The organism is Thermocaproicibacter melissae, assembly GCF_024498295.1.
In the GTDB taxonomy this organism is placed as follows: Bacteria; Bacillota; Clostridia; order Oscillospirales; family Acutalibacteraceae; genus Thermocaproicibacter; species Thermocaproicibacter melissae.
This window is the reverse complement of the sequence record NZ_CP101827.1, coordinates 1,419,464-1,477,134: the sequence shown is the minus strand read 5'-3', so window position 1 is coordinate 1,477,134 and position 57,671 is coordinate 1,419,464. Positions and strand designations below refer to the sequence as shown.

General features: G+C 51.0%; 47 protein-coding genes (2 of these 47 running past the window's edge). 21 read left to right on the top strand and 26 right to left on the bottom strand.

All coding sequences use genetic code 11. The annotated features are described in order from the left end of the window. The 4 genes in view from aroA to aroF are tightly spaced (at most 50 nt apart) and all read right to left on the bottom strand, a layout consistent with a single transcriptional unit that may run on beyond the window. On the bottom strand, positions 1–1,206 hold the 5' portion of the coding sequence (gene aroA / locus NOG13_RS07250) for a 3-phosphoshikimate 1-carboxyvinyltransferase (RefSeq protein WP_283109904.1). Its footprint begins 54 nt before the window's first position; 1,206 of the gene's 1,260 nt are visible here — the first part of the coding sequence; the start codon lies at positions 1,204–1,206; its stop codon lies beyond the left edge, outside the window. Then, entirely contained in the window at positions 1,203–2,258 is a 1,056-nt protein-coding gene (gene aroB, locus NOG13_RS07245) for a 3-dehydroquinate synthase (protein WP_283109903.1), read from the bottom strand. Before aroB ends, aroA begins: the two co-directional genes overlap by 4 nt. After that, on the bottom strand, positions 2,258–3,094 hold the full coding sequence (locus tag NOG13_RS07240; RefSeq protein WP_283109902.1) for a prephenate dehydrogenase: 837 nt from the start codon (positions 3,092–3,094) through the stop codon (positions 2,258–2,260). The genes aroB and NOG13_RS07240 overlap by 1 nt, the downstream gene beginning before the upstream one ends. Before the next feature lie 50 nt (positions 3,095–3,144). Then, positions 3,145–4,170 carry a 3-deoxy-7-phosphoheptulonate synthase gene (aroF, locus tag NOG13_RS07235; protein WP_283109901.1) on the bottom strand — a complete coding sequence of 342 codons (1,026 nt, stop codon included), beginning with the start codon at positions 4,168–4,170 and terminating at the stop codon, positions 3,145–3,147. 524 nt (positions 4,171–4,694) lie between these two features. Between aroF and NOG13_RS07230 the strand changes: the two genes are divergently transcribed. Next, positions 4,695–6,413: a GGDEF domain-containing protein gene (locus NOG13_RS07230; RefSeq protein WP_283109900.1), complete on the top strand. Its 1,719-nt coding sequence runs from the start codon at positions 4,695–4,697 to the stop codon at positions 6,411–6,413. On the opposite strand, the gene aroE is transcribed toward NOG13_RS07230, so the two are convergent. Then, positions 6,388–7,731, bottom strand: a complete 1,344-nt coding sequence (gene aroE / locus NOG13_RS07225; protein WP_283109899.1) for a shikimate dehydrogenase — start codon at positions 7,729–7,731, stop codon at positions 6,388–6,390. The two genes, NOG13_RS07230 and aroE, sit on opposite strands and share 26 nt — an antisense overlap. Before the next feature lie 203 nt (positions 7,732–7,934). On the opposite strand from aroE, the gene acpP reads away from it, so the two are divergent. The 4 genes from acpP to proS all read left to right on the top strand — a co-directional run bounded on the left by acpP (position 7,935) and on the right by proS (position 11,134). Then, positions 7,935–8,162 carry an acyl carrier protein gene (gene acpP, locus NOG13_RS07220; protein WP_283109898.1) on the top strand — a complete coding sequence of 76 codons (228 nt, stop codon included), beginning with the start codon at positions 7,935–7,937 and terminating at the stop codon, positions 8,160–8,162. 226 nt (positions 8,163–8,388) lie between these two features. After that, positions 8,389–9,468, top strand: a complete 1,080-nt coding sequence (locus NOG13_RS07215; RefSeq protein WP_283111173.1) for a sodium ion-translocating decarboxylase subunit beta — start codon at positions 8,389–8,391, stop codon at positions 9,466–9,468. 15 nt (positions 9,469–9,483) lie between these two features. After that, a complete protein-coding gene (locus tag NOG13_RS07210; protein WP_283109897.1) occupies positions 9,484–9,696 on the top strand; it encodes a hypothetical protein in 213 nt (70 codons plus the stop codon). A gap of 1 nt (position 9,697) precedes the next feature. Continuing rightward, entirely contained in the window at positions 9,698–11,134 is a 1,437-nt protein-coding gene (gene proS / locus NOG13_RS07205; RefSeq protein WP_283109896.1) for a proline--tRNA ligase, read from the top strand. Between the two features lie 129 nt (positions 11,135–11,263). On the opposite strand, the gene NOG13_RS07200 is transcribed toward proS, so the two are convergent. Next, entirely contained in the window at positions 11,264–12,019 is a 756-nt protein-coding gene (locus tag NOG13_RS07200; protein ID WP_283109895.1) for an MBL fold metallo-hydrolase, read from the bottom strand. 124 nt (positions 12,020–12,143) lie between these two features. Continuing rightward, positions 12,144–13,178, bottom strand: a complete 1,035-nt coding sequence (gene pta / locus NOG13_RS07195; RefSeq protein WP_283111172.1) for a phosphate acetyltransferase — start codon at positions 13,176–13,178, stop codon at positions 12,144–12,146. 621 nt (positions 13,179–13,799) lie between these two features. On the opposite strand from pta, the gene NOG13_RS07190 reads away from it, so the two are divergent. The 4 genes from NOG13_RS07190 to NOG13_RS07175 all read left to right on the top strand — a co-directional run bounded on the left by NOG13_RS07190 (position 13,800) and on the right by NOG13_RS07175 (position 18,978). Beyond that, positions 13,800–14,492, top strand: coding sequence for an iron-sulfur cluster assembly scaffold protein (locus tag NOG13_RS07190; protein ID WP_283109894.1), 693 nt, complete (start codon positions 13,800–13,802; stop codon positions 14,490–14,492). A 24-nt stretch (positions 14,493–14,516) separates the two neighbouring features. Next, positions 14,517–15,521 (top strand): GGGtGRT protein, encoded by a 1,005-nt coding sequence (locus NOG13_RS07185; RefSeq protein WP_283109893.1) that lies wholly within the window; start codon positions 14,517–14,519, stop codon positions 15,519–15,521. A gap of 252 nt (positions 15,522–15,773) precedes the next feature. Then, positions 15,774–17,654, top strand: a complete 1,881-nt coding sequence (locus NOG13_RS07180) for a beta-L-arabinofuranosidase domain-containing protein (protein WP_283109892.1) — start codon at positions 15,774–15,776, stop codon at positions 17,652–17,654. Position 17,655: 1 nt separating this feature from the next. Next, positions 17,656–18,978, top strand: coding sequence for a glycoside hydrolase family 27 protein (locus tag NOG13_RS07175; protein WP_283109891.1), 1,323 nt, complete (start codon positions 17,656–17,658; stop codon positions 18,976–18,978). 175 nt (positions 18,979–19,153) lie between these two features. Here NOG13_RS07175 and NOG13_RS07170 read toward each other — a convergent pair whose 3' ends face one another. Together NOG13_RS07170 and rlmB are read right to left on the bottom strand one after the other, a co-directional pair. Further along, on the bottom strand, positions 19,154–22,567 hold the full coding sequence (locus NOG13_RS07170; protein ID WP_283109890.1) for a hypothetical protein: 3,414 nt from the start codon (positions 22,565–22,567) through the stop codon (positions 19,154–19,156). 18 nt (positions 22,568–22,585) lie between these two features. Continuing rightward, positions 22,586–23,353 (bottom strand): 23S rRNA (guanosine(2251)-2'-O)-methyltransferase RlmB, encoded by a 768-nt coding sequence (rlmB, locus tag NOG13_RS07165; RefSeq protein WP_283109889.1) that lies wholly within the window; start codon positions 23,351–23,353, stop codon positions 22,586–22,588. 291 nt (positions 23,354–23,644) lie between these two features. On the opposite strand from rlmB, the gene NOG13_RS07160 reads away from it, so the two are divergent. The 4 genes from NOG13_RS07160 (at position 23,645) to NOG13_RS07145 (ending at position 28,691) form a co-directional block, all read left to right on the top strand. Next, entirely contained in the window at positions 23,645–24,589 is a 945-nt protein-coding gene (locus NOG13_RS07160; protein WP_283109888.1) for a DNA-3-methyladenine glycosylase family protein, read from the top strand. 104 nt (positions 24,590–24,693) lie between these two features. After that, complete coding sequence (gene fba / locus NOG13_RS07155) at positions 24,694–25,632, top strand: class II fructose-1,6-bisphosphate aldolase (protein WP_283109887.1); 939 nt, start codon at positions 24,694–24,696, stop codon at positions 25,630–25,632. A 276-nt stretch (positions 25,633–25,908) separates the two neighbouring features. Next, positions 25,909–27,984, top strand: coding sequence for an elongation factor G (locus tag NOG13_RS07150; protein WP_283109886.1), 2,076 nt, complete (start codon positions 25,909–25,911; stop codon positions 27,982–27,984). Positions 27,985–28,058: 74 nt separating this feature from the next. Then, positions 28,059–28,691: a DUF4830 domain-containing protein gene (locus NOG13_RS07145; protein WP_283109885.1), complete on the top strand. Its 633-nt coding sequence runs from the start codon at positions 28,059–28,061 to the stop codon at positions 28,689–28,691. A gap of 169 nt (positions 28,692–28,860) precedes the next feature. Here the strand turns inward: NOG13_RS07145 and NOG13_RS07140 are convergent, their stop codons facing one another. Next, positions 28,861–29,703: an aldo/keto reductase gene (locus NOG13_RS07140; protein WP_283109884.1), complete on the bottom strand. Its 843-nt coding sequence runs from the start codon at positions 29,701–29,703 to the stop codon at positions 28,861–28,863. A 267-nt stretch (positions 29,704–29,970) separates the two neighbouring features. Between NOG13_RS07140 and NOG13_RS07135 the strand changes: the two genes are divergently transcribed. From NOG13_RS07135 to malQ, 4 genes are all read left to right on the top strand, one after another. After that, a complete protein-coding gene (locus NOG13_RS07135; RefSeq protein ID WP_283109883.1) occupies positions 29,971–30,468 on the top strand; it encodes a hypothetical protein in 498 nt (165 codons plus the stop codon). A 217-nt stretch (positions 30,469–30,685) separates the two neighbouring features. After that, a complete protein-coding gene (locus NOG13_RS07130; RefSeq protein ID WP_283109882.1) occupies positions 30,686–31,705 on the top strand; it encodes a LacI family DNA-binding transcriptional regulator in 1,020 nt (339 codons plus the stop codon). Positions 31,706–31,896: 191 nt separating this feature from the next. Then, positions 31,897–34,320: a glycogen/starch/alpha-glucan phosphorylase gene (locus NOG13_RS07125; RefSeq protein WP_283109881.1), complete on the top strand. Its 2,424-nt coding sequence runs from the start codon at positions 31,897–31,899 to the stop codon at positions 34,318–34,320. Positions 34,321–34,355: 35 nt separating this feature from the next. Further along, positions 34,356–35,867 (top strand): 4-alpha-glucanotransferase, encoded by a 1,512-nt coding sequence (gene malQ / locus NOG13_RS07120; protein WP_283109880.1) that lies wholly within the window; start codon positions 34,356–34,358, stop codon positions 35,865–35,867. Between the two features lie 453 nt (positions 35,868–36,320). Here malQ and NOG13_RS07115 read toward each other — a convergent pair whose 3' ends face one another. The 6 genes from NOG13_RS07115 to NOG13_RS07090 all read right to left on the bottom strand — a co-directional run bounded on the left by NOG13_RS07115 (position 36,321) and on the right by NOG13_RS07090 (position 46,190). Continuing rightward, the gene (locus tag NOG13_RS07115) at positions 36,321–37,742 is read right to left on the bottom strand and encodes an IS1182 family transposase (protein ID WP_283109454.1); all 1,422 of its coding nucleotides are present in this window, start codon (positions 37,740–37,742) and stop codon (positions 36,321–36,323) included. A 166-nt stretch (positions 37,743–37,908) separates the two neighbouring features. Further along, positions 37,909–38,763 (bottom strand): sugar ABC transporter permease, encoded by an 855-nt coding sequence (locus tag NOG13_RS07110; RefSeq protein WP_283109879.1) that lies wholly within the window; start codon positions 38,761–38,763, stop codon positions 37,909–37,911. Next, complete coding sequence (locus tag NOG13_RS07105; RefSeq protein ID WP_283109878.1) at positions 38,760–40,106, bottom strand: carbohydrate ABC transporter permease; 1,347 nt, start codon at positions 40,104–40,106, stop codon at positions 38,760–38,762. Before NOG13_RS07105 ends, NOG13_RS07110 begins: the two co-directional genes overlap by 4 nt. A gap of 133 nt (positions 40,107–40,239) precedes the next feature. Then, on the bottom strand, positions 40,240–41,535 hold the full coding sequence (locus tag NOG13_RS07100; protein ID WP_283109877.1) for an extracellular solute-binding protein: 1,296 nt from the start codon (positions 41,533–41,535) through the stop codon (positions 40,240–40,242). A 237-nt stretch (positions 41,536–41,772) separates the two neighbouring features. Further along, on the bottom strand, positions 41,773–43,749 hold the full coding sequence (pulA, locus tag NOG13_RS07095; protein WP_283109876.1) for a type I pullulanase: 1,977 nt from the start codon (positions 43,747–43,749) through the stop codon (positions 41,773–41,775). A 353-nt stretch (positions 43,750–44,102) separates the two neighbouring features. Next, a complete protein-coding gene (locus NOG13_RS07090) occupies positions 44,103–46,190 on the bottom strand; it encodes a glutamine synthetase III family protein (RefSeq protein WP_283109875.1) in 2,088 nt (695 codons plus the stop codon). A gap of 576 nt (positions 46,191–46,766) precedes the next feature. Between NOG13_RS07090 and NOG13_RS07085 the strand changes: the two genes are divergently transcribed. After that, the gene (locus tag NOG13_RS07085; RefSeq protein ID WP_283109874.1) at positions 46,767–47,288 is read left to right on the top strand and encodes a glycosyl-4,4'-diaponeurosporenoate acyltransferase CrtO family protein; all 522 of its coding nucleotides are present in this window, start codon (positions 46,767–46,769) and stop codon (positions 47,286–47,288) included. A gap of 62 nt (positions 47,289–47,350) precedes the next feature. Further along, positions 47,351–48,493, top strand: coding sequence for a cohesin domain-containing protein (locus NOG13_RS07080; protein WP_283109873.1), 1,143 nt, complete (start codon positions 47,351–47,353; stop codon positions 48,491–48,493). 1 nt (position 48,494) lies between these two features. On the opposite strand, the gene NOG13_RS07075 is transcribed toward NOG13_RS07080, so the two are convergent. From NOG13_RS07075 to potA, 7 genes are all read right to left on the bottom strand, one after another. Next, complete coding sequence (locus NOG13_RS07075; RefSeq protein ID WP_283109872.1) at positions 48,495–48,941, bottom strand: hypothetical protein; 447 nt, start codon at positions 48,939–48,941, stop codon at positions 48,495–48,497. A gap of 48 nt (positions 48,942–48,989) precedes the next feature. Then, positions 48,990–49,628 (bottom strand): HAD family hydrolase, encoded by a 639-nt coding sequence (locus tag NOG13_RS07070; protein ID WP_283109871.1) that lies wholly within the window; start codon positions 49,626–49,628, stop codon positions 48,990–48,992. A gap of 14 nt (positions 49,629–49,642) precedes the next feature. Continuing rightward, on the bottom strand, positions 49,643–50,425 hold the full coding sequence (locus tag NOG13_RS07065; protein WP_283109870.1) for a L,D-transpeptidase: 783 nt from the start codon (positions 50,423–50,425) through the stop codon (positions 49,643–49,645). 175 nt (positions 50,426–50,600) lie between these two features. Next, positions 50,601–51,791 carry an ABC transporter substrate-binding protein gene (locus tag NOG13_RS07060; protein ID WP_283109869.1) on the bottom strand — a complete coding sequence of 397 codons (1,191 nt, stop codon included), beginning with the start codon at positions 51,789–51,791 and terminating at the stop codon, positions 50,601–50,603. Positions 51,792–51,797: 6 nt separating this feature from the next. Next, positions 51,798–52,610: an ABC transporter permease gene (locus NOG13_RS07055; protein ID WP_283109868.1), complete on the bottom strand. Its 813-nt coding sequence runs from the start codon at positions 52,608–52,610 to the stop codon at positions 51,798–51,800. Beyond that, on the bottom strand, positions 52,607–53,461 hold the full coding sequence (locus NOG13_RS07050) for an ABC transporter permease (protein ID WP_416201146.1): 855 nt from the start codon (positions 53,459–53,461) through the stop codon (positions 52,607–52,609). Before NOG13_RS07050 ends, NOG13_RS07055 begins: the two co-directional genes overlap by 4 nt. After that, positions 53,430–54,560, bottom strand: coding sequence for a spermidine/putrescine ABC transporter ATP-binding protein (gene potA, locus NOG13_RS07045; RefSeq protein ID WP_283109866.1), 1,131 nt, complete (start codon positions 54,558–54,560; stop codon positions 53,430–53,432). The genes NOG13_RS07050 and potA overlap by 32 nt, the downstream gene beginning before the upstream one ends. A gap of 427 nt (positions 54,561–54,987) precedes the next feature. Between potA and NOG13_RS07040 the strand changes: the two genes are divergently transcribed. Continuing rightward, positions 54,988–55,158, top strand: coding sequence for a hypothetical protein (locus NOG13_RS07040; protein WP_283109865.1), 171 nt, complete (start codon positions 54,988–54,990; stop codon positions 55,156–55,158). A 65-nt stretch (positions 55,159–55,223) separates the two neighbouring features. Here NOG13_RS07040 and NOG13_RS07035 read toward each other — a convergent pair whose 3' ends face one another. From NOG13_RS07035 to NOG13_RS07025, 3 genes are all read right to left on the bottom strand, one after another. Further along, positions 55,224–55,403, bottom strand: a complete 180-nt coding sequence (locus NOG13_RS07035) for a hypothetical protein (protein ID WP_283109864.1) — start codon at positions 55,401–55,403, stop codon at positions 55,224–55,226. Positions 55,404–55,532: 129 nt separating this feature from the next. After that, on the bottom strand, positions 55,533–56,189 hold the full coding sequence (locus tag NOG13_RS07030; RefSeq protein WP_283109863.1) for a glycerol-3-phosphate acyltransferase: 657 nt from the start codon (positions 56,187–56,189) through the stop codon (positions 55,533–55,535). Between the two features lie 15 nt (positions 56,190–56,204). Continuing rightward, positions 56,205–57,323, bottom strand: a complete 1,119-nt coding sequence (locus NOG13_RS07025; protein WP_283109862.1) for an MGDG synthase family glycosyltransferase — start codon at positions 57,321–57,323, stop codon at positions 56,205–56,207. Between the two features lie 302 nt (positions 57,324–57,625). On the opposite strand from NOG13_RS07025, the gene NOG13_RS07020 reads away from it, so the two are divergent. After that, on the top strand, positions 57,626–57,671 hold the start of the coding sequence (locus tag NOG13_RS07020; protein WP_283109861.1) for an amino acid ABC transporter substrate-binding protein. Its footprint extends 809 nt past the window's final position; the window shows 46 of its 855 coding nt (coding positions 1–46); it begins with the start codon at positions 57,626–57,628; the stop codon falls past the right edge of the window.

Genomic DNA, 57,671 nt, shown 5'->3' with positions numbered 1-57,671 from the left:
CAACCGGTTGTAATCCCGGAAGAAATCCGGGTAGCTTTTCCGAACACTTTGAGCGTCCGTCAGAATCACTTCGCCCTCGGAACGGAGCGCCGCGACAGCCAGTGCCATCACAATGCGGTGGTCTCCGTAGCCTTCCGCGGTTCCTCCGCGCAGGCGCGTAACGCCGGTGATTTCAAGGCCGTCCGGCAGCTCACGCACTTGCCCGCCGAGGCGGTTCAGGCCTTCCGCCATTGCCGCGAGGCGGTCGCTTTCTTTCAGCCGCAGCCGCCCGGCGTTGGAAATGCGGGTTACCCGCCCGGGCAGAAGCGCGGCGGCTGCGGCAAGGGCAGGCACCAAATCCGGAATCTGCGATGCGTCAATTTCGGGAATCGCGTCGGGCAGGATTCCGGAGCGCACGGTGAGTACACCGTCCTTCCAAGATATCTGTGCGCCGAAGTTCCGAAACAATGCTTCTGCGGCGCGGTCACCTTGGCAAGAATCCGCCAGCAGGCCGTGAAGTTCGATCGGCCCGCCGAGGATTCCGGCTTCGAGAAAGAAGGCGGCCTGCGACCAGTCGCGCTCCACCGTGTACTCCGGGTTTGGGCGGTAGCACTGGTTTCCCGGAATATGAAAGCCTGTTTGTGTCGGAACAGCCGTAACGCCGAACGCCTGCATTGCCTTTAGTGTCATGTCCACATAGGCGGCGGATTCGAGCGGCGTGGTGAGAACGATGTCGCTGTCTCCATTTAAAAGCGGAAGGGCGAGAAGAAGCCCTGTTACGAATTGCGAGCTGATATTCCCCGGCAGGCGGAATTCGCCGGGAGTAAGCTGTCCCGAAACGGTCAGCGGAAGTCCGCCTGCGGTTTCACAGTGGATACCGTGCGGAGGCAGACAGTCGAGATACACCCCGATGGGCCGCTCCGGCAGGCGGCCATGGCCGATGAAGGTAGTTTTCCTGCCGAGTGCCGCAGCGAGCGGAATCAGAAAGCGGAGCGTTGAGCCGGATTCTCGGCAGTCGAGCACAGCGGGGGAGTTGTCTCCATCTAGAAGAAGCGCGGCACATTCGCGGGTCGCGGCAATGTCATCGCTTACCGCTTCGTTCTCCGGCAGCAGAAGATTCTGCCCCGCGAGCGCAGCGCAGAGAACAGCTCGGTGCGCGGCGCTCTTGGAAACCGGCACGGTAAGCGCTCCGTGAAGAACGGAGGGGAGAATCCGTACCCGACTCATCGCAGCGCCTCCGTCAGTTCCAGAAGGCGTTTTTTGTCCACGGGGTAGAGAAAGCTCTCGCCGATTTTCTTCAGCATCACAAGGTTGATGACGCCGCCGCGGGCCTTTTTATCCAGCAGCGCGGTTTCGACGATTTTGTCGATGCTTTCATCGCTTTCCACAGGCAGACCGTATTTTTTCAGCACAGACGCAATTTCTTCTGCGGTGCCCGGCTCGGTCAGGCCTGCCCTTTCGCCGCATTTTGCCATCATTACCATCCCGATGGCGATGGCGTGCCCGTGAGAAAGGCCTTGGTAGCCGTTCAGCTTTTCGAGTGCGTGGCCGAAGGTGTGGCCGAAGTTCAGCAGCATACGCTCGCCGTTGTCGAATTCATCCTGCTCGACAGCGGCGCGCTTGATTTTGAGGTTTTCCGCAATCACATATTCCATGTGGCAGCGGATGTCCGTGTCGCGGATAAAATTGAAAAGCGCGCGGTTTTTAATGCACCCATGCTTAATGGCTTCGCTCATCCCGTCTGCGAAGAATTCAGGGGGCAGGGTGTCAAGCGTATTCGGGTCAATCAGCACAAACGAAGGCTGATGGAATGCCCCCACGAGATTTTTGCCCTGCGGAATGTCAACCGCCGTTTTGCCCCCGATGGAAGAATCAATCTGCGCGAGGAGCGTGGTGGGAATCTGCACAAAGGGAATCCCGCGCAGCCAAGTCGCAGCGGCAAAGCCGGCCGCATCCCCCGTAACGCCGCCACCCAGCGCGACGACGAAATCGCTGCGGGTAAGGTGCGCGTCCGCAAAGGCGCGGTACATAGCTTCCACAGTGGAAAGGCACTTGCTCGTTTCGCCTGCCGGGAAAACAAAGACTTCGGCGGTAAATCCGGCCCCGCGGAGCGACTGAATAACGGTATCGGAATACAGCGGAGCGACATTGGAGTCGGTAACGACAACGGTGCGCGCGCCGGACGGGAACACGTTGGCAATCAACTCTCCCGCGCGGGAAAGGCAGCCTTTCTCAATCCAAATCTTGTACGGCGATGAGGTATGTACGGTAAGCTCCATTATTCTCCCAATCCTTCCTTTACAAGCCGTCCGCGGCGGAGAAGAGCGCGAAGCTGCTCCGCGTCGTTTGCGGCGATGGCATCGCGGATTTCGGTAATATGCAGAGTGAGCGTGTCCAATTCTTCAACGAGCGCGTCACGGTTTTCGAGGAACAGTTCCGTCCACATGACTTCGTTGATGTTGGCTACGCGGGAAACGTCGCGGTAGCTTCCGGCGGAAAATCCCTTGTGTTTCGGGCATTGGGGGCTCATGACATACGAACAGGCAAGCACATGGGGAACCTGACTGGTGAACGCAATGATATGGTCGTGTTCCTCCGGAGTCGTTTCCGTGATGCCGGAAAAGCCGAGGGGCAGAACAAGCTCCGTCAGTGCCTCCACCGCGGCGCGAGGCGCGCCGCAGGGCACGAGAATGTAGCTTGCCCCGAGAAACAGATCGGCGTCGCTCTGGCCAAAGCCGCTTTTTTCTCTGCCTGCCATTGGGTGCGAACCGATAAAAGTGAAGCCGCCTTCCTCCGAAAGCTTTTTCATGCGCGGGCAAAGCCAAGATTTAATGCCGCAGGTATCCGTTACGATGCAGTTGCGGTTTAAATATTTGAGGTGCTCCCGCAGCCATTGTTCGCAGATTTTGGGGTAGAGGCAAAGAAAAACAAAGTCCGCGTTCGGCAGGTCATCCGGCGTTCCAATCTTTTCGATGGCGCCGGCTGCAAGAGCGGCTTCTGCTGTCTCCCTGCAGCAATCCATGCCGATGACGGTGCAATCGGTATATTTGCGAAAGGCTTTGGCAAACGAACCGCCAATCAGCCCAAGCCCCACAATGACGACATTTTGTTTCATAACGCTCCTCCGCTTTTTCTATTTGCATCATTATAGCACGAAAGCGGGATTTATTCTACGGCCCGGCCCAAAGCCTTGGCAGCCGCTTTCACGCGGGCGGCCGTGTGGTCGAACTGGTCCGGCGTGAGAGACTGCGCGCCGTCGGAGAGTGCGTGCTTCGGGTCGTTGTGAACCTCAATGATAAGGCCGTCAGCTCCGGCCGCAACAGCGGCAAGCGCAAGCGGCTCCACAAGCCAAGAGATGCCGGAGGCATGACTCGGGTCCACGATGACAGGAAGATGCGAAAGGCGCTTCAGCACCGGGACAGCGGAAATGTCGAGCGTATTGCGCGTGTAAGTCTCAAACGTGCGGATGCCGCGTTCACACAAAATGACCTGTTCGTTGCCGCCCGACATAATGTACTCGGCGCTCATCAGAAGCTCTTCAATGGTGTTTGAAAGGCCGCGCTTGAGCAGAATCGGCTTGTTGATGCGGCCGAGTTGCTTGAGCAGCTCAAAGTTTTGCATGTTTCTCGCTCCAACCTGAATTACATCGACGCCCTTTTCGAGGAAGAGGTCGATGTATTTTTCACTCATGATTTCCGTGACAATGGGCAGGCCGGTTTTCTTTTTTGCTTCCGCAAGCAGGTCCAGCCCTTCGGCCCTCAGGCCTTGGAACGAGTAGGGCGAAGTGCGCGGTTTGAAGGCGCCGCCGCGGAGGAACTGCGCGCCTGCCTTTTTTACACGCTCCGCTACCTCGCAGATTTGCTCAGAGGATTCCACCGAGCAAGGCCCGGCAATCAGCGCGATGCTGCCGTCGCCGATTTTTTGCCCGCTCGGCAGCGTGATGACGGTGTCGTCCGGATGAAACTTCCGGTTTGCTTTTTTGTAGGGTTCTTGTACGCGCTTGACGCTTTCCACGCAGTCCTGCGCGGCAATGGAATCAATATCAATGCTCGAGGTGTCCCCGATGAGGCCGAGAACGGTGCTCTGTGTGCCGAACCAGATATTCACCTGCACACCGTATTTCTTTTGCAGAGATGCAGCGAATTCTTTTGCCTGTTCCGCGGAACAGCCGGATTTTAGAATGATAATCATGTTATTTTCCTCCGTTTCAGCCTTTTGAGAATGGCGTTAATAGTATTTGCATCGATTAATTGCAAAGCAAAAAAGGCGGAGCCGCTTCCGGCTCCGCCTTTTATTTTGCCAAAAATTTACGGCAAGGGTGCAAACATGCCCCTTCCTGCGGAAATCGGTATGACGGCTGTTTTTCTGCATGCAAAAGCGTCCCACGCCATATACGAATAGCGGGGATAGGAATAAGCCATAAATCGATTGCCGCAGAACATTGCTGCCATGCCGAGTTTCACACCCTTCTGACTGTTTGGAATTTATCTTAGTACAAAGATAACGTGCTGTCAAGAAATTTCGACAGTTATTTCCTTTTTAAAATATGTAAAATAAAAGTAATTTGTGAAAATAATTCTAAAAAGTAATCAAAGGAATAATTGTAAAAAATATAATTAATTTACATATTCAAACAAATTTACATGTTGTTATAAACATTTGTGGAAACATCATATAGCAGGGATGCCGGTTAAGAATTGAGGCGGAAATTCGCAATGAGCGAAGTCGGTTTGAATATTTCGCTGCTGGATCAGCTTGGGCTGGGTGTTCTGAAAATCAGAGACGACCCGGAACTCACGATTTTGTCTGCCAGCGCCGGGTTTTACGATATGCTGGGTTACTGCGAAGGAGAAATCCGCAGGCTTCGCGAACCGGGTGAAAAGCCTGTTCTTCGGGAGGCGAACCCGGAAGACTGGGAAGCACTCTTGCGGCGTGCCGGTGACCAGGGGCATGTTGTTGTGCAGCTGAAGCTGATTCGCAAAGACGGCCACCACATCTGGGTCTCATTTCGTGCAACACGCTGTTCGGAGGGCGGAGAGAGATTCTTCTTGGGGATTGTCGACAATATCACACTGGCGCGCAGGTTTCAGCGAATTCAGCGGGAACAGAAGGAAGAACTCGAAGCGCTCACAGCGAACATTCCGGGCGGCGTACTTCGGTTCCGCGCAGACGAAAATTTAACGCTGAATTTCGTCAGCGACGGATTCTGCCGAATTTCCGGCTATACGCAGCAGGAGATTGTGCAGGTATTTCAGAGCCGGTTTTTGGAGATGGTCTTCCCGGCTGATCGCCCCGGTCTTCTGGAACAGATTCGCAATGCCAAAACGTGGGACGACCGTGTGGTTGCTTTTATGTTCCGCGTGGTGTGCAAAGACGGCAGCGTGTTGTGGATGCTGAACAAGGCGCGCTGTATGGTGGATGAAAACGGAACGGTGTGGATTTACAGCGTGCTCATTGACGTAACCTCCATCAAAGAAGCGCAGGATGAGCTGAAGGCCAGCGAAGAGCGGTTTCGCCTGATTTTGGAGAATGCTACATATCCGGTGGTGGACTGCAATTTCAGCACAGGGGAGTTTTACTTTTCCGGTCCGTTCCGGAAGAAATTCCGCGATACGAATTTGCACCTGAAAGCGAACGAACTCCTTCCGTTCCTGAAAAAAACGGATTTTGTCTTTGAAGAAGACCGCCCCGCCTTGCTGGATTACTGTAAGCGGGTTATGAGCGGGCAGAAACCAGACGACGAAGATTTCCGCTTCCGCTCCAGTGACGGAACCTACATCTGGTGTACCCTGAAGTGTACATTGTTCTGCGACAGCGCCGGTCAGCCTGCAAGGCTTATTGTGATGTTTACGGATATCGACCACAAGAAAAAAGAGGCCCTAGACCTGCGCCGAAAGGCGGAGCATGATCTTCTTACGGGCCTTTATAACCGCTTTTCAGCTATCGCAATGGTTAATGCAGCCATTGCGCACAGCACGGAAAACGAGCGGCATGCACTTTTCGTCGTGGACATTGACAACTTTAAAAAAATTAACGACAGCTTGGGCCATCTTTCGGGTGACAAGGTAATTGCCGAACTCGCGAGAAGAATCCGCGCATTGTTCCGAGAGAGCGACATCGTCGGCCGCGTCGGCGGCGACGAATTCATCATCTTCATGGAACACACGGACCCGGCTGCGGCCGTTAAAAAAGCACAGGCGCTGAACGAAACCATCGCCTCCGTTCAAAGCGCAACGTCACATATTTCCGGAAGTGTGGGGATTGCTTTCTTCCCGGCTGACGGAAAAAGCTACGACGAGCTGTTCCGTAAAGCAGACACGGCGATGTATTGCGCTAAGAGAAAAGGCAAAAATTCTTTTTGCATCTATTGCAAGGGAATGAAAATTTCGGACATTTCCTACAATTCCCTTAAGCAAGAGAGAGAAGCCGAATAACGGATTCTACGGTTTCTTCCGGCGTGCCGTCGGCGGGTACGGTGAAATCGGCTGCAGCGCGGTAACCTGCAAGCCGCTCCCGGTAAAGAAAATCAATTGCATCCGCGCTGTTTGGCTGGTGCAGGAGCGGACGAGCGGTGTCATCTTTCAGCCGTTCCCGTACCGCTTCCAGAGAAGCGTCCAGCAGAACAACAATGCCGTTTGCCCGCAGGGCAGCGGCATTTTCCGGCTTCAACAGGGTTCCTCCGCCGGCAGCAATCACAAGCCCGCCGGAGTGCGAAAGTTCCTTCACGGCATCCGTTTCCATCTGCCGGAACGCCGGTTCCCCTTTTTTGGCAAAGATTTCGGAAACGGACATTCCCTGCTTCTGCTCAATGTACTCGTCCAGGTCCACAAAGCGGCGATTCAGTCGTTTGGCTAGAATCCGGCCGCAGGTCGTTTTTCCGCACCCCATGAATCCGCAGAGCGTGAGATTGCCGAACCGCGCCCTCACCTGAAGGGAGGTTTCCGCAAACAGCGCCTGCAGGTCTTTAGCGGAAAAATGTGTACCGAGCCAGATTTCCTCGGCGGCCGCGGCTTGGCAGACGAGCATGCCGACGCCGCCCACCGCCTTTTTTCCGAGGCGTTTTGCGATGGAGAGGAGCTTTGTTTCATCAGGATTGTAAACAGCGTCAAACACGCAAGCGGAATTTGCCACAAGCTCCTCCGAAGCGGCGCAGGTTTCCGGATGCGGAATCATGCCGGCTGGCGTTGCGTTGACGAGAAGGTCCCATGTTCCGCTCAAATTTGAGATTAAGCAGCTTTCCGCGGTTGTGCCCGGAATTTTTGCACGAAGCTCGGCGCATAGACGCTGCGCCGAGGGGAGGCTGTGTTCCCGCGCGGCAACGGTGATACGGGCACCCGCGTGAGCCGCTTCAAAGGCGATGGCGCGCGCGGCGCCTCCGGCACCGAGAATTGCGACCCTTCCGCCAAGCGGAACGCCGGCAAATTCCAGTGCACGGCGGAAGCCTTCGCCGTCCGTCGTGTAGCCAATCAGACGCCCATCCACATTTTTTACGGTGTTGACGGAGCCAGCTTCCTCGGCGCGCGGGTCCAGCGAATCGAGAAAACGAATAATTGTTTCTTTATGGGGAATCGTGATGTTGAACCCGTCAAGCGTCCGCAGAAACGGGACGGATGAGGCGAGATTCTCCGGAGAAATATCGTGCAGGGTATAGGAGGCATTGACTCCGGAGAGGGCGAAAAGCTTTGAGTGAAGGAACGGTGACATGCTGTGGCCTATCGGATGGCCAATCAGGGCAAAACTGCAGGTGTTCACACAAATCTCCCCTAAAAAAGAATGAAAAAGGATATTGACAAAGAATCACTTTGCTAATAATATGTGGATAGTGTTTCGGTTCCCCGGAAAAACCGCGGGGAATTTCGCTTTTGTGGCAATTGTAGCACGCCATTGTCCCCGTTGTCCACAAAAGGCTGTATTTTAGGATGAGCGGGGCATCCCATTTCTTAAGGAGGATAAGCATGGTTTTAGAGAAAGTAAAGGCGATTCTGAGCGAGCAGTTTGATGTTGAGGAGGATTCGATTACCCCGGACACCAACATCGCTGACGACCTCGGCGCAGATTCTCTGGATGTTGTCGATCTGCTGATGTCAATTGAGGACGAATTCGAGATCGAGATTCCGGATGAGGAAGTGGAGAACCTCAAGACGGTTGGGGAATTGGTCAAATATATCGAAGACCACCAGTAATCTGGGCAGAACTCTGCTCATTTATTATCCGCCATGCAGCGCATGGCGGATTTTTTGCATCGCCGTGCAAAACTTCATGGAAAAGTCGGTAGTGCTTGAAAAACGCACTGTCGGTCTTTATAATAAGAGAGTATGACGTAAAATACGATAATAGTGCGAAAGGACGTTTCCCCGTTTGGAACAGTTTACTTTTCTCATCCAAGGATTTCAGGGAATCACCTGGAAGATGCTGGTGATGTGGGTCGTCGGCGGCCTTCTGATCTGGCTTGCGATCAAAAAGGACTTTGAACCATCGCTGCTCATTCCGATGGGTTTCGGCGCAATTCTCGTCAACCTGCCGTACACCGGCGTTCTGGGCGACAACGGCATTGTGCAGTGGCTTTACCACGCGGGCATCAGCGCTTCGGAAGCCATGCCGCTGCTTCTGTTTGTCGGCATCGGTGCCATGATTGACTTCGGGCCGCTGCTTTCCAACCCGCGCATGTTCCTGTTCGGTGGCGCGGCGCAGTTCGGCATTTTCTTCACGGTGTTTATGGCGGTGCTGCTCGGCTTCCCGCTCAAGGACGCAATATCGGCCGGTGTCATCGGTGCAGCCGACGGGCCGACCTCCATCCTTGTTGCGCAGACGCTGAAAAGCAATTATGTCGGCGCAATCACGGTTGCGGCTTATTCGTACATGGCATTGGTTCCGGTCATTCAGCCGTTTGCCATTCGCCTTGTTACGACGAAGAAAGAGCGCAAAATCCGCATGCCGTACCGCCCCGAGTCGGTGTCTAAGACAACAAAGATTCTGTTCCCGATTGTCGTAACCTTGATTGCCGGCCTGATTGCTCCGGATTCCGTTGCACTGGTAGGCTTTTTGATGTTCGGCAACCTGATTCGCGAATGCGGTAAGCTCGAAAGTCTCTGCAAAACGGCAGAAGGGCCGCTTTCCAATTTGATTACCATTTTCCTTGGCATTACGGTTTCGTTCCAGATGCAGGCGGAAAAATTCGTTCGCTGGGACACGCTGCTTATCATGGCGCTGGGCCTTTTTGCCTTCGTTTTCGACAGCATCGGCGGCGTACTCTTTGCAAAACTGATGAACCTGTTTCTGCCGGAGGGGAAGAAGTTCAACCCGATGGTCGGAGCGGCCGGAATTTCAGCATTCCCGATGTCTGCGCGTGTGATTCAGAAAATGGGTCTGGAAGAAGACAACCAGAACCACCTGCTGATGCACGCGGTCGGCGCAAACGTAGCAGGCCAGATCGGCTCGGTTGTAGCCGGCGGTATCCTGCTGAAGCTCGCGGAAACGCTGATTCACTGAGGAGGCTGAGAAGAAATGCGCTTTCTTGATTATCAAGGCCCGATGGGTCAGGTAACCGGCGATTCCATCAATGCGGCGCTGCAGGCAATGGGTTTCGGCATGCTCGGAATTTTCCTCGTCATGCTGCTCATCTGCGCCGTAGTAGTAGTTCTGAATCGTGTGACGGAAAAGAAGAAAACCGGTGCGAAGCAGACAGAAGACGCCGGTTCTAAGGATAAGGGGAATTAAAATGGCTGAACAAAAAAAGATGGTAGAAGCAATCACTCCCATGGAGGAAGATTTCGCCCAGTGGTACACTGACATTGTAAAAAAAGCGGAACTCATGGATTACTCCAGCGTGCGCGGCTGCATGGTCATTGAACCGTACGGCTGGGCCATCTGGGAGAATATTCAGCATTACCTCGACACGCGTTTCAAGGAACTCGGCCACGTGAATGTCTCCATGCCGATCTTTATTCCCGAAAGCCTTCTCAACAAAGAGAAAGAGCATGTGGAAGGATTTGCTCCCGAGGTAGCATGGGTGACAATGGGCGGCGAGGAGAAGCTGCCGGAGCGTATTTGTGTGCGCCCGACCTCCGAAACTTTATTCTGCGACCATTACGCCCGCGTGATTCACTCTTGGCGCGACCTGCCGAAGCTCTACAACCAGTGGTGCTCCGTTGTCCGCTGGGAAAAGACAACGCGTCCGTTCCTGCGCTCGGTAGAGTTCCATTGGCAGGAAGGCCACACCATGCACGAAACGGCGGAGGAAGCAATCGCCGAAACCAAGCAGATGCTGAATGTTTACGCCGATTTCTGTGAACAACAGCTCGCCATTCCAGTCATCAAGGGACAGAAGACCGAAAGCGAGAAATTCGCCGGCGCGGAAGCAACGTATACCATCGAGGCTATGATGCACGACGGAAAAGCGTTGCAGTCCGGCACGAGCCATTACTTCGGCGACGGCTTTGCCAAAGCCTTCAATGTTACCTTCCAGGGCCGCGACAATTCGCTGTGCCATCCGTTCCAGACTTCTTGGGGCATGAGCACGCGCATCATCGGCGGCATCATCATGACGCACGGCGACAACGACGGCCTTGTCCTGCCGCCTGCCGTTGCGCCGATTCAGGTCATCATTGTTCCGGTCGCACAGCACAAGCCGGGTGTTCTCGACAAGGCTCGTGAGCTGGAGGCTCGCCTGAAAGGCCGCTTCCGTGTGAAGGTTGACGACTCCGACCAGTCACCGGGCTGGAAATTTGCCCAGTATGAGATGAAGGGCGTTCCGCTCCGTCTGGAAATCGGGCCGAAGGATATTGCAAACGACCAGTGCGTACTGGTTCGCCGCACGGACCGCGAGAAAATCTTCACGCCGCTTGCCGGACTGGAAGACGCCGTTGCGGAGCAGCTCGAAAATGTGCGCAAGCAGATGTATGACCGCGCACTGGAGCGCCGTGAGAGAATGACATACGTTGCGAAGAATCTCGACGAAATGAAAGAGATTGCAGACACGAAACCGGGCCTTGTGAAAGCTATGTGGTGCGGTGACGCCGCCTGCGAAGCGAAGATCAAGGAAGTTGCGGGCCTTACTTCCCGCTGCATCCCGTTTGAGCAGGAGCATCTTTCCGACGTCTGCGTTTGCTGCGGTAAACCGGCAGACAAAATGGTTTACTGGGGCAAAGCATATTAATAAACAGAAAGAAATCGGCGAATCGAGTGTATCGGTTCGCCGATTTTTTCCATAGGTTGTCGGGCAATCCATAGCAGAAGGAGGGCGCGGAATTTTCCGCGGCCCTCTCTTTTTCTTATGTAGATTGTTTCAGCCGTTGTAAACGACTTTCCATTGTTTCTTGTCGCCGTAGGGATGTGCTTTGCTGACTTGGCCGAACCACTCATAGGGCTCGTCGTTTTGAGTTTTGCCTTCGATAACTTCCTGAACGGCGTCGCGTTCTTCCTTGCAGTGCGAAGCAGGCAGAGGTTCATTGGTGGAATGCCCGGTAAAGATTTTGTCAAACGCTCCGCCAAGTGCCAGCAGATTGTCCAGCGAATGCACAAGCGTCGTCAGCGGAAGCGATTTTGGAAGCTGCATCCAGACATGCGGGACAATCGTGTCGCCGGAAAAAAGGATGCGGTCTTTGCGGTCGAGCAGGCAGATGCTGCCCGGCGTGTGTCCCGGAGTTTCAATAACCTCAAGCTGAACTCCGCCGAGGTCGAAGACATCACCGCCGTGAATCGGAACCATCTCGGCCGGCTTCAGACCATATTTCTGCGCTGCTTCCTGAAATTCGGGACTGTGAAAACACTCCTCCGCGAGCGTTACGTCCGCCGGATGAAGAAAAGCGCGGTCAAAATAGACGTTGCCGATAATATGGTCCGCATGTCCATGCGTGTTTACGACGGTCAGCGGGAGATCGGTCAGCGTTTGTGCAATGGCACGCACATCTTCATAACCGTTCATCGTGTCGATGATGAGTGCTTTTTCTTTGCCGGCTACCACGTAGCCGGTGCCTTCGTTGTTGTCGTCCAGCAGCCAGATGTGGTCATTAATCGGAACAACCTTAACACGCTCAAACATAGAATTTCCTCGCTTTCTTCTAAGTATAAAATTTTATATAAAAAACCCGGCAACAGCAGAAGATCGTGAGATGAGTTCACTGAGGCCGGGTTTTCACTTTATTTCAGAGAGATAAATCCGCTAATTAGTTGTTCTGGGCCTGTACGGCGGTGATGGCAATGACGCCGACAATGTCCTCAGCCTTGCAGCCGCGGGAGAGGTCATTGACCGGTTTTGCGATGCCCTGGAGGATTGGGCCGTAGGCGTTTGCTTTTGCAAGACGTTCCACGAGCTTGTAGCAGATGTTGCCGACATTCAGGTCAGGGAATACCAGCACGTTTGCGTGGCCGGCAACCTTGCTGCCCGGAGCCTTGGAAGCGCCGACCGACGGAACAAGCGCCGCGTCTGCCTGCAGCTCGCCGTCGAGCAGGAGGTCAGGAGCTTTTTCTTTTGCGAGCTTCGTTGCTTCCACAACTTTGTCAACAAGCGCATCCTTGCCGCTGCCGTAGCTGGAGAACGAAAGCATGGCAACCTTCGGCTCTGCGCCGACGAGGGCTTTGAAAGATTTTGCCGAAGCAATGGCGATTTCGGAAAGCTCGTCCGCGTTCGGGTTGATGTTGAGGCCGCAGTCTGCAAACACAAAGGTGCCGTTTTCGCCGTATTCGCAGTTCGGAACGGAGATGAGGAAGAAGCCGGAAACGAGCTTGGAATCCGGAGCGGTGCGGACAATCTGCAGCGCCGGACGGAGTGTGTCTGCCGTGGAGTGGCAAGCGCCGGAGACCATGCCGTCTGCCGCGCCCTTTTTCACCATCATGACGCCAAAATAAGTGGCATCACGCATCATTTCGTCAGCTTTTTCCGGGGTCATGCCCTTTGCTTTGCGCATTTCATAAAAAGTCTTTGCATAGTCGTCATGGAGCGGAGTGTTCGCCGGATCAATAATCTTTGCGCCGGTGAGGTCCAGTCCCTCGGCGACAGCCTTGATTTCCTTTTTGTTGCCAAGCAGAATCACATTGGCAATACCCTGTTTCAGCACTTCGGCTGCAGCGGTTACAACGCGCTTGTCGGTGCCTTCTGGCAGGACAATGGTTTTCTTGTCCGCTTTTGCGCGCTCAATGATTTTTTCCATAAAGTCCATGGGAAAACATCCTTCCTTGTAGAAAAGTTGTGACGGTTCCAGTCCATTGGCAATCCGATTGTTTTGGGCCGGCAGTAAGATAATCTGCGGGGCTCGAATAGTCACATTTATTATTATACATCTCTGTTGCTTAGAAAAAAAGTCGGCCTGCACAAATTAAAAAAAGTTGTCTAATAAAAATGACCGCGTTTTTTCAGGCGGCCGAAAAGTTAAACCGAAAGGAGAATATCCTTTGGGTCATGAGCTTTAATATTTTTATGTAAGGACAAAAAGAACGGCCGCGTAAAACGCGGCCGGCAAGGTCATAGGCAGTCAGTAAATTCCGCCAACTCTCTGAAAATACGTCGCCATAAAGGAGAGAATAGCGGCGCCAAAAACGATGCAGAGCACAATAATAATTGCATAAACAATCAGTGCGGCACGGCCAAAATTCTTTCGGTTCACATTGTGGCTGCCGAATCCCCAGACAAAGAACATCACGAGGTTGACAATAGGGATCAGCGAAAGCTTTATTTACTGATTCAACAAACAATAACAAAAAGATAAAGAAAATGCAGCATTTGGGAATCGTTAAAAGTTTGATTAGTATATTGATTCAAAAGGCTGAATCCGCTATAATGGAAAAAGTGTTTCGGGAAATCAAATACCGAAAGGAGTACCGATATGAATTATACCGCTGAAGTGGAAAAAATGTGTGTCGTCACAAAGGGCCCCAAACATGGCCCTGCCCCCATTCCGGAAGAAGGAAAATGGGTTAAAGCCTATGAAATCAAAGACATTTCCGGTCTGACCCACGGCGTGGGCTGGTGCGCTCCTCAGCAGGGTGCGTGCAAGCTGACCCTTAACGTGAAAGACGGTGTTGTGCAGGAAGCCCTCGTGGAAACAGTCGGCTGCTCCGGCATGACACATTCGGCAGCTATGGCCGCTGAAATTCTGCCGGGGAAGACGCTTCTTGAGTGCCTCAACACAGACCTCGTCTGCGATGCAATCAACGTTGCAATGCGCGAGCTGTTTAAGCAGATCGTTTACGGCCGCAGCCAGACTGCGTTCTCGGAAAACGGCCTGCCGATCGGCGCAGGACTGGAAGACCTCGGCAAGGGTCTGCGTTCTCAGGTTGGAACCATGTACAGCACCAATGCTAAGGGTGTCCGTTACCTCGAGATGACCGAAGGCTATGTTTTGAAGATGGCTCTCGATGAAAACAACGAGGTCATCGGCTACCAGTTCGTCCGCCTTGGCAAGATGATGGAAGATATCCGTCATGGCATGAGCCCGGATGAAGCTTTCAAGAAGAACATCGGCCAGTATGGTCGCTTTGACAACGCGGCAAAATACATTGATCCGCGTGAAGAATAAGGCTATATAAGGAGGACAAGCAAAATGGCTAATGATGTCATGTTTGAAGGTAAAGAAAGAAGAATGGCCAAAATCGAGAAATGTCTTGCCGAGTATGGCCTTGGAAGCCTCGAAGAGGCGCGCGATCTCTGCCTGTCCAAAGGTATTGACCCCGCTGCAATCGTCAGAGGCGTACAGAACATAGCGTTTGAAAACGCATGCTGGGCATACACTCTCGGTTGTGCAGTCGCCCTCAAGACCGGCGTGAAATCTGCTGCTGAGGCAGCTGAGAAAATCGGCATTGGCCTTGAAGCTTTCACAGTTCCCGGTTCCGTTGCGGAGCAGCGCAAAGTCGGCCTCGGCCACGGAAACCTCGGCGCAATGCTCCTCAGAGATGAAACAAAGTGCTTCTGCTTCCTCGCCGGTCACGAATCCTTCGCGGCTGCGGAAGGCGCAATCGGCATTGCCCGTTCGGCAAATTCTGCCCGTAAAGAGCCGCTGCGCGTAATCCTGAACGGTCTGGGCAAAGATGCAGCTTATATCATTTCCCGCATTAACGGCTTTACATACGTAAAGACGGAATTCGATTATTTTGCTGACAAACTCACCATCGTGGATGAACGCGCCTTCTCCACAGGCGAGCGCGCAGCAGTAAGATGCTACGGCGCAAACGATGTCCGCGAAGGTGTTGCAATCATGCAACATGAGGGTGTGGATGTTTCCATCACCGGTAACTCCACTAACCCGGTTCGCTTCCAGCACCTTGTTGCCGGCACCTACAAGAAGTGGGCACTTGAGAACGGAAAGAAGTACTTCTCCGTGGCTAGCGGCGGCGGCACCGGCCGTACCCTGCACCCGGACAACATGGGAGCCGGCCCGGCTTCTTACGGCCTGACCGATTCTCTCGGCCGTCTGCACGGCGATGCACAGTTCGCAGGTTCTTCCTCTGTTCCGGCGCACGTCGAAATGATGGGCCTTATCGGCATGGGCAACAACCCGATGGTCGGCGCAACGGTTGCCTGCGCAGTTGCAGTCTACAAAGCAATGTAATCTCATAGCGATTCTCTCAGTGCCTCGTTTCTCTGCAAGGAGAACCGGGGCACTTTTTTCGTGAAAATAAGAACAGTCTGCGCCTTTTTTGAATGAACGGTTTCATTCGGAAAAGGCGCAGATTTTTTTGTGTAGATTCATGTCAAATTGAACGATAAAATCCATTGACTTAAAAAGATTGTCTCTGTAAACTAGATTAAAGTGATATACAGCCTCACATTTGTGAAATATGAATGAATACAGGGGAGAAGTATGGAACCATTAGACATTCGGAATGTGCATCTTTTGGAAAACGAGCTTCTACGGAGAGAAGCGGAAAACCGCCGCTATCTGCTGAGCCTCGGCAACCGTGAGCTGCTGTTCAACTATCTCATGGAGGCAGGGAAGATTTCGATTCCGTATCTGCCGGACGATATTCTGGGAGGTTGGGAATCACCCACCTGCCAACTTCGGGGACATTTTCTTGGTCACTGGCTTTCTGCGGCCGCTTGGCAGATTTATGAAACCGGCGACGCAGAACTGAAGGCGAAGTCGGATGCAATCATCCGCGAGTTGGACGAGTGCCAGCAGAACAACGGCGGCCAGTGGGTGGGGCCGATTCCCGAAAAATACCTTGACTTGATTGCACGCGGCAAGCAGGTTTGGGCGCCGCAGTATACCTTGCACAAGCTGTTCATGGGGCTGATTGATCAGAACCGACTGGCCGGAAATGAGCTGGCCCTGAAAATCGCCGACCGCTTTGCCGACTGGTTTGATGCTTGGAGCGCAAAGTTCACGCGTGAGCAGTTCGATGATATTCTGGACGTGGAAACCGGCGGAATGTTGGAGGTTTGGGCGGATTTGCTGGACCTCACCGGAGAAGAAAAGTACCGCCGTCTGCTGAAGCGGTATTACCGCGGCAGGCTGTTTGAGCCGCTGTTGAGGGGAGAAGATCCGCTCACCAATATGCACGCAAATACCACCATTCCGGAGATTCTGGGATGTGCACGCGCGTGGGAAGTCACCGGAGAACAAAAGTGGCTCGATATAACGAAAGCGTATTGGAAATGTGCTGTCGATGACCGAGGCACCTTTGCCACGGGCGGACAGACGCAGGGAGAAATCTGGACTCCCAAAAACAAACTCAAGGCTCGCCTCGGCGACAAGAACCAGGAGCACTGCACGGTTTACAACATGATTCGCCTTGCGGATTTTCTCTTCCGCTGTGAGGGCGACCCGAAATACCTGCATTACATAGAACAAAACTTCCACAACGGCGTGGAAGCGCAGACATATTGGCAGGGAGACCCGCAGAACGGCCATCCCGGCAAAGGACTGCTTACCTATTTCCTTCCGCTGAAAGCGGGAATGCACAAAACATGGGCAGGCGAGAGGGACAGCTTCTTCTGCTGCCACGGCACCATGGTGCAGGCAAACGCAGCACTGGCCCGCGGACTGTATTATCAGGAGAGCGGCAGCCTGTGCGTTGCGCAGTATGCGGATTCCGACGCGGAATTCTTTGTGGATGGGGAAACCAAAGTCACTCTGCAGCTCAGGCGTGACGCGATGAACGGCAGCTGGCAGAAATCTTCGGTCAACAATGTTGCAAATTCCATCGCTGCCGTGCAGTCGGCGCCCGATAACCGTCCCGACTATGAGAAATTTGACCTGAAGTTTACCATGAAAACTTCGGCCGATTTTCGGCTTCTGCTTCGGGTGCCGAAGTGGATTCAGGCACCGGCGTCAATTTATTTGAACGGCAGCCTGATTGCCAAGACCGAGGACACCGCAAAACTGTTCCCAATTGACCGCACTTGGCAGGACGGCGACATTGTTACGGTTCTGTTCCCCATCGGGCTGCGTTTCGTGCCGCTTCCGGACGACCCGCAGACGGGCGCTTTCTGCTACGGGCCGGATGTCCTGGCGGGGATTACCGATGTGGAACGTGTTTTAACGCTGGAGCAGGATGACCCGACGGCGGAGCTATCGCCCGACACCGAGCGCCAGTGGGGGACATTCCTCACAAGATTTCGCACCGAAACACAGGACCCGGGTATCAACTTTATTCCGCTGAAAGAAATCGGATACCAGAATTACCAAGTGTATTTCCGAGTAAAAAAACCGAAACATGAAACAGAAAAGGGGAAAGAGTAATATGTTGAAACGCAAGTTCAGCGGCCCGCCGATGGGCTGGAACAGCTATGACTACTACAACACCAACGTGCTGGAATCCGAGGTGAAGGCAAACGCGGATTACATGGCCGAGCACCTCAAACAATACGGCTATGAATATGTCGTCGTAGACGAAGGCTGGTATATGTACGGCGGAGCCGAAAACCGAGAGACATATCATTACCCGCCCTTCGGGCATCTCAACATGGACGAATTCAGCCGCCTGATTCCATGCACGGAAAAATTCCCGAGTGCCGCAAACGGAGCGGGTTTTCGCCCGCTCGCGGACTATGTTCACTCGAAAGGGCTGAAATTCGGAATCCACATCATGCGCGGTATCCCGCGCGCAGCGGCGCACGAACACCGCCCGATTCGCTACAAGGGATTCACAGCGGCGGATATTGCCGACCCGTCTTCCATCTGCAAATGGAACCCGGATATGTACGGCGTGCGTGCCACCGAAGCCGGTCAGGCCTATTACGATTCCCTGCTGGAGCTGTATGCGCAGTGGGGCGTGGACTTCATCAAGTGCGACGATATCTGCAACACAAATATGTATGTCGATAACCCCTATTCCGCCGAAAAGGAGATTGAAATGCTCTCCAAGGCGGTGGAGCGCTGCGGGCGCGAGATCGTCCTCAGTCTGTCGCCCGGGCCGGCAGTCCTTGAGAAAGCTTGGCATTATGAGAAGTATGCCAATATGTGGCGCATCACGAACGATATTTGGGATGACTGGAAGCTCATTAAGGATATGTTTACCCGCTGCTCCCGCTGGCAGGAGCACGTCAGCGAAGGAAGCTACCCGGACTGCGATATGCTGCCGCTCGGAAAAATCGGCAGGATGTTCTTCTTCTTTGACGGGGAACGTTCTACCCGCCTGACGCCGGATGAGCAGAAATCAATGATGACGCTCTGGTGCATCTTCCGCTCGCCGCTGATGCTGGGTGCGGAGCTGACAAAGCTGGATTCCGAGACATTAAAGCTGATTACAAACCGCGAGGTTCTGGCGCTGGTGGGTGAGGACCATGTTTCCCGCCAAGTAGCGCTGAGTGACGACTATTCCGTATGGGCATCGCACAGCACAAAGGACGGAAGCATCGTTCTGGCGCTGTTTAACTTAGCGGATTCTGCTGCGACAGTATCTTGTGACCTGACGGAGGCTTACCATGCTTTGAAGCTGGAGGTGCCGGATAAAACCTCAGGGAAAGCGAAGGAACTCTGGAATCAGACTACCGTGGAATGGAAAGAGAACACCGTTTCAGCGGAACTTCCGGCACACGGATGCACACTTCTGCGGCTTCTGTAACGAAGGCTTGCTCTATTCTTACATACAAAAGCAGCTCCCGTGAAAACAGGAGCTGCTTTTTTGCGTCGATGGGATTATTCCATGTAGGTTAAACTGTCGTGCAGGTCGCCGCGTTGACAAGGCACCGCTGCCATTACCGTTGGATGCTTGGTGTCGAGACCACCTTTAAGATTGTTTATGGCTTGCGTATGCGCGGAATGAATACAACGGCCGCGGCCCAGAATAACTCAAACAGCAGCAGCGCGGTGGCGGAAAGCTGAGATAGGCTGCCGCATGCTGCGAAGAAAGCCGCAAGCGCAAAGCCGAGCACCGCGCCGGCGGTTTGCAGGGCGACACCCATTACAATGTTGGCGCGCTGGCGGATGCAAGCCGTCAACATGCGGAACATGGAAGATGCACGGCCCTTTGTGGCAAGGATTGCGGTTACACGGCTCTCCGGTGATTGTTTCCGCAGGGAGTCGTAGATTTTTCCGAGATGCTCGTTCAAAATGGTGACGGAGTGGATGCTCAGGCCAAAGCAGTCGGATATTAGTTCCGGTGTTATGTTCGGATCCAGCGTGCGGACAAGCAGGGAGATGCCGGTGTTTTCCAGGCGCCTCAGTTCGGCCGCGCGGCGGCGGTCGGAGCGATAAAATACGAGGAACATGGCGACCAGTTCTCCGCCGGAAGCAAGGTAAACGGGAACCTTCCCGCCTCGGCGGTACTTTTCCTCGTAGTCGTGGGACGGTGCCTCAATGCCATGCTTTTTCAGAAGCTCACCGTTGCCGACCAGAATGATGCGGTCATTTACCTTGCCGGAAATTCCGAGCCCTTCCTCATAGATTGGATGCTCGACATTCGGCAGAATGTCGCTGCGCGACTTCACGATTTGGCTGAACAGGTCACTCAGCGTTCCGCCGATTGCGGAGGTGAGTGCTGTGGCTTCCAGAATCGCTTCGTCGATACGCTGCCCCGCGAACGTCTGAATTCCGTTCAGCACGACGGTGCCGCGGGGGAACAGCTCTCCTGCGTCTACCAGCACCGAGTCTGTGCCGGTAAAGCGGTCGATTGCATCCCAGCCGACTGCCATTCCGCCGCAGCGGGAAGCAACCCGATTCAGGCGGGCAAGCGGAAGGTTGACGCTGAGCGTTGCTCCGAACGGCACGCTCAGGCAGCTGCCTACGGTAAATGCCGCAAACGCTGACGATGCACTCTTTGTCAGGAAAGCGGTCACAATCAACAGAATGATGCTGCCGATAAATCCGGCAGGCGCGAGAATCTGCGAAATATGGTCGCTCGGGTCGGAAGAGAAGGAGTGCTTGAGAAAATGGCGCAGGAACTTAACCTTCGACTGGTAGGCGATTTTCGGCCCGTCTGCGCCGTAGAATTTTGACATCTGAATTGCGGTGTTGTAATCGTCGTAAATCTGCACCGCGTATTTGTCCTCCGGCGAAGATACAAACCGGAAGTTGCGCAGGATTCGCCTCGCCATGCTGAGCTTGCCTGCAGCATTGAGGAACAATGCGAATCCCGCAAGAGCCGAATACAGACGGCTGCCGGCGGGGAACCCCGTAAACAGCAGGCTGACGTTGTGCGCCAAAGCGGTAAGCACGGCTACGGCGACGGCACTGTCGGAATTTGCCTGAAGTCGGAAGAGGCCGGAAAGACCATTCTGAATCGCCGGAATGCTGAAGGCGGCAGAGGCTGTGAGGAAAATCAACTCGATAATCAGAAAACTCTTTTCGGTGTATACGCTATGTAGCTGCGCCGGAAGCAGGGAAGAATGCTCCCAGGCGATGGAAAAACCGGTTAGGATAAGACTAAAGAAAAGTGTTACAAAAAAACGCAGAAACAGCCTGTGCACATTGGCACGAAGGTCGTTCAGAACCGATTCCGCATCAGCCGGGGAATTGTAGTCCTCCAGCTCATCACCGGAATCGTAAGAAGGACCTTCTGCCGGAGCAGGGTCCTCGTCACTGCCGAAAATGCGGAAGCGCCTTTTTTCTGGCTTTGGCCGCTCCATAACCGGAAATTCGCGGATATTTTCGCGAACCTCGTCGTTTTCTGTCTGCTCCGAAACAGCAGGCGACTCCGCGGAAACATCCTTTGCCGGATGGAACGGAATCGGCGCCGGAGCGTCTGGCTCTTTCGGTGCATAGAAATGCGCTTCGGCCTGAAGTGCGTCTTGGAACGTGCCGAGGTTAATCACATGGAGCGGAAGGTTGTCCGAACGGTAGCGCGGATATTCTCTGCGGAAAGGTTCCCGTTCGGCCGGCGGCAGCGGGGTTTCTTTCTTCTGCTGCGGTACGGAGACTGGCTCTTTCACAGGAGCCGGCGTTTCTTCCTGATCCGTTCGTTCGGTAGCGGCAGAAGAACTGTCAGCGCTGGAAGATGCTGCTCCTTCTGCGGCGATTTCTGCCGCCTCTCTTTGCGCAGATGCAGTTTCTTGTGCGAAAGCTGCGGTTTCTTCCGATGTCGTTTCCGGAGCGGCCGCAGCAAAATCTTCTTTGAGCGATGCCTCCGTATCTTTAGTACCTTCCGGTTCTTCGCGCAGAACAGCGGAGATTTTTTCCTCTACCGCTTCCGGTTTGGTCGGCGCAGAAGGCGGAGTTTCCTCTGAAGGCTTGTTCGACTCTGTGGAACTATTCGGCTTTTCTTCCGCGCGGGGCGGTATGATAACCGGGTCAACAGGCGGTTCCTGAACGGGCGGTTGCCTTTCCGGTTCCAGCGGCGGCCCCGGTTCTACCGAAGGAGGCACAGGCGGCCTTTCGGGAGTCGGCGGATGCGGCGGAGTCTCCGGAAATTCCGGTGCGATGCTGTCGAATACGTCGTCGTCCGTAAGACCGGCTTGCCGGAAAATTCGCTCAAGCCATTCCTGACGTTCGCTCGATTCGACTTGTGTTACGGGCTTGGCCTGCGATTTGGTTTCGGCCGATTCCACACGGACGTTTTTTTCCGGTTCGTCCGAAATCAAAATCTGCATCTTCTTTTCGGGGACAGAGACGCTCTGCTCAGTGGATTTCTGCGGTTCTGAGACAGCGGCCGCAGCCGGAGCTTCCGGCTCTTTTTCGGGTGTTGGTTTCGATTTCAGCTCCTCGGCCGGTTCAGAGACGGCTTCCGCCTGTTCCGGAGATTCATCGGAGCCATGCGGACCGGCTTCGTCTCCCCATAGCGCCTCGTTGATGGCGCGGCGTTTGCGCTCGTGAGCAGCTTCTGCTTCCCGAATAGGCTTTGTGTCAAGCCGGATGGTTTCTTCGTATTCTTTGCGGTATTCTTCGAGCGATTTTAGCTGAAGACCGTAGTAAATATCATCTTCGAGGTTGTAGTCGTCTTCCTCCTTCTTGCGATGAAAGAGAGACCATCTTCTTTTCTTGGGACGTTCTTCTTTTCTATCCTTATCCGTGGGATGTTCTTCAGCCGCTTCCATATGCAGTGCCTTTTTGGCATTATGAAAAATGGCATCTGCGGAAAAGGCCGCAGAATGCTTCTGCGGCTGTTTGTCGCTTTCTTCCGCAGCAGGTGACTTTTCGTCCGTATTTTGAATTTTGGCTTCTGCCAGAATTTCGTCGAGAGTGTAATCGCTTTTGGGTTCTTTCGTATCGTTACTCATTGCGACCCGCCCTTCGCTTTATTTTGCAGGAATACCTTTTCGCTGGCGCACAATTTCGTAGCAGATGATTCCGCATGCTACAGAGGCGTTCAGCGAGTTTATCTTGCCCATCATCGGCAGGGATATTACTAAGTCGGACTTTTCGCGAATCAGGCGGCTGACGCCGAAACCCTCGGAGCCGATTACAACTGCCACAGGTCCGGAAAAATCGGTTTGGCACCAGCTCTGACCATCCATATCTGCGGCGTAAACCCACACGCCGCGCTTTTTCAGATCTTCAATGGTGTCCGCAAGGTTCGTAACGCGGGCGACGGGAACATATTCCACGGCACCGGCGCTCGCTTTGCCCACGGATACTGTAAGGCCGACGCTGCGCCGCTTCGGAATGATGATTCCATGGGCGCCTGCACATTCCGCTACGCGCAGAATGGCGCCGAGGTTGTGGGGATCTTCGAGACCGTCGGCAAGAATGATGAACGGAGCTTCGCCGCGGCTTTCCGCAAGTGCGAAAATATCGTCAACGGTGGAATATCCTTTTGCGGCGGCCAGTGCGACCACACCCTGGTGAACCGCGCCACCGCTCAGGTGGTCGAGCTTTACAGGGTCGGCTTCCTTCACGACGATGCCGAGTTTTTTCGCTTTGGCAATCAGCATGGAAAGGCTGCCGGAGCGGTCTCCCCGCGCAACGATGAGGCTGTCCACCGGACGCCCGCTTTTCAGCGCTTCTGCCACTGCGTTGCGGCCTGCGATGATGCCTTCTGCGGGATTTTTTTCACTGTGCTCCATTGTATCGTAAAACTCCTTGTTTTTTGTATTTTCTACATTATAACATAAATTTAGCATGCTCAGAAGAGGGAATTCGGTTATTTTGCGATGGCTTTTTTTATGGTATTTAACCACACAGATTCAAACAGTCTTTGCACAGGCAAAAATTACCAAAACGGCGGATTTTATACCAGGCGTATTTGTACCGGTTTACATAATCCGTGGAAAACTAAGCGGATAACGGTGGAAAACTATGTGGAAAATGTGAATAAGTGCCCTTACAGCCTGTTCTGAAAAGTGGAATCGAAAAATGTGGATATAAAATTATGTAAACCAGACTTGAAATTTATTTTGATTACATTCCGTAATGACCGCTTGTTGCTGAACCGCACTTTTTGTGTTATGATGACGAAAATGGTCAAAACAGGCGGCGAAAAAGGTGAAAACGGCGTGAAATTTGAAACATTGAGTCAAACGCTCGACTGCGGCCAATCCTTCCGCTGGAAGCGGATGCCTGACGGAGCTTGGGAGGGAGTAGCCCGCGGAAGATATTTGCGCATCACAAAGGAAAATTTCAACAGGGTTCTGCACGATGAATTTTGGGCGCGGTATTTCGACATGGACCTCGATTATGAGAAAATCCGCGCGGAGTTCTGCACGATGGATCCGGTGCTCGCACAGGCGGCAGAATATGCGCCGGATATTCGTATCCTGAACCAAGATCCGTGGGAGACGCTTTGTTCGTTCATCCTCTCACAGTGCAACAATGTCGGGCGAATCAAGGGACTCGTGGAACGGCTCAGTGTCCGGTGGGGAAAACCCATGGAAGGCGGCCATTTTACCTTTCCGTCTCCGGAGGCGCTTGCCAAGGCCGGTGAAACCGAGCTGCGCGGCATCGGTTGCGGTTTTCGCGCCGCTTATGTCTCAGCTGCGGCACGGCGCGCGGCAGAGGGGAAAATCGATTGGGATGCGCTTCGCCGTTTGCCGCTGGATGAAGCGCGCCGAAAGCTGACGGAACTGCCCGGTGTAGGACCGAAGGTTGCGGACTGCACACTTCTTTACGGACTCCATCGCCTTGACGCTTTCCCCATGGATGTGTGGATGAAACGTGCGATGAAAACGCTCTTTCCCGGGAAGCGCGCCGAAGATTTCGGGCCGTACGCTGGAATCGCCCAGCAATATATTTTCCATTTCAGCCGCAATCATCCGGAAATGTTTCAAAATTTAGATAAACGTTACAAGAATAAACAAAAATAAACAAATTAAATTTTTAACAATCTGTCTTTATCTTTTCCCGTGAACGCGGTATAATAATTTAAGAATCTAAAAGAATCTAAATTGCAAGGTAGGAGTGACAGCCAATGTCGTTGGTCAATACGAAAGAACTATTCAAAAAGGCATACGAAGGCGGATATGCAATCGGTGCATTCAACATCAACAATATGGAAATTGTTCAGGGTGTTACCGATGCAGCTGCTGAACTGAAGGCACCGGTTATCCTTCAGGCTTCTGCAGGCGCGCGCAAATATGCAAGCCCCGCCTACCTCAAAAAGCTCGTTGAGGCTGCTGTTGTGGTGCATCCGGAAATTCCGATCGTTCTTCACTTGGATCACGGTGCATCTTTTGAAGTCTGCAAAGACTGCATTGATGACGGCTTTACTTCCGTCATGTTCGACGGTTCTTCACTGCCCTATGAAGAAAATGTTGCTGAAACCCGCAAGGTTGTAGAATATGCGCATAAATACGGTGTAACGGTTGAAGCTGAACTCGGCAGACTTGCCGGTATTGAAGACGCTGTTAACGTAGACGCAGACAAAGCTCAGTTTACCGACCCGAACGAAGTTCAGGATTTCGTAACCCGCACTGGCGTCGACTCCCTTGCAATTGCCATTGGTACAAGCCATGGCGCTTACAAATTTAAGCCGGGCCAGAAGCCGCGCCTCCGTTTCGACATTCTGAAAGAAGTTTCCGACCGCCTGCCGGGCTTCCCAATTGTTCTGCACGGCGCTTCTTCCGTTCCGCAGGAATATGTCAAGATGGTCAATGAGTTCGGCGGCAAGATGCCGGATGCAATCGGCATTCCGGAAGAAATGCTTCGTCAGGCTGCTACCATGGCTGTCTGCAAGATTAACATCGACTCTGACCTGCGCCTTGCCATGACAGGCAGCATTCGCAAACACCTGGTTGAGCATCCGGACCATTTCGATCCGCGCCAGTATCTGGGCGATGGCCGTGAGGCTGTGAAGGCACTTGTTGCCCATAAGATTACCGCGGTTCTCGGCTGCGCAGGCAAAGCTTAATTCCTTCAAAATCAGGCGGTGGGCATTTTGTCCGCCGCTTTTTTGTGTTCGAGCACTCTCCAAAACACAGGGGGGTGCTCTTTTTATTCCGAAAAAGCATGGTTCGGCAAAATCCATAAAATTACAATGCTAAAATTGGGTAACAAAAGGAAGAAAAGCGTAGCATGGGGCATTGCAAAAATTGTTAAATAAATCTATAATTATGCTAAATTAGGTTGAACATTCTGTGCTATTTTTCTAAATGATGATTCAACCCTTGAAAGGAGCTGCTTTTTAGTGAAACAATACGAGGCTAACAGAATCCTGAACATTGCACTCGCGGGGCACAGCGGTGCCGGCAAAACAAGCCTGACGGAGGCCATGCTGTATCTTTCCGGTGCAACCGACCGCCTGGGCAAAGTCGACGACGGAACCACGGTAAGTGATTTCGACCCTGAGGAGATTCGGCGTAAAACATCCGTTATGGCAGCAACGGCTCCTTTGGAGTGGAAGAATTACAAAATTAATCTGCTTGACGCTCCCGGCCTGTTCGATTTTGCGGGAGGACTTTGCGAAGCTGTGCGTGCGGCGGACTCCGTGCTGATTACGGTTTCTGGGAAAGACGGCGTCAACGTCGGAACGGAAAAAGCAGTGGCTGCCGCAGAGAAGCGTGGCCTTTCCAAGATTTTCTTCGTGAACGGCCTGTGCGAAGAAAGCGCAGATTTTTATAAAGTATTTGAGAACCTAAAGGCTTCGTTTGGCCCGTCCGTCTGCCCGGTCGTCGTTCCTTATATCCGCGACGGCAAGGCAAACATCTATGTGAATGTGCTGGAATATAAGGCCTATGAATATCGCGACGGCAAAGCCGTCAACGTGAAGATGCCGGACATGGGTACCCGTCTCGATGGCCTGCGTACGGCGATTTATGAAGCCGTCGCCGAAACAAGCGACGAGATGTTTGAAAAGTATTTCTCGGGCGAGCAATTTACTCCGGAGGAAGTGATTGTCGGCATCAGCAAGGGCGTTAAAGCAGGTACGGTTTCACCGGTTTTCTGCGGCGATGCGATGCTGCTGAACGGAATTGACCAACTCTTGGACGGCTTGACTTGGCTTGCACCTACCGCTGCCGATAAGTCAAGTGAAATCGGCGAGGATGAGAACGGCAACCCGGTTGAACTCAGCGCGGATCCGAACGCTCCGGCTGCTGCGCTTGTCTTTAAGACCGTAGCGGACCCGTTCATCGGCAAGCTATCCTACCTGAAGGTGTTTTCGGGAAAGGTTTCAGCGGACACGCAGCTTGTCAATATGCGCACCGGGGAGACGGAACGCATCGGCAAAACGGTTGTGATGCGCGGAAAGAAGCAGATTGACGTCCCCTACATCGGTGCGGGCGATATTGGCGTTGTGCCAAAGCTCCAGAGTGCAAAAACCGGCGACACGCTTTGTTCCTCCGCGCGGAAGGTGAAACTTGAGGGCGTTGATTATCCAAACCCGAACCTTTCCATGGCAGTTCTTCCAAAGAAAAAAGGCGAGGAGGACAAGGTCTCGCAGGGTATTGCCCGTCTTGAAGAAGAAGACCCGACCATCCATTTCCGCACCAACAGCGAAACGCATCAGATGATTCTATCCGGACTTGGCGAACAGCATCTGGATGTCATCACGGCGAAGCTCAAGAAGAAGTTCGGGGTGGAGGTTGTCCTCGAAAAGCCGCGCGTGGCCTACCGCGAGACGATTCGCAAGAAGGTCCAGATGCAGGGCAAATACAAGAAGCAAACCGGCGGGCACGGGCAGTACGGTGATGTATGGATTGAATTTGAACCATGCGACAGCGAAACGCTGGAATTCAGCGAACGCGTTGTGGGCGGCGCCGTTCCGAAGAATTTCTTCCCGGCTGTGGAAAAGGGCCTGCGTGAGAGTGTACAGTGCGGGCCGCTGGCAGGGTACCCGGTCGTCGGACTGCGTGCAACGCTGTATGACGGTTCCTACCATCCGGTGGATTCCTCCGAAATGTCGTTCAAAGTGGCGGCAAACTTGGCTTATAAAGCAGCCATGCCGCAGGCTTCCCCTGTTCTTTTGGAGCCGATCGGCCATTTGAAATGCACGGTTCCCGGCGCCAACATGGGAGACGTTATGGGCGAAATCAACAAGCGCCGCGGGCGCGTGCTGGGCATGGAGCCGGTCGATAAAGGAAACCAAGTTATCGAGGCGGAAGTGCCTGAGGCGGAGATGCATGACTTCAGCACTTTCCTGCGCCAGACGACGCAAGGCAGAGGGGATTTCACATTTGAGTTTGTACGGTATGAAGAAGCGCCGCAGCAGGTTGCTCAAAAAGTAATTGAAGAAGCCAAGGCAAGACAGGAATCGGAAGAGTAAAACAAAATATGTATTTTACCCGCCCCCTGAGCATATCTATACCACAGGAAAGAAATGTTTAGGGGGGCGGAGTCATGTTCGTACTATCCATCAAGCACAACCGCAAAAAGACGATTGCCATTGTTGCGGTTCTGCTGGCGGCTGTAACCGTCTCGATTGTTGCGGCTGCGCTTCACAATTCACCACCGCAGGCTGTCTGCTCCGGTAAAAAATATTCGCTGGCCGCTTCAACGAATGAAGAACGCGTTGCCTTTTTCAAGCAGTTCGGGTGGACGGTCAACAGCGAACCGATTGATTCCGGCGAAGTAACCATTCCGGAGAAATTCGACGATGTTTACATAGCCTATAATAATATTCAGAAAGAGCAGGGCCTTGACCTGCTGCCATACGCGGGCAAAACCGTTCAGCAGTGGATTTACTCTGTGACGAATTACTCGCAGCAGGAATCTATGCGCGCCACGATTCTTGTTTACAACGGCCGTGTCATCGGCGGCGACTTGAGCACCCCGCAGCTTGACGGGTTCATGACCGGCTTTGACGGACAGATTGACGACGGGAGCAACGGCTGTGTGGGAGAAGTTACTCCGGGGCGAGACAACACCGGTACGCTGAAGGGTACGACGTCTTCCCAGCCGACTTCTTCCGTGGAAGAAGCCAACCCGTCTGTATCTTCCAACATTCCGGCCAATGCATGGCCGACGGACTGATTCCCCGCCGAATGATTCCCGTAAAAAAGCACCCATTGAAAAGGAAATTCCTTTTCAATGGGTGTTTCTATATTTACGGTTAGCAAGTCTGACGGAAAATTGCGCTGTGTTTTTCCAAATCCAGCAGGATTATATTCTATATCGCCGCTGGGCGGGCAGATCCGCCGTCTCAGAATTCCTCGTGTACGAACGGGTCTTGACCTGTGGTTCTGCCATCCGGTCGCGTCAGCCGGCCGATTTGTTTCATCTCCTCATCTGTGAGGGTGAAATCGAAAATGTCCAGATTGGCGCGCTGATGTTCCAAGGACGACGCTTTCGGAATCGGAACTACGCCAAGCTGTGTGTGCCAACGAAGCACGACTTGGTGCGGCGTTTTGCCGTATTTCTGCGCTATGGCGAGAATGATAGGCTCCGAAAGGAATTTGCTTCCGCGCCCAAGCGGACTCCAGGATTCCGTGATGATGCCATGAGCGGCGTCAAAGGCGCGCAGCTCTTCCTGATTGAAATACGGGTGCAGCTCAATCTGGTTGACAGACGGTGTTACGCCGGTTTCCCGAATGATTCGTTCAAGATGCTCCGGCATAAAGTTGGAGACGCCGATAAAGCGAATATAGCCGCGCTTTTTCGCTTCAATCATGGCCTGCCATGCTTCCACATACAGGTTGGTTTTCGGGTTCGGCCAGTGGATGAGATATAGGTCGAAATAATCGAGACCCGTGCGGTAAAGCGACTCCTCAATACAGGCCAGCGCATCGGCGTAGCGGTGGAATCTTCCCGGAAGTTTTGATGTAACCAAAAGCTCGTCTCTGCGGACGCCGCTCTTGCGGATTGCTTTGCCCAAAGCACCTTCGTTTTCGTAATTGACAGCGGAATCGAGCAGGCGGTAGCCGAGCTTGATTGCGTCCTCAATGGCACGAGCGCCCTCTGCGCCTTTTAGTCGATAGGTACCGAAACCGATTGCCGGCATCTCTAAGCCGTCACCGGAGTATACGCTTGGAATCTTTTTCTCCATGAGTGAAAACCTCCCCTTTTCGTAAATTCCTATGGAAATTACGTCCTAAAAATTCTTACGATAACTGCCACCGTTATTATAGCATATTTTGCGGCAAAACAGTTCTGTTTCAAATATTTCTTTCAGCTTCGGGGAAGATTGGCAGCTCAGCGGAACCACCATGATTCGCCGAAACTTTCAGCGCTTGTTGACAAAAGCTTCATCACAGATTTATAATAATCACAGATTTATAATAATTCCAATTTGATATTAAAAGGAGAGCTTCTCATGAAGGCGAAGCGTTGTTTTGCCGCGGTAATGATGTGCGCTATCCTGTGCTTTGCGGCAGGATGTACGAACGCGGAATTTAAGGATTACGACAACATGACCGTTTTGGGAAATGAAAACAGGAACATCGGGTCCTATCAGCAGTTGATTTTTTCTGCGAGTGAAAGCAGCGACACACTCCTTTCCGTAAAAAAGCTGCACCTGAGCGGAATCGAAAAGATTATGCGTGCTGCTGCGTCGGAAGATGTGAAAGCCAGCCTGAAATGCACCTATGAATCCCTTGAGGGCTCGTTCAAGCTCGTTTATTCTTCAGACGGAAAGGCAACCATTTTGTTTGACAGCGATAAAAACAAGAGCGACGACATTGTGACGGTTACATTCCCGAAGGGAAGCGGCTTGATTCGACTGGTCGGAAAACCCGCCACCGTTGAGAAACTGACAGTAACTTGGGAGGACATCGACCGTTCCAAGCTGCATCTGACCGGCTGCGGGGATTAACCTGCACCGCATAAGCTATCCGTTATGAAGCCGGACAGAGAGAAAGAAAAGGAAAGGCGCCCGCAATGCGGGCGCCTTTTTGGAATAGCGAAAATGCGAAAATTCGAGATATGGGAGCATGCAGCGGCTTCCTTTATTGACGGGTACAATATCCTATGATACAATAAAAATATTATCGAAAAAATCGAAAATTTATGAAAATGCAGGTGTTAACAGCATGACCACGATTCGAGATATAGCGAAAAAACTGAATCTATCAGTCAGCACTGTTTCCAAGGGCCTGAACGGGGCAAGCGATGTCAGCGAAGAAACACGGCGGCTGGTGCTGGACACCGCGCTGAAAATGGGATACGCGCCTCGGCAGGCACGAGCAGTGGAGTCTTTGAAAATCTGCGTATTTATCGAAAATATGGGTTACGAACAGATTGAACAGTTCGGTTACGATATTATCGTAGGTTTCAAGCTTGCCGCAGCTGCGAAACAGTGGGATGTTTCTATTGTCCCGATGGCACTGAATCAGGAAAACAGCATCCAGTATGAGGAATATATGCGCGCAAACCATTATTCCGCAGGTTTTCTGCTTGGGTTTAAGCTGCATGACGATTTCCTCAGCCAGCTCGAAAAAACCACCGTGCCGACCGTTCTGCTCGATAATGTAATTTACAATAAAAATGTGGCCTGCCTTGGCGTGGACAACCAGCAGGGGATATTCCGCGCGGTGCAGCATTTGGCAGAGCTTGGGCATACCTCCATTGCCATGCTGAACGGTGAACCGCAGAGCCGCGTTTCGAGTGAACGCCTGAACGGTTTCCGGCTCGGTATGGAGCATTTCGGGCTGCCGATTCGGGAAGAACTAATCGGCCACGGCGATTTCACCGCGGACTGCGCGGCGAGATTCGTGGGCCGCTTTGTTGAAGCAGGTGCAACGGCAATTGTCTGCGCCAGCGATTTGATTGCACACGGTGTTCTGAGAGAGCTTTACCGCATGGGTCTGCGTGTGCCGCAGGACATCAGCGTGGTCGGTTTTGACGATATTCCCATTGCGGCTTATGCGACGCCTCCGCTTACTACCGTACATCAGGACAGGCTTGCAATCGGCAAAAACGCCTGCCTGCTGATGGAGCAGATTATGCAAGGAAACTGCATCAACCGCCTGCTTTTGATTCCGGAGCTTGTCATCCGCGAATCGACCGGGAAGCCTAGAAATGCCTCCCCGCATCATTTGCCTGGTCAATGATTTTAGAAGAAAAATGTTCGACTTTCGGAACCGGAAAAACCGTTGAATAGCGGCTCCTTTGCATAAAAACTGAATTAAAACAATTACCGTTTCACAAGCCCCTGTTTCGATAACAACGAAACAAGGGCTTGATATTATCGAAAATTTATGCTATTCTTTTCTCAAATAAAATGCAGGGGAGAGCCAGCATTATGTTTGACATTTTAAATCCTGAATTTACCGCGGAAATGAAACGAAAACTTTTGCTGAAATTTGGATGTACGCCGGAAACAGCTGCCCCACAGGAATTGCACGAGGCGTTTTCGGAATGCCTCATGGAGCAGATTGTGCCGCTCTGGAACGAAAGCAAAGAGCAATATTCACGAAAAAGGCAGGTTTATTACCTTTCTGCAGAATTCCTTGTAGGCCGTGCAATCTATAACAATCTTCTCGCTTTAGGCTTGACGGAGAAGGCGCGCGACCTTTTTCAGAAAATGGGCGCAGATCTGAACGCAATGGAAGAAGTGGAGGACGCCGCCCTCGGAAACGGAGGACTCGGCCGGCTGGCCGCCTGCTACATGGATTCGGCGGCGACGATGGGGCTGCCGGTTCAGGGTTACGGAATTCGATATCGTTTCGGACTGTTCCGCCAGAAGTTCGAAAACGGTTTTCAGTCTGAACAGGTGGACGATTGGACGAGGTACGGCGACCCGTGGTCGGTTCGCAGGGAGCGGGATGCCGTTGCCGTGAAATATTCGGACATGACCGTTCGTGCCGTTCCTTACGATATGCCGGTAATCGGTTACGGCGGCAAACATATCAATACGATTCGCCTTTGGCAAAGCGAACCGATCGTGCCGTTTGATTTCCGGAAATTCAACGACCAGCAATATGACGAGGCGGTCAAGAACCATAACCGTGCGGAAGATATCTCCCGTGTGCTGTACCCAAACGATACAACGGACGAGGGTAAAATCCTGCGCATTCGCCAGCAGTATTTCTTCTGCAGCGCTTCGATGCAGGACATTCTTCGCAGCTATACCGCAAAATACGGGAACGACTTCTCGAAAGTTGCCGAGCTTTGTGTGGTGCAGCTGAATGATACGCACCCCACGGTGGCAGTTTGCGAGCTGATACGTCTGATGGAAGAGCGCGGTGTCGATTTTGAAACGGCCTTCGGAATTGCCCGCAAGATTTTCCGGTACACAAATCACACGGTTATGGCGGAAGCGTTGGAAAAGTGGGATGAAGACCTGTATGCCTCCGTTTTACCGGAAATCTGCGAAATTATCGACAGAATAGCAGAATATCAGCAGAAGGAATTCACCGCACTTGGCGGAAAGTTCGCTGAAAATCTGGAATCCTGCGCCGTTGTAACAAAAGCGCTGGAGCAGGCAAAGCCGGGACAGGGCGAACAGGAAGAGACGTCCTGCAGGGAAAAGAGGACCATTCACATGGCGAACCTTGCTGTTTATGCTTCCGACGCGGTCAACGGTGTGGCAAAGCTGCATACGGAAATTCTGAAGGATAGCGTGCTGAAGCAATGGTATGAGCTTTACCCGGAGCGCTTCTTCAATGTTACAAACGGCATTACGCAGCGCCGCTGGCTGGCTCTGTGCAATCCGGAGCTTTCCGCTCTGATTACCCGCCTGCTGGGTTCAAAGGCGTGGATGACGAACCTTTTTGAGCTGGAGAAGCTGATTCCGTACGCCGATGACGAGAAGATTCTGAATGAATTTATTGCGATTAAGAAGCAGAAAAAACAGAAGCTTGCGGAATATATCACACGGCGGGAAGGCGTGCAGGTGCCCTCTGATTTTATTTTCGATATTCAGGCAAAGCGTCTGCACGAATATAAACGCCAGTTCCTGAATGCGCTTTCGATTCTGGACCTTTATTATGAAATTAAGGAAGGACAAATCAAGAATTTTACCCCGACGGTGTTCCTGTTTGGGGGAAAAGCAGCGCCGGGCTATGTCCGTGCACTAGGCATTATCAAACTGATTAACGAAATTGCGCGTTTGGTTGATTCCGACCCGGTTGTAAGGAAATATATGCGTGTTGTGTTCGTACAGAATTACGACGTTTCATACGCGGAAAAGTTGGTTTGCGCTGCTGATCTCTCCGAGCAGATTTCCACAGCGGGAACGGAGGCTTCCGGAACCGGCAATATGAAATTTATGCTGAACGGTGCGCCGACGGTTGGTACATACGACGGCGCCAATGTGGAAATCGTGCAGCAGTCCGGATTCGAAAACAACTACATATTCGGCGCCAGTGTTGACAAATTGAATTCCATCCGTGAGACATACGACCCGAACGAGATTTACCGGACCAACGCGCGTGTGCGCCGTGCGCTGGACGCTTTGGTTGACGGAACACTGGACGATGGCGGCACAGGCGTATTTCAGGAACTCTATGATTCGATTTTGGTGGGAGCAAGCTGGCACCGCCCAGACCAATATTTCCTGCTGTATGATTTTGAATCTTACCAGAACGCCCGGCTGCAAGCAAACCGTGATTACCGAAGCAGCCTTGATTTTGCACGCAAAGGATTCTTGAATATTGCAAACGCAGGATATTTTTCGAGTGACCGAAGCGTAGCAGATTATGCGAAAAATATCTGGAAGATTTGAAATTAAATATTTGTTGTATTGGAAAGGATAACACAATGCAATGCTCAAATAAGGAAAAAGTATTAACTGGCCGCGCAAGCGGAATCCTGCTGCCGATAAGCAGTATTCCTTCTCCATACGGAATCGGAAGTTTAGGGAAAGAATCGTTTGCGTTTATCGATTTTCTGAAAGATGCCGGCCAAAAGTACTGGCAGATTCTCCCCGTCGGTCCCACCGGATGCGGCGACAGCCCATACCAGAGCTTTTCTGCGTTCGCAGCAAATCCTTACTTCATTGACCCGGAACTGTTGGCGGAACAGGGGCTGTTAAAAAAAGAGGAGCTTGAGGAATTCCATTTCGGCGACAATCCGGAACGAATCGACTATAAAGCACTGTTTGACAACCGCTTCCGGATGCTTCGTCTGGCGGCTGACCGTTTTCCGGAGGAGGATCCCGATTTTCTGGCATTCCAAAAATCCAATGCCGACTGGCTGGAAGATTACGCGCTCTTTATGGCGCTCAAAGAAGAACACAACATGGTTTCGTTCCAGGAGTGGCCGGATGAACTTCGTCTTCGCAAGTTCTCCGCTCTGCGTTCCGCACGGGTTCGCCTGGCGAAGGAAATTCGCTTCTGGAAGATAACGCAGTATTTGTTCTTTTCACAGTGGCGTTCGCTCAAAGCTTACGCGCATAAGCAGGGAGTCTATATTATCGGCGACCTGCCGATTTATGTCTCGCCCGATTCGTCCGATTTGTGGGCGCACAGCGAACTGTTTCAAGTCGACGAGGACCAAAGACCGACGCACGTTGCCGGCTGCCCGCCGGATTCCTTTACAGCGGAAGGTCAGCTTTGGGGAAATCCGCTGTATGCGTGGGAGAGGCATGAGTCCACCGGATTCCGCTGGTGGATACAGCGCCTTGCCAGCGCAGCAGAAGTCTATGACGTGGTGCGAATTGACCATTTCCGCGGGTTTTCCGGTTATTACAGCGTTCCGGCAGGAAGCAAAAATGCGGTTCACGGCACATGGCGCAAAGGGCCGGGTATTGATTTTGTGACTGCGGTGAAGGAAAAGCTCCCGAACCTTTCGGTCATCGCAGAGGATTTGGGTTTCCTGACGGACGATGTTCGGGAGCTTTTGGCAAAAAGCGGTTTTCCGGGGATGAAAGTGCTTCAGTTTGCCTTTGACTCGCGGGAAGAAAGTGATTATCTGCCGCACAATTACGAGAAGAATTGCGTGGTCTACACCGGTACGCATGACAATACCACGACCGAGGATTGGAAGCTGACCGCCCGGCAAGAAGACGTTGCGTTTGCCCGCAAATATCTTGGCATTGGCCCGCAAGACGACCTTACTGGGGCTATGATTCGTGCGGCTCAGGCCTGTGTCGCTGACACTTGCATCATTCCAATGCAGGATTATCTTCGCCTTGGAGCCGAGGCACGCATGAATACACCGGGTACAGTCGGCGGAAACTGGCTCTGGCGTGTCCGGAAGGAATCCCTTACCCCGCAGCTTGCGGCCGAAATTCGCGAGCTTACGGAATTATACGGACGCACGAAACGGTAGCAGCCCCCAAAAAACAGATAATCTCTGAACTCCACAGGGATGCACAATGAGATTCAAACTCGTCATACCCGGAAGAGAACTTGTTTTACCGCTTTCATGAAAAAGAGGGTGCGCAAAAGCAGCACCCTCTTATATTTTTGATATTCCATGCAGTATGGTGTACCGTTTAAGTTCAACCTCCCCGAAAGCCTTTTCAAGCTGCGCTGCTTTGAAAAGGTATTTTCCCTTGTGGTGCGCTTTCAAGCCATTGAAACGCTGATTTGCCTGTACCTGGCAGGAGAATCTAGAGTATCTTTTTCCCTTTTACTTATGCCCGGAGGCACACACCACTATCGTAGTTTTCAGTTTGATAAGCCCCATCCTTTTTAAGAAATAGAACTGCAAGTAAAACACGCAGGCACCGTCTATAAGACGGTGCCTGCGTCAGATTGTCGAAGAACCCATCCAACGCGGTTAAACGAAGGATGGGTTCTCTTGATAATATGCAGGATAGGAAAATAAGCAAAGTAAAATCAATAAAAACCCGGAGGGATGGCCATCCCTCCATTTCCACATTGCCAGCTTTTTGAGATTCATGGCAGCAAACTTAAGCTTAACCCAATTCGTCACTTGAGTTAAGCCCCGGTAGAGCGTGTACCGCATCCCATATTTCACTTTTGCATCGGCGAAGACACGCTCAATGGTTTCTTTTCGTTTTTTGTAAAGCTCTTTGTATTTCGGTGTGTGCCTGATATCTTCCGCAAGCTCCACATAATCCTGCCACACATGCCGCGTTACGGTTTTCGTACAGCTTTTACTCTCGGTGCAGCGAGAACGGAATGGACATTTTTCGCAGATGTAACTCCGGCTTTTGTATTCCCGGTATCCCTCACGGTTGGTTGTTGCATAATGCAGAACCTGATATTCCGGGCAGATCACACAGTCATAATATTCGTCGTATACATACTTCCACCATTCCAGATTTCCTGCTTTGGTCATTGGCCGCTTGTATGCTGTGGAAAGTACCCGCCCGTCGTCAAACACCCGTTTACAGATATGCGGCGTTTTGTATGCGGCGTCCGCCACCACCGTTTCAATTTCAGGAAACCGTTGAGTCACTTTGCCATAGACCGCGTCAAATGCTACACTGTCATGTACGTTTCCCGGAGTCACCTCAACGTCAAGGACAAAATTGTGTTTGTCGCAGGCCGTATGTGCTTCGTAGGCAAAGCACTTCTTGTGTTCTCCCTTTTGGAACAACCCGCTTTCCGGGTCTGTTTTGGACACCATGATTTCTTTTTCCTTCGGCGGTTTCGGAGTACTGTCGAATGGCTTCTTCCCATGATCTTCCCGGTCAGCGTTAACCTCTTCCATTAATTCTGAGGCATATCGCTTTGCCGCCTGAGGAACTGCCTTTTTGATCTTTTTGTTGATGTTGGCGTTTGCTTTGATATGCGTCCCATCCACAAATACTGCTTCCGGCTCCAAATATCCGGCGTAATTTGCCTCCTGCAAAATCCACGAAAACACCTGCTCCACGGTTTCCTCTGTGAACCGGTGCTTAAAATTGTAACTCACAGTGGAGAAATGCGGCAGCTCCTCGTTCAGTGTATATCCCAGAAACCACCGATACGCGATATTCATATTGATTTCCTGCATCGTCCGGCGTAAAGAGGGAATTCCGTACAGATGCTGGATCAGAACAATCTTAAACAGGACGACCGGGTCCACACTAGGACGACCGTTGCCCTCACAATACAAATCTTCTACAAAATCATAAATATGGCTAAAATCTACCGCGCTGTCAATCTTTCGCAGCAGATGATTTCCCGGCACCAATAGGTCTGTATTCACAAATTCCACTGCATCTCTGCGTAGTTTTTCCCGTTCCAGCATCTTTCATCACCTGTCTATATTTTACCATTTTACAACGAAAAAGCCCAGCTTTCACTGGACTTTTTCGACAGGCTGACGCAGGCACCGTCTATAAGACGGTGCCTGCGTGTGAAACAAAATCAGCCTCAGGTGGTAATTTAGGCTTTTTGCGGATTAGTTGCACTTACTAGCCTTTGACTGCTCCGCCGGTGATCCCTTCCACATAGAATCTTTGCAGAATAAAGAACAGAATCATGATGGGAACACCAATGCAGACACAGCCGGCGTTGAATTGTGTGAAGTTGTTGTAAATGTTATTCTTCTGTATCATCTGATACAAGCCGATTGCTACGGTCCATTTGTTGTAGTTATCGCCCATGACGACGTTTGCGAAAATAAAGTCGTTCCATGGACCTATGAAAGCCATCAAAGCGGTATAAACAACAATTGGGCCGGAATTCGGCATGATGATATGATAGAAAATCTGAGCGTTTGTGGCGCCGTCGATTTTCGCAGCTTCATCCAGAGAACGGGGAATGGTATCGAAGAAACCTTTCGCTATGTAGAAGCCGAGACCTGCACTTGCGGAATACTGAATGACCAATGCCCAAAGGTTCTGCGTTAAGCCTACCGCTTTTAAGATGAAGTAGACGGCAATCATTGACATAAAGCCGGGGAACATGCCAAGAATCAGGGCAATATTCATATATGTCTTACGGAAAGTAAAGCGCAGCCTGGAAAGAACGTAGGCTACGGAAAGCGTTAAGAATGTGCTTATGGCGCAGGAAGCACAGGCAACCCAAAAGGTATTGATAAACCAATCTTTAAATGGGTATACCGTGTTGGTCCATAGTTTTCTGTAATTGTCCAAAGTCCAGTGTTCCGGAATAAAATTGGAAGTAAAGGCACCTGGCTCCTGGCGGAACGAAGTGAGTACAACCCACAGCACCGGAATCAGCCAGATGATTGATATAATAATCAGAATCAGGTAAATCAAAGTAGTGCTTATTGTTTTTCTTACCTTTATGCTCGAATGTTTCATTGAAAATCTCCCTCACTCTTATAGGAAGCGCTCTGATGATACGTTAGAAGCGATATGGTGGCAGAAATAATGAAGCAGAAGATACCGATGGTAGATGCAAGGTTATACTCGTAGTTGTTAACCGTCAATTTGTAGAGCCACGTGACCAGCAGGTCTGTTTTGCCTGCCTGGTAATATTCCGTTGTTGTCGGAGCACCGCCGGTCAAAAGGAAAATTACGTTGAAGTTGTTCAAATTGCCGATAAACTGGGTAATCAGATAAGGCGTTGTAACAAATAAGACGTACGGCATTGTGATTTTGAAAAAGATTTGAACGGCAGAAGCGCCGTCGATTTTTGCGGATTCATACAATTCGTTCGGAATGTTCATCAGAATGCCGGAAGTGATAAGCATGGTATATGGAATGCCAACCCACAGGTTGACAAGCAAAACGACGATTCTCGCATTTGTGGCATTGTTAGTCAGAAAATCGACCCGCTCAAAACCCAAGGAAACCAAAAACTCATTGATGGGGCCGTACAGGTTGAACATGTTCTGCATGACAAGCAGGGAAATAAATTGGGGAATTGCGATTGTTGTGACTAGGATGGAGCGCCACATACCTTTGAAGCGGATTTCCTTTTTATTGATCATCAGTGCAACGATAATCCCCAGAAAATAGTTTGAGAATGTTGCAAAGAAGGCCCAGACAAAAGTCCATCCAAGCACATGAAAAAATGTACCGGAAAGAATCTTGTTTGCCCCCAGCATGTTAGCAAAGTTGGTCAGCCCAACCCAATGGAACAGATTACCTGGGACCTGGTGCTTGCTGTCGTAGTTCGTAAACGCAATCAGAATCATGAAGATAATTGGCAAAACGGTAAAAAACAAAATTCCCAGGACCGGGAGAGTCAGCATAGTTCCGTGGAATCTTTCATCTGCTAACGATTTGATGTCCTGTTTAAAGCTATTGGGGCGCTTTCCCTCCAAACGGTCAGAGACCAGTTTTCTGGCAGAAGACAGGTTAATAAAGTACATCAAAATAAACAGCCCGGTGATTACTACGGCAGCCACGCCGTAAATCAAAAAGAGCATGGAGTTATCTCCCTTTTGCAGAATAGGGAGTGCCTCACCCGGCACGGTTACCCAGCCCTCTTTTTTTGTGCCGAGCGTATAAAGGCCCTGAATCAGGCTGACGCCTTTCAGTGCCATGAAAATGATGTATCCAATCTCGATTCCAAGGAAAAGAAGTCCCTTTCCAATTTGGTGATTTACAAAGTTTGCAAATCCCATGATAAAGTAAGAGCCTGCCTCTTTGTCTTTAAAAGTAAGAGGCACTTTTGCCTTTTTTGTATTATTTTGCATTTTTATTGCTTTGCCGACTATCTCCAAAATTACCACCCCAGCGTTCATAGCGCTTGCAGCTAAGTCCCCGAAGGAACTTAGCTGCAATCATCTGTCAGTATTTCAGAAAGTATTGTATCGTAGGCTATGTCAATTAGCTCTTGATGCTGGATTTGAGCAGATCATTCCAAGCGTCCAGTTTAGCCTGCATATCGGCTTCCTTGATTTTGCCTTCAAAAAGGTCTTTTGTGTAAGCCATGCTGGTATCGGACCAGAAGTTCGACATCTGCGGAACGGAAGGCATCGGGATGGAGAACCTTGCCTGATCCAGCTGAGCCGCAACGGTTTCGTCACTGGTTACGGAAGGATCGCTTTGTGCTTTTTTGTTGGCCGGAACAACTTTTCTGTCTTTGAATGCCTTGATCTGATTCTCTTCATTGGTCAGGAAGGCAGCGAGCTGCATAGCGGCCTGCGGATATTTGGTGTGAGAGTTTACAAGGTAAAGAGTATAGCCTGCGAAAGAAACAATCTGCTTGTCTTCGCCATTAATGTTAATGGTCGGAAGTTTAGCAACTGCGTAATTGTCGCCGAGAGCCTTCATGAACTCCTGAGATTTCCAAGAGCCGGTAGCATGCGCAACAACGGAACCGTTCTTCAGCAGGGAAACAACGTCACCGTCATTGATGTTCTTCAGGCCCTGAGCCTTCAGCGTTGAAATGTATTTTGCAACTGCAAGCGCTTCGGGGCTGTTGAATGTGCTTCCGTTCGGGTCTGTGCCGTCGTCGCCGAACAACTTAACGCCGTTTGCAAAGTAGAAAGGAGCAGTGTCGTAGTTGTTGCCCATATCCCAGCCGACTTCCTTACCGGCTGCTTTCGCTTTCTTCAGCATGCCTTCCATCGTTTTGACGTCGTCCTTGCTCAGAACGCTCTTATTGTAGTACAGGAAGATGGACTGGACGGAACGCGGATAACCATAAAGCGTGCCTTTGTATGTAGAGGCTTGGACTGCACCTGCGTCATCGTTTGCTTTGACCTCGTCAGCGTATACGGTGTTCGGATAGCAGGCGTTTGCTTCTACCAGGGCACCGAGCTGGTCATGCGGTACGTCGAAAACATCGGCTGCCGCATCGATATCCTTCAGGATGGCTGCCTGCGCCTTATCTTCATCCTGCACATTGACGGTAACCTTGTAGTTCTTGTCTGCATGCAGTTTCTCAAAGGCAGCTGCCATTTCTTTCAGCATAGCCTGGTCGTCACCAGAACCCCAGAGGGTCAGCTTAGCACCTTGTTCACCCGGATCGGATGACGTTGTTGCGCTTGATTCTGCCTGTGAAGTTTCTGTTGTCGTGGAGGAAGTAGAACTGCTTCCACCATTGCAGGCTGTTAGGCTAACGGTGAGTGCTGCTGCTAAAAAACCCACAGAAACTCTTTTCCACGCTTTTTCTTTCATGAATTGCTACCTCCTAACTCGCATTAAGCATTAATATTCGAACAATGCTTAAAACATTTTCGAATATTTTCGATTGCTACATTCACAAGTATAGCATTGCGATTCGGTAATGTCAATAAGTTTTGCATTATATTGCCAAATAATTTGGATATTGTTTTTTGCATTTTCGATTATTTCTATTATAATGAGCAGTTAAACTTGAATTTAACAGATGTTTTTCGAACAATTTGCGAAAAACTATTTCTGCAGAGCAGCTTTTAGAATTACAGCAGATTTACGCGACAGCGAAATTTTATCGCCGCGCATTTTCCCGGACGGTAGGATTCCCGCTCCGGAAGAATCGACAAGAATGTCCCATTCGTTCGGCAAATCGGGCTCCAACTGGATTTCTGCATTCTCTGAGAGTACGTTTACGCATACGAGAATGATGTCTTTATCATCGCTCAACGTAAATGCAACCGTGCCGGGAACGGAATCCGCAAACTTCATTTTGCCTGCCGCTCGTGAGGTAGAATCACGGAGCATTGGAAAGGCCAAACGGATTTCGATTAATCCGCGGTAATAGTTCAGAAGATCGGAGAATTCGAGGGTTCTTTTCCAGTCTAGGCGGTTTCTTTCGGCAGGTGCGCGGAAGCTGTTGTCCATTCCGCGCTTTGTGCGGCCAAATTCTTCTCCGGCCTGAAGGAAGGGCATTCCCTGCGCCATTAGATACAACACGGCACAGAGTTTGTTCAGGCAGACAATTTCTTCATCGTACGCGGTATAAATCCTTCCGCGCTTGGTGGAAGCGATTAATTTATCCCACAGAGTCAAATTATCATGTGCCGAAACATAAGAAACGATTTGAGTCGGCGCCGATGCGATCGGTTCGGCAAAGTCGCTTCTGGTCCACCCCTGAAGAGATGCTTTTATGTCGTTCTCCAATTTCAGATTTCCCTGTACAAAGCCCTTTTTGTGCCGGAAAAAGACATCGCCCTTAATCGCGTCGCGGGTATTGTCGCAGAATGCTCCGATGCGCGGATGGAGCAATGTCAGGTGCGCTTTGTCGGCGGGCAGGCTACCCGCTCGCATTGACGGCGCAGAAGCGTACCACGGTTCGCCGTACATCAGAATCTTTTTTCCGTTAGGGAGTTTGTCCAGTTCATCGCGAATGCAGTTCATGGTCTCCACATCGATCAGGCCCATGAGGTCGAAGCGAAACCCGTCGATATGATATTCTTCAGCCCAGTACCGCACGGAATCAAGGATATATTTTCGGCACATGCAGCGTTCGCTCGCTATTTCGTTACCGCAGGCCGAACCGTCTGCAAATTTTCCATCTGGTGTAGTGCGGTGATAATAATACGGAACTGTGCGGTGAAACCAGGAGCCGGGGCCTTCAAAAGTGTGGTTGTAAACTACGTCCATCACGACGCCGATGCCGGCCTGGTGCAGCGCGGCAATCATCTTTTTGAATTCGAAGATGCGCGTTTGGCCATGAAACGGATCGGTGGAATAGGAACCCTCCGGAACGTTATAATTCAGAGGGTCATATCCCCAGTTAAACGCCTTGCCAGGCTGTGACTCGTCGACGCTGCCGTAATCGTATACCGGCATGAGCTGAACATGGGTGATACCGAGTTTTTTCAGATAATTCAGGCAGGTTGGCGTTTTGCCATCCGGAAGTGTGGTGTCCGTTTCCGTAAACGCCAGATATTTTCCGCGCCACTCCTTACGTACACCGCAGTTCGGGTCATTGGAAAAGTCTCCGACATGAACTTCCCAGACAATGGCGTCGGTTTGATGTTCCGGCCTTTGAACCATATCGTTTTCCCAACCCGGAGGATTGGTCTTGGAAAGGTCTACAACCATGCTTCGCCTGCCGTTGACTCCCGCGGCTTTCGCATAAGGGTCGGCTGTTTCTGTGGAGACTCCGAAATTTGATATTTCATATGTATAATAAATGCCCTCATAATCACCGGGCAGTTCCAATTCCCATACGCCACGGCCGGTCTGATGCAAAGTGTGTTTTTGAATGACATTTCCGCCGGAACCCTGCGTATAAAGACAAAGCGAGACGTCGTCTGCAAGAGGTGCCCACACGCGGAATGTGGTGGCTTGCGGGGTATAAATGGCTCCGAGTTCTCCGGAATAGTAATAGTTCTTTTCAAAGTCAGGTGAATTATAGATGGCTGACAACTTTACTGGGTCATTTTGAAAATAGAAATTACTCAACCCACCAGCTTCTTTCACGATTGAATTACGTAATTTCGAAACATATTTTCATTTTAATACACGAAATATGTTGTGTCAATAATTGGCTTTTTCTTGAATTATCTTGGAAGTGTTCTATTAATTGCATAAATGTTGGCTGAATATTTCTGTAATCGTTCCTATATTGCACAAATTTGGAATTAAAAGTATCGAAAAATCGAATGCATAATTATCGAATCATCTGCAACTTAGCGGCCACCGCTTGAATCAGTTTGAAATCGGCCAGAAATAAATAGAGGAATAAAGAAAAGGCGCCCGCAATGCGGGCGCCTTTTTATAGGAAGAAATAGTAATGGATTAAGAAGCAATCAAGTTTAAATTACGCTGAAAAGCAGATCACCGTAAGTCGGATACGGCCAGTATTTGGAGCCGACAAGAGATTCAATAAGGTCGGCGGGCTTCCGGGTGGCTTCCATCTGTTCAAAAACAGTGTTGCGGTAGTAATACGCCAAATCGTACGTTGTGGCGTTCGCCGGAGCATTTTCCACGTCGCTTTCGAGCTTTTCGGCTTCGTCGTAGAGCTTTTCCGAATAGCTGGAGAGCTTCTTGAGCAGATCTTCTTCAAAGCCAGCACTGATGCCGATTTCCTTCTTTCGGCAAATCGTTTCCGCCAGATCTTTTTCATAGGCCGCGGTAGCCGGGAGAATATCTTTCTTAATCATGTCAAGCATGGTGAGCGCTTCAATGTGAATCTGCTTGTAGTAATTCTCAAGCTCAATGTCATATCGGGCGTAGATTTCGGTTTTGGAGAGGACGTGATGCTTACTCAGAAGTTTCACGTTTTCTTCTTTTATGTAGTACGGCAGAGCATCAACCGTGCTGCGAAGGTTCAGCAAGCCGCGTCTTTCGGCTTCTGCCACCCATTCCGGAGAATAGTTGTTTCCGTTAAAGATAATGCGCTTATGGTTGTGAATGGTCTCTTTGATAACCTTATTTAGCTCAGACTTGAAGTCCTTTGCCTTTTCCAGCCTGTCGGCAAACTCCTCCAGCACATCGGCAACAATGGTGTTCAGCATCATGTTCGGGCAGGCGATCGAGGCAGTGGAGCCGACGCTGCGGAACTCAAACTTGTTGCCTGTGAAGGCAAACGGAGAAGTGCGGTTGCGGTCGGTTGTGTCTTTCGGGAAACGAGGGAGAATATCCGTTCCGATTTCCATAAAGACCTTATCTTTTTGCTCGTAGGGAGTGCCGTCTTCAATCGACTTGAGAATTTCGGTCAGCTCATCGCCGAGGAAGATGGAAATGATGGCCGGAGGCGCTTCATCTGCACCGAGGCGGTGGTCATTTCCGGCGCTTGCCACAGAAATGCGCAGCAGGTCCTGATGCTCGTCAACTGCTTTAATGATAGCGCAAAGGAAAAGAAGGAACTGCGCATTCTGGCGAGGAGAATCGCCGGGTTCCAGCAGGTTTTCACCGGTATCGGTCGAAAGGCTCCAGTTGTTGTGTTTACCGCTGCCGTTAATGCCCTCGAACGGCTTCTCATGCAGAAGGCATGTCAGGTTATGGCGGTTCGCGACCTTCTTCATGATTTCCATGATGAGCTGGTTGTGGTCGGTGGCAATGTTGCTGGTTGTGTAAAGCGGAGCGAGTTCATGCTGAGAAGGGGCAGCTTCGTTGTGTTCCGTCTTGGCGAGGATGCCTAGCTTCCAGAGCTCCTCGTCCAGTTCCGCCATGAAAGCAGCTACGCGAGGCTTGATGACACCGAAGTAATGGTCCTCCATCTCCTGCCCCTTCGGCGGTTTTGCACCGAACAAAGTGCGGCCGGTGTAGACAAGGTCCTTGCGTTTTTCATACATGGATTTATCAATGAGGAAATATTCCTGTTCCGGCCCAACGGTTGTAATGACGCGTTTGGCGGTTGTGTTTCCGAAAAGTCTCAAAATGCGGAGAGCCTGTTTGTTAATGGCATCCATGGAGCGAAGAAGGGGAGTCTTTTTATCCAGAGCTTCACCGCCGTAGGAGCAAAACGCCGTTGGAATGCAGAGTGAGTTTCCTTTGATGAATGCGTCGCTCGTTGGGTCCCAAGCTGTGTAGCCGCGTGCTTCAAAGGTTGCACGAAGGCCGCCCGAAGGAAAGCTGGAAGCGTCCGGTTCCCCTTTAATCAACTCTTTCCCAGAGAATTCCATCAGCACTTTTCCGCCGGAAATGGGGGAAATGAAACTGTCATGCTTTTCGGCAGTGATTCCGGTCATGGGCTGGAACCAATGTGTAAAGTGCGTTGCACCTTTTTCCAGTGCCCATTCTTTCATCGCGTTGGCAACTACGTCTGCAACCTTCGGCTCAAGCGGCTTGCCGCACTCTCGTGTCTCTTTCAGGGCCAAATAAATTTCTTTCGGAAGCCGCTCCTGCATGACGGTATCGTTAAAAACCAAGCTGCCAAACATTTTTGGAACATTGCTCAACGAAAATCACTCCCTAGCAAGATTGAGAACAATTCAAAAACAAAAAAAGATGCTGAAGGCAGAACAAAATTGCCTTACAACATCTTTGCTGTAATGTGTTCATTATAGGAGAATGTTGTAAAAAAGTCAAGGCAATTGCATGAATTGAGCAAAACATTGCAAAAATAGGAGTTTTCAACCTCAATTTCTATATTTCATCCACAAACATGCATTACATGCCAACAAATTATGCAAAGTATGCTTGCGTTATCTTCGCATCCGATTCGATAAAACCTGAAAATACGTGAGTAAACTCTGCAAAGAAGCGCCATATTCCAATATTTTATGCAAGAAATCTGTTCTCTGTTGCAGGAACATATTGCCCTAATGGCTGATTATCATTTTTACAACATCGGCTAATTTGCCACGGTAGAGGATGCTTTGAAGATTTGTCATATTTTGCGTTAGATTGGACAAACTAATTTTATTTACCGACTCTTGCACACAAAAAGAAAAAGATGTAATATTTAGAGTGTAAGAATGTATTTGCAGTAATATGCATGACCGCTCCGGCGATACGTTGAAGGGGAAGTGAGAGTGTTGCCGAAGAATTCATCATTCCTCGATATGCTGTTATGGAACCTTGTGATTGTGGCCGTTTGGCACATTCTCTTTTTCATTTTATGCATAAAATTGCCAACAGCTACGTTTGACGCTTCAAAAGGACGCTATGTAGCCCGCCCATGGGAACAAGGCGGCCGTTGGTATCGAGAGAATCTCAAAATCCAGCTTTGGAAAGACAGACTGCCTCAGCATATTGGAAAAACCGGGCTTTCAAAAAAACATTTCAGCGACGCCTCCATTGAGTATATTGACGAATTCATTATGGAGACTTGCCGAGGGGAATGGGTGCATCTGAACGATTGCCTTTGTGCAGTTGTTTTGCTGCTCATCAACCCGCTCCTTGTCGGTTTGGTTCTATCCTTCTTTGTCTTGCTGGGTAATCTTCCGTGTGCCATCGTGCAGCGTTATAACCGTTTCCGCCTGCAGGCTTTGCGCAAAAAGATGCTAAGAGACCTAAGCTCGGCGAAGATTGGGCAAAAGACCGTTACAGCATAAGAAAACCACCAAAGGCAGCCGGCTGATGCTGGCTGCTTTGTTTTTTAGCAAGGAGGATGCGAATGGTAAATCCTCGAATTTTGCGAACGGTATTGGCAGGTATTTTGGCTGTCTTTATCTTGCCGGTGCGGCAGGTGAAAGCCGCATCGCCGGCTTTTGCCTTTTCTACGGACAAGCAGAGCGTCAGCGCAGGCGACACGGTATCGCTGAATGTAAAAATCCAGCCGGGAGCATTCGTCGCCGGCTTTCGTCTGCGTGTCTCGTTTGACGATTCCGTTCTGCAGCTTGCTGGCGTCACGCCTTCCGCTCAGATTGAGCCGGGAACTCTGCAGACGAATGAGATCTCCAACCCAGTGTGTTCTGTTTATGTGTGTAATGTAGACAAGGGGTATGCCCCGAAACTCTCGGGAACCATCCTGACCTATCACTTTACCGTGCTCGGAGGTATTCCGACCGGCACGACGAACATTTGCGTCTGTGTTGACCAGACATGCGACTTTGAAGGTAAGGATATGGTCCTTGACACGCTCCGGACCTTTACACTCAATCTTCAGGCAACACCGAAACAAGAAGAGGCGTATCTTACAGACCTCGTGCCGTCGGAAGGCACACTGGAACCGGCATTTGCACGAGATATCTATGATTACCGGCTTGCGGTGGGTTCCGAAGTCAAGGCGGTTACGTTCCGAACCAGTGCACCGGAAGGCTGCGACGTACAGATTAACCGCTACACACTTTATGCCGCCGGCTCAAAGACGCCCATTTTGATTACGGTGAAGTCAGCGGACGGGAAAGCAAAATCCGTTTACGTTGTTACGGTGGAGCGCGCACAAAAAATTGCCGAAGGGACGGCCTCATCGGCATTGCCCTCCGGCAAAAAAACATCTGAGAAAAACACCAAGGCAGAGAAAGCGCTTGAAGATGCAAAGAAAAGTACAAAAAGTACAGCCGGAAACACAGCTAGAACCACAGTAAGAAGTACCCCCGCTGCCTCTGGGAGAACGAACGGTTCCGCTGTTGAGAGCGGTGCCGAGAGCAGCGCGGAGAACCAGAAGCTTTCCAGCCCTGCTTTAGCGGCTGCGGCTGTACCGCCGCTGACTATCGTTGAGAGCCAGATGTCTCCGTTCCTTACGGGAATGTTGGCAGCGGTGCTTTGCATCGTAATAGGAATTTTGCTTTCCCTGTGGTTCCGCAGCAAGAAATAACTTAGGTGCGTTTGATGAATTCGTAATGACAGACGGGGCAAGTGATCGCAATTTTTCCTTTGCCTCTCGGGACGCGCAGCTTGTTCCTGCATTTTGGACATCTGTAATACTTCCAAGTGTCTTTGTCACGCGCTTTCATGGCAGCGTATTCCTGTTCGGCATGGAAACGGGACGAAATGCCTCGCATCCATCTCCAAACCGGATTCCACCATTTTAGGAACCATTCGTTCTCTTTGCGGCGCTTTGCCACGTTGCGCGAAAGCATCCGCCACAGGCACCAAATCAGTGCAGCAAGGGCTAGCAGAGATAAAATCCAAAGCTTCAGAATTGAGGAAAGCAGAAGCAGAATGCAGTAGAGAACAAGAATGGCAATGGAAAACTGGTCGCCTCCATATCTTCCCGCCATGACCTTGTTGCTCCAAGCCCAAAAACGCATGAGCCAGTTCATTGTGCTGATTTTCCTTTCTTTTGGAAACGTGAGTTATGGGATGAATCGTCAGAAGATTTTTGAGACCGCCACAGGCAGTTCCGAGAACGCCTGAATTGCCGGAACCTCCTCTTTTATTGAGCCGAACCCATAGGCGGCGTGCAGAAAGGGTATTCCCGCATATTTTGCGGAATCAAAATCAAGCTGGGTGTCGCCGACATAAACGGCTTTTTCAAGATTGTTCCGGTCGAGGAGAAGCCGAATATTCTCACCCTTGCTTTTCAAGGTGCGGCCGTAACATTCGGCGTCGGTGAAAAAGCCGCGGAGAGCGCAGCGGTCCAGAAGAATTTCCAGGTAGTCCGCTTGACAGTTGCTGACAACGAATAGCCGGAAATCTCGGCTCAGTTTACGCAGAGTTTCCTTAACCTGGGGATAAAGAGTTCCAAGGTGCTCCTGCAGGTAGCCGTTCGTGTGTTTGGAGCAGAGCTCGCCGATTTTTGACCGGCGTTCCTCGCTGAGGTTGGGAAAAAGGATTCGGTTGATTTCCGCTGCGGTTTTGCCCATCAAGTTCTGAATCTGCTTTGGGGTCACCTGCAAGCCTGCGGTGTCGGTTTGCAGCGCCAATACTTCGTTCCATGCGGCGGCTACCGGTTCCGATGCATCCCAGAGAGTGCCGTCGATATCAAAAATGATGCCGTTTTGTGTCATGAATTTCTCCTGTTCTAGTTGTCTTTATGAATCAATACAACGGTGCCTCGAGGAATGTTGTCGTAAATCCATTTTGCGTCGTCCATCAGAAGCCGTACACAGCCGTGAGAAGCGGGCGTGCCGATTTTTGCTGCTTCTTCCGGCTTCAGATTCTGGTTCTTGTCGAAGGGAACACTGTGAAAGAGGTAGTCGCCATAAAACTGAGTCCAGTAATAGCCGCCTTCCTGCGAGTCTTTATTGTAAAAGGATTTCCCGCGGTCTTGAATTCGGAATGTGCCCGTTGGGGTATCGTTGCCCGGACTTCCGGTTGAGCAGACGAATTGTTTCACAATCATCCTGTTCGCGTCAAAAACAGTAACCCGCTGCGCGGCAATGGACACATCAATCCAAAGGGGACGAGCGGCGTCCTCAAGCGAAATCTGGGGCGGTACCGTCACCAAAGAGACATTGGGAGCGGCAGCGGAAGAGTTTTCCTGCGAGGATGAAGCGGCAGATGAAGCCGCGGATGCCTCGGAAGACGCAGGAGACGCGGAAGATGCAGACGCCGCGGAAGATGTAGACGCCGCGGAAGAAGGTGTCGAAGGTACGGAGGCCGAGCTGGTGAGTTGGACTGCTTTCGCCGTTTGGTCAGCCGAAAAAGCGGAAGAAAGACCGGTCAGCAGACTATCGCGGTAATCCGGTCTGCAAGCTAAAATAACAGCGCATGCTGCAACGGCCATTGCAGCAGCCGCAATGGCTAAGCGTTTATTTCTTTCATTTTTGTTCAGCGAATTTTGTTCGCGTGACTCATCGTTCATATCTGATACTGCCTTTCATCAGGTATGCATGTTCGGTGGAGAGAAAACTTGTCCATATTTATAAAGTATAGTGCATTCTTAAATTTCTGCCAAGGCTTTTTCATGAGGATTTACTAAAAGTTCAAAAATACAGAATCCCTCGTTCCAAGAAAGGAACGGGGGATTTTTTCCGCGTTTATTTTTGCTGTTTGAGCTTGATTTTTTTCCAAATCACAATGGCAAGGTAAACCGCAAAGAAACCAACGAAGACAAGAACCAGCGTCGTGGTCTGGCCGGCGCCTCCCATCTTGACCTGCGCCCAGAGGGTATCGACCTGAAGGCTGATGTCATCGGGAAGAGCAGTAAAGGCTTCCGCATTTTTCAAAATGCTTTCGGGCGGATAGATGATAGGGTTGTTCTGAATTTCTTCCGGTAAAAGTTTTTTTGCTTCCGTTTCCGGCGACGAATAGCCGACTGTTTCCATGTTTGCAGCGGCAACATCCGGCCTACAGAGGAAGTTGATGTAAGCCTCCGCTTCCGCCTTGTGCTTGGATCCCGCTGGAATGCACATGGCGTCTACAAAGAAGTTTGTGCCTTCCTTGGTGGGAATCGCAAAGCCGATGTCTTCGTTTTCGCTGACGAGGGTCGCCGCGTCGCCTGCGTAATAGGGGGCAAGCCACGCTTCACCGCTGGACATCTTGTCAAAAATCTGGTCCATGACATAGGCCTGAACCAATGGCTTTTGTTCTTCCAGAAGTTTGGCGGCCTCGTTCCATTCGTCGATATTCTGCGAATTGAAGGAGTAGCCGAGAATTTTCTGCGCGATCCCAAAGGCGTCGCGCGGGTTATCAAACATCAGTATTTTGCCGGCGTATTTCTTATCCCAAAGGATTTTCCAGCTGTCGACCTTCTCCTTCACATATTTTTTGTTGTAGAAGATGCCGACCACGCCCCAGGTATATGGGACGGAATATTCGTTTGTTGGGTCATAGGCTTGGTTCCGGTAAGCCTTGTCAACATACTTGAAATTCGGGATATTGTTAAAATCGAGTTTCGCGAGCATATTTTCCCGAATCATCTTGGAAATCATGTAATCGGATGGAAATATGACGTCATAATCGGCGCCGCCGCCGGCCATTTTGGAATAGAGCGATTCGTTGTCTTCAAAGGTGGTGTAATTCACCTTGATGCCGGTTTCTTTTGTGAATTCGGCATTGACATCCATGGAACCGTCTTGGCCGTTGGAAATATATTCGCCCCAGTTATAGACATTGATAGTGACGCCGGTGGACGCAGCCGGTTTTTGTGTTTCGGTTTCGGCTGCCGAAACCGGAACACACCCAATAAAAAGCAAAGAGGCAAGAAGAACGGCAAGAAATCTTTTCAATGTCTCTCAAACCTCCTTTGCCGGTGCTTCATCGCTCTTTTTATCCTTTGCCGTGCGCACATTGATGATGAGCAGAAGCACAATGATGATACCGAATAGGCAGGTGGAGAGCGCATTGATTTCCGGACTGACGCGCTTGCGCGTCATCGAGTAAATGAAAATCGGCAGAGTCTGCGTTGTTCCGCTTGTAAAGTAACTGACGACAAAGTCGTCAATCGAAAGCGTGAATGCCATAATCAATCCGGTCATAATGCCGGGCATGATTTCCGGTAGGACAACTTTAAAAAATGCCGCCCTGGGGGTACAACCTAGGTCCTGAGCTGCTTCCGCAAGGTTCGGGTCCATCTGGCGCAGTTTCGGCATGACGGAAAGAATTACATAGGGCAGGCAGAAAGTAATATGCGCGAAAATCAGGGAAGTCATGCCGAGCGTGGAACCGCCGATCAGCTTGTTGCCCGCCACAAAAAGGAGCATCAGCGAAACGCCGGTTACAATATCGGGGTTTACCATCGGGAAGTTGGTGACATCCATGACCACGCGGCGAAGCCATTTGTTCATGCGGGTGATGCCGAGGGCCGCGGCGGTGCCGAGAACCGTAGAAACGGCAGCAGCCACTACCGCGATGATGAGCGTGTTCCGCAGGGCAGCAAGCAGCATGCTGTCCTGAAACAACTGATTGTACCAACGAAGCGAGAAGCCGGTGAAAACGGAACGGCTTCCGACACTGGAACTGTTAAACGAAAAAATAATCAGCACCACAATCGGGGCATAAAGGAACAGAAAAATCAGGAAAGTGTAGATGCGAGCTGCTGTTTTCATACAAGCACGCCCCCTTCTGTTGCGCCGTTTTCATCAAACTGGTTCATAATGCCCATGCAAATGAGAATCAGCACCATGAGGACGAGGGAAATGGCGGAACCGAGGTTCGGGTTGTAGGCGCTTCCGAGGAACTGCATGTCAATAAGGTCGCCGATGAGCAGATTGCTGCCGCCGCCCAACATCTTCGAGATGATGAAGGTGCTGACGGCCGGAACGAACACCATGGTTACGCCGGAGATGACGCCGGGCATGCTCAAGGGGAGCGTTACACGAAGAAAGACTTTGCGACGGTTTGCGCCGAGGTCCTGCGCCGCCTCAATGACGCGCTTGTCAATTTTGGTCAGCACCGAGTAGAGCGGAAGAATCATGTAGGGGATATAGTTGTAGACCATGCCAAGCACTACGGCGCCCCGGGTGTTAATCATATGAATGGAGGGAAGGCCGAAAAAGTTCAGCACGCGGTTGATGATGCCGCTGTCTTCCAAAAGTGTCATCCAAGCGTAGGTGCGGAGCAGAAAGTTCATCCACATGGGGAGCATCACAAGCATAATCAGCACACTCTGCCTGCGCACATTGGTTTTTGAGATGATGTAGGCAAGCGGGTAGCCGAGCAAAAGGCAAATAATCGTAGCAATTGCTCCGAGCCAGATGGAACGAAGAAACACGTTGGAGTATTGCCCGACTGCCTGTATATTCTGCAAGGTAAAATTACCGTTTTTATCGGTGAAGGCGAAAATGACAACGAGAGCCGTGGGGACAATAATGAAAATGATCATCCACACAAGGTAAGGCAGAGAAACAGATTTCAGTTTCAATGCGCTATGCCTCCTCTCTGCCTTCGGAAAGGGCATTGCTGTCCTCATCCATTTCGTCGCTGAAGGAGCTGTAATCGCCGAAGGTGCCTGAGTACTCGGATTTATGCATGATATGAATTTCATCCGGCTGAATCGAGAGGCCAATTCGGGCGCCGACCTCTTCGTGTTCGGTTGTCTGAATCATCCATTTGAAACCGGCAACGTCGACGATAATTTCATAGAACACGCCCTTAAAGGTAACATTCACAACAACACCGGTCAAAACATCATCGCTTGGAGCAACAATGTCAACGTCCTCCGGGCGAATAACGACGTCAACCGGTTCATCCTTGCGGAAGCCCTTGTCGACACAGCGGAATTTCTTGCCGGAGAATTCGACGAGATAATCTTCGTGCATGATGCCGTCAATGATATTGCTTTCCCCGATGAAATCGGCCACAAACGCATTTTTCGGCTCGTTGTAAATGTCGAGCGGGGTGCCGATCTGCTGGATTTGGCCCTTATCCATGACCACGACTTCGTCGGACATGGAGAGAGCTTCTTCTTGGTCATGCGTTACGAACACGAAAGTGATGCCCGTCTGCTTTTGAATTTTCTTCAGTTCAACCTGCATATCCTTGCGCAGCTTCAGGTCAAGCGCGCCGAGCGGCTCGTCCAAAAGCAGAACCTTCGGTTCGTTTGCAAGCGCACGGGCTATGGCAACACGCTGCTGCTGACCGCCGGAAAGCAGGTTCACGTTGCGGTGCTCAAAGCCGGTCAGGTTCACCAGTTTGAGCATTTCCGTGACCTTTGCCTTTACTTCGCGTTCACTCTTTCCGTGCACGCGCATACCGAAGGCAATGTTATCGTAAACGTTCAGGTGCGGGAACAGTGCGTACTTTTGAAAGATTGTATTAACTTCTCGCTTGTGAGGCGGAAGATTTGTAATCTTTTTGCCGTTGAAAAAAACATCGCCAGAGTCCGGATGGACGAAGCCGCCTATAATGCGAAGGGTTGTTGTTTTTCCGCAGCCCGAAGGACCGAGCAGCGTAACAAATTCTCCGTCGTCAATGCTGAGGTTAAAGTCCTTCAGCACGGCCTCTCCGTCAAATGAAACGGCGATGTTTTTCAGATCGATAATTGATACTTTTTCCATAAGTGCATCCCCTTTGCGGTAAAATTAAAGCTGTGCCAGTCAAAAAGACTGAACGCATTCCCCCGGCTGCGCTTTTAGGACTGCCCTCCGCAAAGGATTTTTCGCAGTAAATGAGACTGCGGCAGTCACGCCGCCGGAATCGGAAAAGCCCTCGACTGTTGTCGAAAAAAGCTTCCCTTTAAGATGCAAACGCAACATATCACATAATAGACGTAAAGTTCATGATTGTCAATGATTTTTTAATAATTTTTGAAATATTTCAAGATTAATTTGATTTACCAGCAGAAATGCTCCGTTTTCCTCTCATATGCTTCGGTTTTCACACGATTTTTCTGCCTCCAATATCCAAAAGCTATACAAAATGCCTGAAAACGGAAACATGAACTTGTCCAGAAAGGGGAGAATATTTGTCGGAGGTGGCGCTTTTATGATTGATGGTTTTTTTGACGGGATTATTCCGATTGGAGCAGCAAGAAATTCGCTTGAAAGAGCGTTCCTCAGCCTGCCGGAAGAAACGCAGCAGCGGCTGCTTCAAAAAGGCGGGGATACCGAAGAGGGGCTGCGGCGCAACCTAGAAGAGCTTAGCATGAGGGAGTAAAAGAACCCGCAGTATCAATAAGACGCGAAACAGCCGCCCCAAAAGGGCGGCTGTTTCGCTTTTGCTCAGTAGAGGAAGCCATCGTCGAAATCCGGCTCATCCGGATCGCCCGAAAGAAAGGACGGCAGAATGTCAAGGTATGACCGATGAGTTTGACTGTAATAAAAAGGCGTGTCGTCTTCCGGAAGCTCATCGTCATCTGGAATTCTGTCATAGTCTTCCGGTTTGGTGTAAGTCACTATCATCGTTACCGCTCCTTTCCGTTGTATTCTGCGGAGCGCCGCCGCCGATTATTCGGGTCGGGCCTGCGGAAATATCTGTAAGGGACGGAGTCGGCGGAAGTGCTCGGCAGTGTGATGGTTTCACCCCACGAATTATGGGCGCCGGAATTTCGGCAGAAAATCTGCCGTTAACAGAACATGACCTCCAAACTTAACGGTAATTTTTCCTTGATTCGGATTCCGCGCAATTTTATAAACTACAATGGCTCCAATCAGAAAGAGCGCAGTACGCACAAAGATATTCGGTTCCACAAAAAACATCGCGCAGCAAGTAAAAAACAAACTGACAAAAACGCAGACAGAATCAGGAGTTGTTACAAAAATGAATTTGAAAAGGAACATATTGATTGCCGGCAGAATCAGAATATGGCTCACCGGCCAAAGACCAAGCAGAACGCCGTAAAAAGAGGCAACGGCTTTACCGCCTCGAAAACGCAGGAATGGCGAAAATGCATGGCCGAGCACCGGCGCCACAACCACCGGAATCAGCTGCGCACCGGTGATTCCTGCGTATGTAACCGCCGCGTACACAGGCAGAAAAGCTTTTAAAACATCAAGAAAAATGCAAAGAAGACCAATTGGCTTTCCTGCGGCAAGAATCGCATTGGCACCGCCCGGGTTTCGGTCGGGCGCTTTCTCGCGGATATCAATACCTTTCAGGAGCTTCGGTAAGCTATAAGAATACATCACCGATCCAGACAAAAATCCGATCAGCGTGAAAAACACATAAGAATGGAAAAAATCGGACATGAGCGTTTCCTCCCTTTACTGCACCTTGCAGCCGACAGTGCGGGAAGCAAGCGCAATCAGGTAATCGGCAATCCGTTCATTTGTATCGTCCGGCCAGAATTTCTTCTGGGCCTCTTTGATATTTTCTGCGGCACCTTCGTCGAGCGCTAGTTCACGGACAGCCGAAACAATATCCTTTATATCCTGCCGAAAAACGGCTGCCCCGTGAGAACTTAAAAACTCCGCGTTTCTCTGTTCGCAGCCGGGAATCGGTTGGGTCAGGACAAGCGGAACGCGCTTCGCAATCGCTTCCGTAGAGGAGAGACCTCCCGGCTTTGTTAAAACGACATCGGCGGCGTCCATCAGCTCCGCAACCCGGTCTGTATAGGTAAATGGAATGATTTTTTCTGTCGGTATTAGTCTATGCAGAAGCTCTTGGTTGTTGCCGCACAAAACTACAGCCTGAGAGTCCGGTATGGCTTCGGTCAGCGCCGCGGCAATGCGGTCGATGTCGCCGTAGCCCATACTTCCTCCCATCAGCAAAAAGATATGCGAAGCCGTCAGGTGAAATGAGCGGCGCGCTTCTTCCTTCGGTACGTGTTTCAAAAATTCCGGCTGCACAGGGATTCCAAGCGGGCAAAGAAGTTCAGGCGAAATGCCTTTTGAGGCGAATTCCTGCTTGAGCGCGGCGTGGGGAATGATGTAGCTGTCAAGCGACGATTCTTCCCAGAACGGGATGCAGGTGTAATCCGTCGCGAGACCTGCCGCGGGGAGCTTTAAGCCATGGCCCCTGCGCAGATGAGTGATAGCCTGTGCGGAAAAAATGTGCGGGCAGATGATCGCATCCGGCCGAAAACGGGTAATTTCTTCAAAAAGACGGTCTGCATATAGAGTATTTAATCCGTAAATCGGCGAGTGACCACCCGGCGAGGAAATCAATTCGCCGATGCGGTAAAGTTTACTGAAAAAACGCGGAGAATGTACCGTAATGCCGGCGTAAAGGTCCGAAACCCGCCGGGAAACCGATTCTTTTTTTAATTTGAGAACATCAAGAACCTTGGTCTCACAGTCTCGTGCCTCCAAAGCCTTGCCGACAGCCAGAGAGGCGGAATTATGCCCCTCACCGGTTGCCGTAGATAATATGAGAAATCTCATCCATAATCACCGCAATGACTTCTTTTAAACATTATAGTACGAAAAGAATTTGGATTCAATTGCTGCCGGTTGAGGAAAATATAGTTTTTGACTTTTCTCTTTTTCATCCTTATGATACAATAAAAATAAGCTAAGACTCTAACAGTACCAAGAATTGGTCTGATTTTTGTGAAAAAGACTGAATCCTGTCTAGAAAGCCGGGCAAAAAAGGGCAACCCGCCGAAATTGCTGTTGCCTATTTACTTTAGTTAGGTAATATGGTAGCATACAGATATAAAGTGAAATTTGGAGTGTATCGTAATATGATAAAAGCGAAAAAGCTGGCTGTGATTCTTTCGGCGGGGCTTC

What these genes read in the sequence shown, in the direction of transcription:
- NOG13_RS07050 (WP_416201146.1), bottom strand. Translation starts at nt 53,461, where the DNA reads ATGCCCTTTCCGAAGGCAGAGAGGAGGCATAGCGCATTGAAACTGAAA.
- NOG13_RS07110 (WP_283109879.1), bottom strand. Translation starts at nt 38,763, where the DNA reads ATGAAACATTCGAGCATAAAGGTAAGAAAAACAATAAGCACTACTTTG.
- NOG13_RS07075 (WP_283109872.1), bottom strand. Translation starts at nt 48,941, where the DNA reads ATGAACTGGCTCATGCGTTTTTGGGCTTGGAGCAACAAGGTCATGGCG.
- potA (WP_283109866.1), bottom strand. Translation starts at nt 54,560, where the DNA reads ATGGAAAAAGTATCAATTATCGATCTGAAAAACATCGCCGTTTCATTT.
- NOG13_RS07030 (WP_283109863.1), bottom strand. Translation starts at nt 56,189, where the DNA reads ATGTCCGATTTTTTCCATTCTTATGTGTTTTTCACGCTGATCGGATTT.
- NOG13_RS07210 (WP_283109897.1), top strand. Translation starts at nt 9,484, where the DNA reads ATGCGCTTTCTTGATTATCAAGGCCCGATGGGTCAGGTAACCGGCGAT.
- NOG13_RS07080 (WP_283109873.1), top strand. Translation starts at nt 47,351, where the DNA reads ATGGTAAATCCTCGAATTTTGCGAACGGTATTGGCAGGTATTTTGGCT.
- acpP (WP_283109898.1), top strand. Translation starts at nt 7,935, where the DNA reads ATGGTTTTAGAGAAAGTAAAGGCGATTCTGAGCGAGCAGTTTGATGTT.
- NOG13_RS07140 (WP_283109884.1), bottom strand. Translation starts at nt 29,703, where the DNA reads ATGGAGAAAAAGATTCCAAGCGTATACTCCGGTGACGGCTTAGAGATG.
- NOG13_RS07035 (WP_283109864.1), bottom strand. Translation starts at nt 55,403, where the DNA reads ATGATAGTGACTTACACCAAACCGGAAGACTATGACAGAATTCCAGAT.
- aroF (WP_283109901.1), bottom strand. Translation starts at nt 4,170, where the DNA reads ATGATTATCATTCTAAAATCCGGCTGTTCCGCGGAACAGGCAAAAGAA.
- fba (WP_283109887.1), top strand. Translation starts at nt 24,694, where the DNA reads ATGTCGTTGGTCAATACGAAAGAACTATTCAAAAAGGCATACGAAGGC.
- NOG13_RS07190 (WP_283109894.1), top strand. Translation starts at nt 13,800, where the DNA reads ATGAATTATACCGCTGAAGTGGAAAAAATGTGTGTCGTCACAAAGGGC.
- NOG13_RS07105 (WP_283109878.1), bottom strand. Translation starts at nt 40,106, where the DNA reads ATGCAAAATAATACAAAAAAGGCAAAAGTGCCTCTTACTTTTAAAGAC.
- NOG13_RS07125 (WP_283109881.1), top strand. Translation starts at nt 31,897, where the DNA reads ATGTTTGACATTTTAAATCCTGAATTTACCGCGGAAATGAAACGAAAA.
- rlmB (WP_283109889.1), bottom strand. Translation starts at nt 23,353, where the DNA reads ATGGAGCACAGTGAAAAAAATCCCGCAGAAGGCATCATCGCAGGCCGC.
- NOG13_RS07200 (WP_283109895.1), bottom strand. Translation starts at nt 12,019, where the DNA reads ATGTTTGAGCGTGTTAAGGTTGTTCCGATTAATGACCACATCTGGCTG.
- NOG13_RS07230 (WP_283109900.1), top strand. Translation starts at nt 4,695, where the DNA reads ATGAGCGAAGTCGGTTTGAATATTTCGCTGCTGGATCAGCTTGGGCTG.
- NOG13_RS07170 (WP_283109890.1), bottom strand. Translation starts at nt 22,567, where the DNA reads ATGAGTAACGATACGAAAGAACCCAAAAGCGATTACACTCTCGACGAA.
- proS (WP_283109896.1), top strand. Translation starts at nt 9,698, where the DNA reads ATGGCTGAACAAAAAAAGATGGTAGAAGCAATCACTCCCATGGAGGAA.
- NOG13_RS07040 (WP_283109865.1), top strand. Translation starts at nt 54,988, where the DNA reads ATGATTGATGGTTTTTTTGACGGGATTATTCCGATTGGAGCAGCAAGA.
- NOG13_RS07145 (WP_283109885.1), top strand. Translation starts at nt 28,059, where the DNA reads ATGTTCGTACTATCCATCAAGCACAACCGCAAAAAGACGATTGCCATT.
- aroB (WP_283109903.1), bottom strand. Translation starts at nt 2,258, where the DNA reads ATGGAGCTTACCGTACATACCTCATCGCCGTACAAGATTTGGATTGAG.
- NOG13_RS07185 (WP_283109893.1), top strand. Translation starts at nt 14,517, where the DNA reads ATGGCTAATGATGTCATGTTTGAAGGTAAAGAAAGAAGAATGGCCAAA.
- NOG13_RS07070 (WP_283109871.1), bottom strand. Translation starts at nt 49,628, where the DNA reads ATGACACAAAACGGCATCATTTTTGATATCGACGGCACTCTCTGGGAT.
- NOG13_RS07240 (WP_283109902.1), bottom strand. Translation starts at nt 3,094, where the DNA reads ATGAAACAAAATGTCGTCATTGTGGGGCTTGGGCTGATTGGCGGTTCG.
- NOG13_RS07215 (WP_283111173.1), top strand. Translation starts at nt 8,389, where the DNA reads ATGCTGGTGATGTGGGTCGTCGGCGGCCTTCTGATCTGGCTTGCGATC.
- NOG13_RS07115 (WP_283109454.1), bottom strand. Translation starts at nt 37,742, where the DNA reads ATGCTGGAACGGGAAAAACTACGCAGAGATGCAGTGGAATTTGTGAAT.
- NOG13_RS07135 (WP_283109883.1), top strand. Translation starts at nt 29,971, where the DNA reads ATGAAGGCGAAGCGTTGTTTTGCCGCGGTAATGATGTGCGCTATCCTG.
- NOG13_RS07065 (WP_283109870.1), bottom strand. Translation starts at nt 50,425, where the DNA reads ATGAACGATGAGTCACGCGAACAAAATTCGCTGAACAAAAATGAAAGA.
- NOG13_RS07100 (WP_283109877.1), bottom strand. Translation starts at nt 41,535, where the DNA reads ATGAAAGAAAAAGCGTGGAAAAGAGTTTCTGTGGGTTTTTTAGCAGCA.
- malQ (WP_283109880.1), top strand. Translation starts at nt 34,356, where the DNA reads ATGCAATGCTCAAATAAGGAAAAAGTATTAACTGGCCGCGCAAGCGGA.
- NOG13_RS07055 (WP_283109868.1), bottom strand. Translation starts at nt 52,610, where the DNA reads ATGAAAACAGCAGCTCGCATCTACACTTTCCTGATTTTTCTGTTCCTT.
- NOG13_RS07130 (WP_283109882.1), top strand. Translation starts at nt 30,686, where the DNA reads ATGACCACGATTCGAGATATAGCGAAAAAACTGAATCTATCAGTCAGC.
- NOG13_RS07175 (WP_283109891.1), top strand. Translation starts at nt 17,656, where the DNA reads ATGTTGAAACGCAAGTTCAGCGGCCCGCCGATGGGCTGGAACAGCTAT.
- NOG13_RS07025 (WP_283109862.1), bottom strand. Translation starts at nt 57,323, where the DNA reads ATGAGATTTCTCATATTATCTACGGCAACCGGTGAGGGGCATAATTCC.
- NOG13_RS07180 (WP_283109892.1), top strand. Translation starts at nt 15,774, where the DNA reads ATGGAACCATTAGACATTCGGAATGTGCATCTTTTGGAAAACGAGCTT.